At 63.6% G+C, this 56,510-nt stretch carries 51 protein-coding genes and 1 tRNA gene (2 of these 52 running past the window's edge); 23 read left to right on the top strand and 29 right to left on the bottom strand.

All coding sequences use genetic code 11. The features are described from left to right. Positions 1–595, bottom strand: partial view of a rod shape-determining protein gene (locus SynMEDNS5_RS00550; protein WP_304623115.1) — the 5' portion only. It extends 458 nt beyond the left edge of the window; the window shows 595 of its 1,053 coding nt (coding positions 1–595); it begins with the start codon at positions 593–595; the stop codon falls past the left edge of the window. Between the two features lie 153 nt (positions 596–748). Here SynMEDNS5_RS00550 and SynMEDNS5_RS00545 point away from each other — a divergent pair, with 153 nt between their 5' ends. After that, the gene (locus SynMEDNS5_RS00545) at positions 749–1,132 is read left to right on the top strand and encodes a single-stranded DNA-binding protein (protein ID WP_186583838.1); all 384 of its coding nucleotides are present in this window, start codon (positions 749–751) and stop codon (positions 1,130–1,132) included. Between the two features lie 8 nt (positions 1,133–1,140). Here the strand turns inward: SynMEDNS5_RS00545 and SynMEDNS5_RS00540 are convergent, their stop codons facing one another. Both SynMEDNS5_RS00540 and ahcY read right to left on the bottom strand, forming a co-directional pair. After that, the gene (locus SynMEDNS5_RS00540; protein ID WP_186583837.1) at positions 1,141–1,800 is read right to left on the bottom strand and encodes a DedA family protein; all 660 of its coding nucleotides are present in this window, start codon (positions 1,798–1,800) and stop codon (positions 1,141–1,143) included. A gap of 60 nt (positions 1,801–1,860) precedes the next feature. Continuing rightward, positions 1,861–3,291 (bottom strand): adenosylhomocysteinase, encoded by a 1,431-nt coding sequence (gene ahcY, locus SynMEDNS5_RS00535; RefSeq protein WP_186583836.1) that lies wholly within the window; start codon positions 3,289–3,291, stop codon positions 1,861–1,863. A 24-nt stretch (positions 3,292–3,315) separates the two neighbouring features. On the opposite strand from ahcY, the gene tsaE reads away from it, so the two are divergent. Further along, a complete protein-coding gene (gene tsaE, locus SynMEDNS5_RS00530; RefSeq protein WP_186583835.1) occupies positions 3,316–3,828 on the top strand; it encodes a tRNA (adenosine(37)-N6)-threonylcarbamoyltransferase complex ATPase subunit type 1 TsaE in 513 nt (170 codons plus the stop codon). A 38-nt stretch (positions 3,829–3,866) separates the two neighbouring features. Next, positions 3,867–4,814, top strand: coding sequence for a carbohydrate kinase family protein (locus SynMEDNS5_RS00525; RefSeq protein ID WP_186583834.1), 948 nt, complete (start codon positions 3,867–3,869; stop codon positions 4,812–4,814). Here the strand turns inward: SynMEDNS5_RS00525 and xylB are convergent. From xylB to SynMEDNS5_RS00500, 5 genes are all read right to left on the bottom strand, one after another. Next, positions 4,795–6,300 carry a xylulokinase gene (gene xylB, locus SynMEDNS5_RS00520; RefSeq protein WP_186583833.1) on the bottom strand — a complete coding sequence of 502 codons (1,506 nt, stop codon included), beginning with the start codon at positions 6,298–6,300 and terminating at the stop codon, positions 4,795–4,797. The genes SynMEDNS5_RS00525 and xylB overlap by 20 nt on opposite strands. Positions 6,301–6,302: 2 nt before the next feature. Then, the gene (locus SynMEDNS5_RS00515) at positions 6,303–7,331 is read right to left on the bottom strand and encodes a carbohydrate kinase (protein ID WP_186583832.1); all 1,029 of its coding nucleotides are present in this window, start codon (positions 7,329–7,331) and stop codon (positions 6,303–6,305) included. Between the two features lie 36 nt (positions 7,332–7,367). Further along, entirely contained in the window at positions 7,368–8,510 is a 1,143-nt protein-coding gene (gene mutT, locus SynMEDNS5_RS00510) for an 8-oxo-dGTP diphosphatase MutT (protein WP_186583831.1), read from the bottom strand. Continuing rightward, positions 8,510–9,604, bottom strand: coding sequence for a DUF819 family protein (locus SynMEDNS5_RS00505; protein ID WP_370593550.1), 1,095 nt, complete (start codon positions 9,602–9,604; stop codon positions 8,510–8,512). Before SynMEDNS5_RS00505 ends, mutT begins: the two co-directional genes overlap by 1 nt. 112 nt (positions 9,605–9,716) lie before the next feature. Further along, the gene (locus tag SynMEDNS5_RS00500; protein ID WP_186583830.1) at positions 9,717–9,944 is read right to left on the bottom strand and encodes a DUF2811 domain-containing protein; all 228 of its coding nucleotides are present in this window, start codon (positions 9,942–9,944) and stop codon (positions 9,717–9,719) included. Between the two features lie 482 nt (positions 9,945–10,426). Between SynMEDNS5_RS00500 and SynMEDNS5_RS00495 the strand changes: the two genes are divergently transcribed. From SynMEDNS5_RS00495 to SynMEDNS5_RS00480, 4 genes are read left to right on the top strand one after another with little or no spacing between them, the layout of a single operon-like run. Then, positions 10,427–11,545 (top strand): efflux RND transporter periplasmic adaptor subunit, encoded by a 1,119-nt coding sequence (locus SynMEDNS5_RS00495; RefSeq protein WP_186583829.1) that lies wholly within the window; start codon positions 10,427–10,429, stop codon positions 11,543–11,545. Between the two features lie 7 nt (positions 11,546–11,552). Beyond that, a complete protein-coding gene (locus SynMEDNS5_RS00490; protein ID WP_186583828.1) occupies positions 11,553–14,843 on the top strand; it encodes an efflux RND transporter permease subunit in 3,291 nt (1,096 codons plus the stop codon). Continuing rightward, complete coding sequence (locus tag SynMEDNS5_RS00485) at positions 14,818–15,783, top strand: alpha/beta fold hydrolase (RefSeq protein ID WP_186583827.1); 966 nt, start codon at positions 14,818–14,820, stop codon at positions 15,781–15,783. Before SynMEDNS5_RS00490 ends, SynMEDNS5_RS00485 begins: the two co-directional genes overlap by 26 nt. Then, positions 15,780–16,763, top strand: coding sequence for a hypothetical protein (locus SynMEDNS5_RS00480; protein ID WP_186583826.1), 984 nt, complete (start codon positions 15,780–15,782; stop codon positions 16,761–16,763). The genes SynMEDNS5_RS00485 and SynMEDNS5_RS00480 overlap by 4 nt, the downstream gene beginning before the upstream one ends. Positions 16,764–16,771: 8 nt before the next feature. Here the strand turns inward: SynMEDNS5_RS00480 and SynMEDNS5_RS00475 are convergent, their stop codons facing one another. Next, positions 16,772–17,737 carry an RpoD/SigA family RNA polymerase sigma factor gene (locus tag SynMEDNS5_RS00475; RefSeq protein ID WP_186585757.1) on the bottom strand — a complete coding sequence of 322 codons (966 nt, stop codon included), beginning with the start codon at positions 17,735–17,737 and terminating at the stop codon, positions 16,772–16,774. A gap of 154 nt (positions 17,738–17,891) precedes the next feature. Beyond that, complete coding sequence (gene mgtE / locus SynMEDNS5_RS00470) at positions 17,892–19,316, bottom strand: magnesium transporter (RefSeq protein WP_186583825.1); 1,425 nt, start codon at positions 19,314–19,316, stop codon at positions 17,892–17,894. 74 nt (positions 19,317–19,390) lie between these two features. Between mgtE and SynMEDNS5_RS00465 the strand changes: the two genes are divergently transcribed. Beyond that, complete coding sequence (locus SynMEDNS5_RS00465; RefSeq protein WP_186583824.1) at positions 19,391–19,870, top strand: glutathione peroxidase; 480 nt, start codon at positions 19,391–19,393, stop codon at positions 19,868–19,870. Here SynMEDNS5_RS00465 and SynMEDNS5_RS00460 read toward each other — a convergent pair. The 4 genes from SynMEDNS5_RS00460 to gyrB are packed head-to-tail and all read right to left on the bottom strand — an operon-like array spanning position 19,836 to position 22,944. Then, positions 19,836–20,252, bottom strand: a complete 417-nt coding sequence (locus SynMEDNS5_RS00460) for a CrcB family protein (protein ID WP_186583823.1) — start codon at positions 20,250–20,252, stop codon at positions 19,836–19,838. The genes SynMEDNS5_RS00465 and SynMEDNS5_RS00460 overlap by 35 nt on opposite strands. Further along, on the bottom strand, positions 20,245–20,646 hold the full coding sequence (locus SynMEDNS5_RS00455; protein WP_186583822.1) for a CrcB family protein: 402 nt from the start codon (positions 20,644–20,646) through the stop codon (positions 20,245–20,247). Before SynMEDNS5_RS00455 ends, SynMEDNS5_RS00460 begins: the two co-directional genes overlap by 8 nt. After that, positions 20,639–20,977, bottom strand: a complete 339-nt coding sequence (locus SynMEDNS5_RS00450) for an SH3 domain-containing protein (protein WP_186583821.1) — start codon at positions 20,975–20,977, stop codon at positions 20,639–20,641. Before SynMEDNS5_RS00450 ends, SynMEDNS5_RS00455 begins: the two co-directional genes overlap by 8 nt. After that, entirely contained in the window at positions 20,977–22,944 is a 1,968-nt protein-coding gene (gene gyrB / locus SynMEDNS5_RS00445; RefSeq protein ID WP_186583820.1) for a DNA topoisomerase (ATP-hydrolyzing) subunit B, read from the bottom strand. Before gyrB ends, SynMEDNS5_RS00450 begins: the two co-directional genes overlap by 1 nt. A gap of 117 nt (positions 22,945–23,061) precedes the next feature. Here gyrB and miaA point away from each other — a divergent pair, with 117 nt between their 5' ends. Beyond that, positions 23,062–23,994: a tRNA (adenosine(37)-N6)-dimethylallyltransferase MiaA gene (gene miaA / locus SynMEDNS5_RS00440; protein ID WP_186583819.1), complete on the top strand. Its 933-nt coding sequence runs from the start codon at positions 23,062–23,064 to the stop codon at positions 23,992–23,994. 57 nt (positions 23,995–24,051) lie between these two features. Then, entirely contained in the window at positions 24,052–24,714 is a 663-nt protein-coding gene (gene infC, locus SynMEDNS5_RS00435; RefSeq protein WP_186583818.1) for a translation initiation factor IF-3, read from the top strand. Here infC and SynMEDNS5_RS00430 read toward each other — a convergent pair. Beyond that, entirely contained in the window at positions 24,711–25,481 is a 771-nt protein-coding gene (locus SynMEDNS5_RS00430; protein ID WP_186583817.1) for a dienelactone hydrolase family protein, read from the bottom strand. The two genes, infC and SynMEDNS5_RS00430, sit on opposite strands and share 4 nt — an antisense overlap. Positions 25,482–25,560: 79 nt before the next feature. Between SynMEDNS5_RS00430 and SynMEDNS5_RS00425 the strand changes: the two genes are divergently transcribed. Together SynMEDNS5_RS00425 and cysE are read left to right on the top strand one after the other, a co-directional pair. Further along, a complete protein-coding gene (locus tag SynMEDNS5_RS00425; protein ID WP_186583816.1) occupies positions 25,561–26,550 on the top strand; it encodes a GntR family transcriptional regulator in 990 nt (329 codons plus the stop codon). 55 nt (positions 26,551–26,605) lie between these two features. Beyond that, positions 26,606–27,349: a serine O-acetyltransferase gene (gene cysE, locus SynMEDNS5_RS00420; RefSeq protein ID WP_186583815.1), complete on the top strand. Its 744-nt coding sequence runs from the start codon at positions 26,606–26,608 to the stop codon at positions 27,347–27,349. Positions 27,350–27,368: 19 nt separating this feature from the next. Here cysE and secA read toward each other — a convergent pair whose 3' ends face one another. Together secA and SynMEDNS5_RS00410 are read right to left on the bottom strand one after the other, a co-directional pair. Continuing rightward, a complete protein-coding gene (gene secA, locus SynMEDNS5_RS00415) occupies positions 27,369–30,236 on the bottom strand; it encodes a preprotein translocase subunit SecA (RefSeq protein ID WP_186583814.1) in 2,868 nt (955 codons plus the stop codon). A gap of 52 nt (positions 30,237–30,288) precedes the next feature. Next, complete coding sequence (locus tag SynMEDNS5_RS00410) at positions 30,289–31,398, bottom strand: glycosyltransferase (RefSeq protein ID WP_370593603.1); 1,110 nt, start codon at positions 31,396–31,398, stop codon at positions 30,289–30,291. Between the two features lie 86 nt (positions 31,399–31,484). On the opposite strand from SynMEDNS5_RS00410, the gene SynMEDNS5_RS00405 reads away from it, so the two are divergent. Then, complete coding sequence (locus SynMEDNS5_RS00405) at positions 31,485–31,940, top strand: GNAT family N-acetyltransferase (RefSeq protein WP_186583813.1); 456 nt, start codon at positions 31,485–31,487, stop codon at positions 31,938–31,940. A 9-nt stretch (positions 31,941–31,949) separates the two neighbouring features. Here the strand turns inward: SynMEDNS5_RS00405 and SynMEDNS5_RS00400 are convergent. The 3 genes from SynMEDNS5_RS00400 to psbZ all read right to left on the bottom strand — a co-directional run bounded on the left by SynMEDNS5_RS00400 (position 31,950) and on the right by psbZ (position 32,820). After that, positions 31,950–32,021: transfer RNA gene (locus SynMEDNS5_RS00400), tRNA-Gly, on the bottom strand. 64 nt (positions 32,022–32,085) lie between these two features. Then, positions 32,086–32,580 (bottom strand): 6,7-dimethyl-8-ribityllumazine synthase, encoded by a 495-nt coding sequence (gene ribH / locus SynMEDNS5_RS00395; RefSeq protein ID WP_186583812.1) that lies wholly within the window; start codon positions 32,578–32,580, stop codon positions 32,086–32,088. A 51-nt stretch (positions 32,581–32,631) separates the two neighbouring features. Beyond that, complete coding sequence (gene psbZ, locus SynMEDNS5_RS00390) at positions 32,632–32,820, bottom strand: photosystem II reaction center protein PsbZ (protein WP_011932021.1); 189 nt, start codon at positions 32,818–32,820, stop codon at positions 32,632–32,634. A 158-nt stretch (positions 32,821–32,978) separates the two neighbouring features. On the opposite strand from psbZ, the gene mutS reads away from it, so the two are divergent. Continuing rightward, positions 32,979–35,711 (top strand): DNA mismatch repair protein MutS, encoded by a 2,733-nt coding sequence (gene mutS, locus SynMEDNS5_RS00385; protein ID WP_186585755.1) that lies wholly within the window; start codon positions 32,979–32,981, stop codon positions 35,709–35,711. Here the strand turns inward: mutS and SynMEDNS5_RS00380 are convergent. Further along, positions 35,696–36,331 carry a precorrin-8X methylmutase gene (locus tag SynMEDNS5_RS00380; RefSeq protein ID WP_186583811.1) on the bottom strand — a complete coding sequence of 212 codons (636 nt, stop codon included), beginning with the start codon at positions 36,329–36,331 and terminating at the stop codon, positions 35,696–35,698. The genes mutS and SynMEDNS5_RS00380 overlap by 16 nt on opposite strands. Before the next feature lie 69 nt (positions 36,332–36,400). Between SynMEDNS5_RS00380 and holA the strand changes: the two genes are divergently transcribed. Beyond that, positions 36,401–37,381: a DNA polymerase III subunit delta gene (holA, locus tag SynMEDNS5_RS00375; protein ID WP_186583810.1), complete on the top strand. Its 981-nt coding sequence runs from the start codon at positions 36,401–36,403 to the stop codon at positions 37,379–37,381. Between the two features lie 56 nt (positions 37,382–37,437). Then, complete coding sequence (locus SynMEDNS5_RS00370; RefSeq protein ID WP_186583809.1) at positions 37,438–39,240, top strand: aspartate kinase; 1,803 nt, start codon at positions 37,438–37,440, stop codon at positions 39,238–39,240. Positions 39,241–39,258: 18 nt separating this feature from the next. Here the strand turns inward: SynMEDNS5_RS00370 and uvrB are convergent, their stop codons facing one another. From uvrB to SynMEDNS5_RS00355, 3 genes are all read right to left on the bottom strand, one after another. Continuing rightward, complete coding sequence (uvrB, locus tag SynMEDNS5_RS00365) at positions 39,259–41,295, bottom strand: excinuclease ABC subunit UvrB (protein WP_186583808.1); 2,037 nt, start codon at positions 41,293–41,295, stop codon at positions 39,259–39,261. 80 nt (positions 41,296–41,375) lie between these two features. Further along, on the bottom strand, positions 41,376–41,762 hold the full coding sequence (locus tag SynMEDNS5_RS00360) for a phage holin family protein (RefSeq protein WP_186583807.1): 387 nt from the start codon (positions 41,760–41,762) through the stop codon (positions 41,376–41,378). Between the two features lie 14 nt (positions 41,763–41,776). Then, entirely contained in the window at positions 41,777–42,553 is a 777-nt protein-coding gene (locus tag SynMEDNS5_RS00355) for a DUF561 domain-containing protein (RefSeq protein WP_186583806.1), read from the bottom strand. Between the two features lie 75 nt (positions 42,554–42,628). Here SynMEDNS5_RS00355 and tilS point away from each other — a divergent pair, with 75 nt between their 5' ends. Together tilS and SynMEDNS5_RS00345 are read left to right on the top strand one after the other, a co-directional pair. Further along, positions 42,629–43,648, top strand: a complete 1,020-nt coding sequence (gene tilS, locus SynMEDNS5_RS00350) for a tRNA lysidine(34) synthetase TilS (RefSeq protein ID WP_186583805.1) — start codon at positions 42,629–42,631, stop codon at positions 43,646–43,648. A 5-nt stretch (positions 43,649–43,653) separates the two neighbouring features. After that, complete coding sequence (locus tag SynMEDNS5_RS00345) at positions 43,654–44,271, top strand: hypothetical protein (RefSeq protein WP_186583804.1); 618 nt, start codon at positions 43,654–43,656, stop codon at positions 44,269–44,271. Between the two features lie 2 nt (positions 44,272–44,273). Here the strand turns inward: SynMEDNS5_RS00345 and SynMEDNS5_RS00340 are convergent, their stop codons facing one another. The 3 genes from SynMEDNS5_RS00340 to SynMEDNS5_RS00330 form a co-directional block, all read right to left on the bottom strand. Continuing rightward, the gene (locus SynMEDNS5_RS00340) at positions 44,274–46,313 is read right to left on the bottom strand and encodes a ribonuclease J (RefSeq protein ID WP_186583803.1); all 2,040 of its coding nucleotides are present in this window, start codon (positions 46,311–46,313) and stop codon (positions 44,274–44,276) included. A gap of 68 nt (positions 46,314–46,381) precedes the next feature. Continuing rightward, positions 46,382–47,290 carry a 4-hydroxy-tetrahydrodipicolinate synthase gene (gene dapA / locus SynMEDNS5_RS00335; protein ID WP_186583802.1) on the bottom strand — a complete coding sequence of 303 codons (909 nt, stop codon included), beginning with the start codon at positions 47,288–47,290 and terminating at the stop codon, positions 46,382–46,384. A gap of 6 nt (positions 47,291–47,296) precedes the next feature. After that, positions 47,297–48,325, bottom strand: coding sequence for an aspartate-semialdehyde dehydrogenase (locus SynMEDNS5_RS00330; RefSeq protein WP_186583801.1), 1,029 nt, complete (start codon positions 48,323–48,325; stop codon positions 47,297–47,299). 164 nt (positions 48,326–48,489) lie between these two features. Between SynMEDNS5_RS00330 and tig the strand changes: the two genes are divergently transcribed. From tig to SynMEDNS5_RS00305, 5 genes are all read left to right on the top strand, one after another. Continuing rightward, positions 48,490–49,926, top strand: coding sequence for a trigger factor (tig, locus tag SynMEDNS5_RS00325; RefSeq protein WP_186583800.1), 1,437 nt, complete (start codon positions 48,490–48,492; stop codon positions 49,924–49,926). A gap of 46 nt (positions 49,927–49,972) precedes the next feature. After that, positions 49,973–50,662: an ATP-dependent Clp endopeptidase proteolytic subunit ClpP gene (clpP, locus tag SynMEDNS5_RS00320; protein ID WP_186583799.1), complete on the top strand. Its 690-nt coding sequence runs from the start codon at positions 49,973–49,975 to the stop codon at positions 50,660–50,662. An 88-nt stretch (positions 50,663–50,750) separates the two neighbouring features. Continuing rightward, positions 50,751–52,106 (top strand): ATP-dependent protease ATP-binding subunit ClpX, encoded by a 1,356-nt coding sequence (gene clpX / locus SynMEDNS5_RS00315; RefSeq protein ID WP_186583798.1) that lies wholly within the window; start codon positions 50,751–50,753, stop codon positions 52,104–52,106. Between the two features lie 4 nt (positions 52,107–52,110). Continuing rightward, a complete protein-coding gene (locus tag SynMEDNS5_RS00310; RefSeq protein ID WP_186583797.1) occupies positions 52,111–52,785 on the top strand; it encodes a lecithin retinol acyltransferase family protein in 675 nt (224 codons plus the stop codon). Positions 52,786–52,812: 27 nt separating this feature from the next. Beyond that, positions 52,813–54,639: a DNA polymerase III subunit gamma/tau gene (locus SynMEDNS5_RS00305; protein ID WP_186583796.1), complete on the top strand. Its 1,827-nt coding sequence runs from the start codon at positions 52,813–52,815 to the stop codon at positions 54,637–54,639. 19 nt (positions 54,640–54,658) lie between these two features. Here the strand turns inward: SynMEDNS5_RS00305 and SynMEDNS5_RS00300 are convergent, their stop codons facing one another. Next, positions 54,659–55,993 (bottom strand): glycosyltransferase family 2 protein, encoded by a 1,335-nt coding sequence (locus SynMEDNS5_RS00300; protein ID WP_186583795.1) that lies wholly within the window; start codon positions 55,991–55,993, stop codon positions 54,659–54,661. Between the two features lie 30 nt (positions 55,994–56,023). Beyond that, positions 56,024–56,510, bottom strand: the end of a protein-coding gene (locus tag SynMEDNS5_RS00295) for a SpoIID/LytB domain-containing protein (protein WP_186583794.1). 1,091 nt of this gene lie beyond the right edge of the window; the window shows 487 of its 1,578 coding nt (coding positions 1,092–1,578); the start codon falls outside the window, past its right edge; its stop codon occupies positions 56,024–56,026.

Here is a 56,510-nt window from a genome sequence, read left to right as displayed (position 1 = left end):
GCACCTTCTTCAGATAAACACCGATGGCATCGCTGATTTCATCGCCGGCCACCCGCACCGACTCGCTCAGCACGGTGCCGCCCAGGCTGAGAACGGCCACCTCGGTGGTACCACCGCCGATATCCACAATCATGGTGCCGACGGGCTCGGTGACCGGCAGGCCGGCTCCGATCGCCGCCGCCACCGGCTCATCGATCAGATGCACTTCTCGGGCACCAGCGAGACCCGCCTCGCGAACGGCGCGGCGCTCCACCCCGGTCACACCACTGGGAATGCCGACCACCAGCCGGGGGGCCACGATGCCGCGCCCCTCATTGCCCTTCTGAATGAAGGTTTTGAGCATCTGCTCAGCGGCGTCGAAGTCGGCGATCACGCCGTCCCGAAGCGGGCGCACAGCCCGGATATTGCCTGGAGTGCGCCCGAGCATCAGCTTGGCCTCATCGCCCACAGCGAGGGTGACACCCCGTTCGAGATCGAGCGCCACCACGGAAGGTTCCTGCAACACGATGCCCTTGCCTGAGACGTAGATCAGGGTGTTGGCTGTGCCGAGGTCGATGCCGATGTCGCGGGAGAGTTGGAAGCGACGGAAGAGCACTGGCAGAGACTTGGTTCGGCGAATCATAGAGGCAGTTTTCAAGCCCATCTGTTACATCCGCTGATGAGGGTGGAACTCCTTGAAGGCAGCCACGACAACCGTCAGTTCTGACATCCGTGGCGCATCATTGACCCAACTAACAGGAGAAATTCAATGGGAGTCAATTCCGTGACCCTGGTCGGCCGTGCCGGCCGCGACCCTGAAGTCCGTTATTTCGAATCGGGCAGCATGGTCGCCAACCTCACCATCGCCGTGAATCGCCGCAGCCGCGACGATGAGCCCGATTGGTTCAATCTGGAGATCTGGGGCAAGCAGGCCCAGGTGGCCGCCGACTACGTGAAAAAAGGGTCCCTCCTTGGGATCATCGGCAGCTTCAAACTCGACCGCTGGACCGATCGCAACAGCGGCGAGGAGCGCAGCAAACCCGTGGTTCGCGTCGATCGGCTTGAGCTGCTTGGATCCAAGCGAGACAGCGAAGCAGCCGCTGGAGCCTTCGCGGGTGGCGGCAGCGCCAGCGACGAGGACGTTCCTTTCTGAGACTCGGTTCAATCGGCGGCGTTGCGGCGCCGCCAAACCCTGAGGCCAAGCCAGATACCGCCGGCGATCACCGCGATCACCAGCAGAACCTTGATCACCTTGCTGACCGGCTCGATCCAGAGCTCCACATTGCTGTAGCCCTCGCCCAGCACCATGCCGGCAATGGTGAGCAGCAAGGTCCAGATCAGACTGCCGGCCGTGGTCCAGATCAGGAAGGGCGTGAGCGGCATCAGTTCAATCCCTGCCGGAACGGAAATCAGGGTGCGGATGCCTGGAACCAGGCGTCCCCAGAACACGAGCGCCGTTCCGTAACGGCTGAACCAGCGGCGGCTGCGCGCCAGTTCTTCCGGGCTGATGCCGATCCAGCGGCCATGGCGCCCGAGCCATTGCTCGATGCGCTCCTCATTAATCAGCCTGCCGATGCCATACCAAGGCAGTGCACCGATCACGGTGCCCAGCAGACCGGCAAGCACCACGGGAATGAACTGCAGCTGGCCCTGCTGCACATAGAACCCCCCGAGGGGCATGATCAATTCGGAGGGAATGGGCGGAAAGAGGTTCTCGAGGAACATGGCCGCAAAGATCGCCCCATACCCAGCCCATGGATTGGCTGCAACGGCCTGACCGATCCATTCCGGCAGCTGGGTGACGAATTCAGAAAGCCCCATGGAGCCTGCGCACGTTCGCGCAAGTCTTCCACGGGGCACGTTGGTTGCTGATCAGAAGGATCAGTAGCGGTAGTGGTCGGGCTTGAAGGGACCCTCCACAGGAACGTTGATGTAATCAGCCTGATCCTTGCTCAGCTCGGTGAGCTTGGCGCCGATGCGATTGAGGTGCAGCCGGGCCACCATCTCATCGAGGTGCTTAGGCAGCACATACACCTCCTTGCCGTACTCGTTGCCTTTGGTGAACAGCTCGATCTGAGCCAGCACCTGGTTGGTGAAGGAGTTGCTCATCACGAAGCTGGGGTGACCGGTGGCACAGCCGAGATTCACCAGACGGCCTTCGGCCAACAGGATGATCCGGTTGCCGCTTGGCAGGGTGATGTGGTCCACCTGGGGCTTGATGTTCTCCCACTCGTACTCCTTGAGGGACGCAACATCGATCTCGTTGTCGAAATGGCCGATGTTGCAGACGATGGCCTCGTCCTTCATCTTTTTGAGGTGCTCGTTGCGGATCACCTGGTAGTTGCCCGTGGCGGTCACGAAGATGTCCATCTCCTCCACCACATCTTCCAGACGGACCACGCGATAGCCCTCCATGGCCGCCTGCAGGGCACAGATCGGATCCACTTCGGCGATGCACACGGTGGCGCCGAGGCCGCGCAGGGACTGGGCTGAGCCCTTGCCCACATCGCCGTAGCCCATCACCAGAGCCTGCTTACCGGCCACCATCACATCGGTGGCGCGCTTGATGCTGTCCACCAGCGACTCGCGGCAGCCGTAGAGATTGTCGAACTTGCTCTTGGTGACCGAGTCGTTCACATTGATGGCGGGGAAGGGCAGCTCGCCGCTCTTCTGCATCTTGTAAAGACGGGCCACACCTGTGGTGGTCTCCTCGGTCACGCCCTGAATCTGAGCCTTGGTGCGGCTGTAGAAGCTGGGGTCTTGGGCCAGCTTCTTCTTGATCGAGGCGAACAGGAACGTTTCTTCCTCGTTGCCAGGGTTATCGAGCACGGTGATGTCCTGCTCGGCCTTGCTGCCCAGCATCACCAGACCGGTGGCATCGCCGCCATCGTCCAGGATCATGTTGGGGGAGCCACCGTCGCTCCACTCGAGGATGCGGTGGGTGTACTCCCAGTACTCCTCCAGAGTCTCGCCCTTGACGGCGAACACAGGAATATCACGGGCAGCCATGGCGGCTGCAGCATGATCCTGGGTGGAGAAGATGTTGCAGGAGGCCCAGCGCACCTCAGCACCGAGCTCCACCAGGGTCTCGATCAGACAGGCGGTCTGAATGGTCATGTGCAGGGAGCCGGCGATACGGGCCCCCTTCAGGGGTTTCTCACTGCCGTACTTCTCACGCAGCGCCATCAGGCCGGGCATCTCGGTCTCGGCGATGTCCAGCTCTTTCCGGCCGAACTCCGCCTGATTGATGTCCGCGATGACGTAATCCTGTGCGACCTGCAGGCCGGTCGTTGCCGAGGGTGTTGCCACCATGTTGAAACGCTTCCAGGGGAGAATGTGAACGGGAATCTCTGCGGAGTCTCCGAGGCTTCGGGCTCGCGTGTGGCGCAATCTACCGATCGGACCTGGACCTTGAAGGATCTCGAGGCGACACACGCCCTCGGGCGGTGGCTGGCAGGTGCGGACGCGCGTCCCGCTCTGCTGCTGTTGAAGGGTGAGCTCGGTGCCGGCAAAACCTCGTTGGTGCAGGGCATTGCCTTGGCCCTCGGCATTGAGGAACCCATCACCAGCCCCACCTTTGCGTTGTCGCAGCATTACCCCCAGGGGCAGCCACCCCTGGTGCATCTCGATCTCTACCGGCTGGAGCTTGCCAGCGCGGCCGACGATCTGTTTCTGCAGGAGGAGGAGGAAGCCCGGGGCCTTGGTGCGCTCCTCGTGGTGGAGTGGCCGGAACGCCTCAGTCTGGCTTTACCGGAGGCCTGGACCCTGGAACTGGCGCATCGCCAGGAGGGTGGACGCGAGGCAGTGCTGACTGGACCGCTCCATCGACGCATCGTTGCGCTGCATTAAAGATGTCAAGATCCGTGGTCCCGTGATCAACACCACCCGTGGATTGCCTCTGCCTCGGCTTGCTGTGTGCTGATCTGGTCTGCCATCCGGTTCCCTCGCTGCCGGCGCAAGGGCAGTTGATGGAAACCGAAGGCATGGAGCTCAGCCTGGGGGGCTGCGCCGCCAACACCGCTTTCGATCTGGCCAAGCTGGGCGTGAGCACCGGGATCAGCGGCTGCGTTGGCGACGACGTGCTGGCCGACTTCATCGTTGCAACCCTGAATGCTGCGGGGGTGGACACCCGCGGGGTGGTGCGCTCGGCAAAGGTGGCCACGGCCTCGACTGCGGTGATCAACGTGCGTGATCAGGACCGTCGCTTCATTTCCTATGCCGGCGCCAACACGGCCATGACCGCCGCGGCGATTCCAGAGGGGCTGCTGGAGTCGGCCAGCGTGCTTTACATCGGTGGATTTCTGATGCTGGATGGCCTCGAGAGTGAGGCCATGCGCCAGCGCCTGGTCCAAGCCCGAGAAGCAGGCACCCGCATCCTTCTCGATGTGGTGCAGGTGGACGATGCCGATGCCATGGAGCGCCTGCAACGGGTGCTTCCTTACACCGATGTCTTTCTTCCCAACAACGACGAAGCCGCCTTGCTCACAGGCTTCAGCGATCCCTGGGAGCAAGCCGAAGCCTTCCGCGCCGCCGGCGCGCGGACTGTGGTGATCACCGAAGGGGATCGGGGAGCCCATCTGCTGAACGAGCAGTTGAAACTGCGTGTCGGCGCCTACGACACCGACTACCAGGGCGGCACCGGCGCCGGCGATGCCTTTGATGCCGGCTTCATCGCCGCAATGCTCCAGGGGCATGACCTGCCCACCTGCCTGCGCTGGGGCAGCGCCCTGGGCGCCAGCTGCGTGCGCAGCACATCGGCCACCGGCAGCGTGTTCAACCGGGAGGAGGCCCTCCAGTTCATGGAGAGCCACGCGATCAAGGTTGAGTGCTGCTGAGCTGGGAGAACAGGGGCTTGAGCGCGGGGTAGAGCTGCTGATACAGGGCATGGCGTTCCTGCAGGCGCGGTGCCTCGGGTCCTGGTAACAACGGAGTGGCAACCGTCACCCAGGCTTTACAGGCGTCGCCCACGTTGGCGAACGCTCCTGCGCCCACCGCGGCCAGCAGCGCAGCGCCGTAGGCCGTGGCATCCACCGTGGCGGTGAGCGCCACGGGGCAGCCAAAGAGATCGGCGCAGAGCTGGCGCCAGAGCAGGCTGCGCACGCCCCCTCCAGACAGATGCACGCAGCGGGGATCCAGACCAGCCTCCCGCAGCAGACCAAAGCAATCGCTCAACCCGTGGGTCACCCCCTCCAACACAGCCCGGGCGAGATGACGACGGTCATGGCGCTGGTCCAGGCCGATGAAACACCCCCTGGCACTGGCATCGGCATGGGGGGTGCGCTCACCGGAGAGATAGGGCAGAAAAAACAGACCATCGGCGCCGGCTTCGGTGCCGGCCGCCATTGCCTCAATCCGCTCAAAAGCATCGTCATCACTGAAGTCCGGCGTGATCGCGTGCCGAAACCAATCGAGGCTGCCTGCACCGCTGAGCATCACCCCCATCAGGAACCAGGTGCCGGGGGCTGCATGGCAGAAGGCGTGGAGCCGGCCCTCGTCCGCACTGCGCCAGCGATCCATCGGTGCAGCCACCACACCACTGGTCCCCAGAACAGCACCAGCCGAGCCCTCATGCACCAGACCACAGCCGAGGGCCGCCGCAGCCTGATCTCCCGCACCCGCCACCACGGGGGTGCCCTCCTTGAGGCCGGTGAGCACGGCCGCCTGCGCCGACACCTGGCCCACCACCTCCGAACTCTCCGCGGCCTCAGGCCACCAGGATCTCGGCAGCTTCAGATCGGCCAACAGCGCATCCGACCAACGCCGCTGGGCGCAATCAAACACAGCTGTGCCACTGGCATCGGACACATCGGTCACCAACTCCCCCGTGAGCCGAAAACGGATCCAGTCCTTGGGCAGCAGCACCGTGGTGATGCGTGCCAAGGCCTCGGGCTCGTGCTCGCGCATCCACAGCAGCTTGGGGGCCGTGAACCCGGGCAGCATGCGATTGCCGGTACAGGCAAGCAGATGGGCCGGTCCCAGGTGATCTTCAACGGCTCGGCACTGGGGTTCACAGCGCCCGTCGTTCCAGAGCTGGGCAGGTCGGATGCAATCGCCCTGGGCATCAAGAGCCACCAGTCCGTGCATCTGTCCGGCGAGACCGACCGCGGCGATCGCCCCGGGATCGACCCGGGCTTCCCCTAAAGCCGCGGACACGGCCTGGAGGGTGCTGCGCCACCAATCCTCAGGATCCTGCTCGCTCCACCCCGCCCGCGGCACCAGCGGGCGATGGTCTCCGTGCCCCACACCGCAAACCGTCCCAGCGGCATCCACCACCAGCGCTTTCGTGGCACTGGTGCCCAGATCAATGCCCAGAACCACCATCGCTACGCCTGCTCCAGGAACCCCAGCACCCGGGACGGAAGGGGCTGGGGGTCAATGCCGCCGGCACCAGCGCAGACCAGGGCACCGCAAGCGGCGGCGTAGCGCACCACCTCCCGCACCCCAGCTGCATCCAGCTGCTGGGGCTGACCTTCCACCGGCGCCAGGGAGACCAATTGATGCAACAGGCCGGCGGTGAAGGCATCACCAGCACCGGTGGTGTCCACCACCTGGGGCGGAGCCAACACCGCCATCGCGCCGCACTGTTCGGCAATGCACCACTGCACGGGTTTACCACCGTCGGTGACCACCACATCCGGATGCCGGGGCAGGGCCGCGCTGATCTGATCAGGGCTGCTGGTGTGAAACAGCCACTCGGCTTCTTCCCGGGCCAGCTTGATCAGATCAGCCTGCTGCACAAGGGGCTGCATCAGAGCGAGGGCCTGGGCATCGGGTCCAGCCGCAGGATCGGCGTCGGGGTCCCAGAAGGTGGGGCGCCAGTTCACGTCCAGAGCCACCCGCACGCCATCCCGCTCGGCCTGCGCCACCAGCGATCGCAGGGCCGCCGCCGATGGAGCGCTGGCCAGCGGGATGGTGCCGATCAGAAGCCAGCGAGCCCGTTCCGCCAAAGCCGGCCAGTGCGGATCCAAGGCAGCCTGATCAAGTGCTTGATCAGCAAATCCGGCACCACAATCGCCGGCAAAACCTTGAAACACCCGTTCACCACTGGCATCGCGGCGCACCAGCACCACCCGTGAGGGCCGCTGATCGTCGGACTGCAGGCCGCGCAGATCCACCCCCCGATCGTTCAGCAGCTCCAGAAAGCTGTCACCGATCGCATCGCGGCCCAAGCGCCCGATGAAGGCCACAGGCGTCCCCAAGCGAGCCAGAGCACAGGCCACGTTGGCCGGCGCACCGCCGAGGCGGTCGTCGCAATCACCCGGCGCCGCCGTCGCCGGATCGCCTCCCAGGGGTCCGAGGCGATCCACCAACGCTTCTCCCACACAAAGCACCTGCGGAGGCGAACTCACCATCAAACATGCTGCAGATTTCTGCAGGGTGGCCAGGGATTAGCTGGCTGCCAATCCGCTGAGATGCCCATGCAAGGCCTCGATGATGCGGGCATTGGCCGCTGGAAAGGGAAAGTTGCCGAGCTCCTCGGGCTTCACCCAGCGCACCTGCTGACTGGCCAGAGGCTGGGGTTCACCCGACAGCCAGCGGCAGAGATGCACGATGAAGCGCAACTTCTTGTGGCTGTAGGCGTGGTCCACGGTGATCAGTTCCTGATCCACGGCCACCGCAATCGCCAGCTCCTCCCGCAGCTCCCGGGAAATGGTGTCAGTGATGGCTTCGCCAGGCTCCTGCTTTCCTCCTGGAAACTCCCAGAGCCCACCGAGCAGGCCCTCGTTGAGGCGCTGATCAATCAGCACCTCGCCCGCCTGATTGAGCACCACGCCCACACCGATCACGGAGAACGGAAGGCTGCGGGGTGCATCGGTCACGGGAAAGGCCTCGGGGGTGCCGGAAGCGTAAGCAGCGCAGTGGTCACGCCAGGGGCACCTCCCGCAACTGGGATTGCGCGGCGTGCAAAGCGTGGCCCCCAGATCCATCAGGGCCTGATTGCAGTCGCGGGCTCGGCCTGGCGCGGCCGTGATCAAGGCCTCGCTCCAGAGCCAGAACTGCGCCTGAGCCCGCATCGGCGGCGTGGGATGGGCCTGAAGCCGTGCCAGCACACGCCGCACGTTGCCATCCAGAATCGCCAAAGGACTGTTGAAGGCCGACGACAGGATGCCTCCAGCCGTGCTGCGGCCAATCCCCGGCAAGGCCAACCAAGTCTCAAGATCGCTCGGCCAGCCACCGGGATCAGTGCTGCCTGCCCCCATCGCCACCAGCAATGCGGCGGCAGCCTTCAGGCGTCGGGCCCGGGAGTAATACCCAAGCCCCTGCCAGCTCAGGAGCACAGCCTGTTCCTCCGCTTCTGCCAGATCCTCGAGCCGGGGAAAGCGTTCCATCCAACGAGTCCAGTAAGGAAGCACCACCTGAAGCTGGGTCTGTTGCAGCATCACCTCGGCGATCCAGATGCCGTAGGGAGACAACACCTCGTGAGGCCGTGGCCAGGTTTGTTCCGCGGTGACCATCCAGGGTTTCTGCTCCGGATCCCGGCGGCCGTGGGCCTGCCACCAACAGAGCAGAGCGCGTCCGCGTGGATCCATCAGAACCAACCTGGAGCCGCCATCACCACGCCGAGGTAGGTCCCGATGGCATACCCCAAAAGCCCAAGCGCCACCCCGGGCACGGCGAGATCATCCCGTTTGAGGCTGGTGGCTAAAGCCAGGGCCGTGCTCGGACCACCGATCGCTGCTTGGGAAGCCACCAGCACCTCGGCCATCGGAACACGGCAGCGCGCCAGCACCAACACAACCACAGCGTGCATGCCCACCACGATGGCGGCGTAGACAAGAATCCAGAGGCCTTCGCTGAACACACCGGCCAGAGGGGTGCTCAACCCCACCACCACAAAGAACGGTTGGATCAAGAGCTGGCCGCAGTCTGGACAGGATCGGCGCGTCATCGGCCCTGGCAACTGCGCTGCCAACACAGCCACCGTGGTGAGTACAAGAATGAACGGCACCCCAACCCCGATCCGCGCCAGTCCCTGGCTGAGTCCATGACTCAGCCCAACAGCACTCAAGCCCCAGAGCAGCGCTATGAGCCAGTCCCGCTTTGAGGGTTGGGCCTCAGTGGATGGTGGCGAGAGAGCCAACGGCGGCGGCGTCTGCAGCGATGCCCTCAGGCGATCCCTGCGGCCAAACCCAATGCTCAACGCGAACCAGAGCGTGAACACAATCTGATCAGCGGCTGTCGCCAAAGCCAGCAAGGCATCCGGCGGAGACAAGATGCGCCCCACCGCCACAAGGTTGAGGCTTCCACCGGAAAACGTGGCGGTGTAGAGGCCCATGAGCTCGGAGCGCTGATCGCCGAGGGGTTGCGCCAGCGCGACGGCACCCACCAAAACTCCCACCACGGTGGCCAGCACGACAACGCCAAAGAGGAGCAACAGAGGCCGGGCCCGAAGCAACAAGATTCTCAGCCTGATCGCGAGCAGAAGCTCAGCGATGGCCAGCGAGGTCAGGGGGCCGCTGACCCAGCCTGAAATCCGCGGGTCCGGCTGCCAGCCGAGGCCATTGCGGACCGCCACACCGAGCAGGAGCACCAGCATGGTGACGCCCAGCTTTTGCCCCCAAACCCAACGGCGCGACAGCCACCAACCCAGGGCCGTAAGCCCGGCGATTCCCAAGAAAGACAAAAGCCTGGTTGGGCCATACACAACCTCACCATGATGAAACGCTGGCCTCGACCAACGCAGGAAGCGCAGTCGCGCATCGTGCCCCGATCACGTCTTCCCCGCTCGACCTGAGTCAGCAGGACGACTCAATCTGATGGGAACCGGCGTCCCGTTGGAACAAGCCGCTCAGATAATGCTGAACCACTGCACGATCCTTGCAACCCTGCTGAAACAGGAAGCCGGCAATGGCGGACTGCACCAGCCGGTACTGATCCCATTGGGGGTGCTCCTCGATGAACACCCCCATGGCGCGATGCAAATCCTCAGGCATCTGGTTTTCCACACTCACGTGGACTGGCATCGCATCGGGCGTCTCGTGCAACTCAAACCTTCGTCGTCAACGACACCATCACGCCACGACACCTGCAGTGATGTCAAAAAGCCGGACTCACTTCGACTTGCTTGCTCTCGAATCCGCAAAAAGCTGTCCAGCACTGGCTTCAGTTGCAACATCTGTGTCATGGAATACAGCGCAAAATTGTTTTTGCTCTTCCCGTCAAGGGGAAAGCTGCTTTTCCCCTGGCGCCAGACCGAGGCCTCCTCTGGCCGACGATCCGCACGAAGAGGCTTGTGGAAAAGCTGTGAAAAACGTTGTGTTTGGCGTGGAGTTGCCGTCTGTTCACCGCTACTGATCAATTCAGCACAACCAACGAGCAAGTCCCATCACCCACAGCTTGCCAACGCTCACTGCCTGCCAACGCGCACTGCCTGCCAACAGCCCCACACAACCACCGACGGCCCTATGAAAAACAGGTAGGTTCCGCGAAGCGAAACCACCTCACTGTGCAGCGAACCCTGGCGCTGACCCTCACGGCTGCGACGTTGCTCGTTGGATGTGGCAAGCCGAAAACTCAGGCTAAAAAGCTCCTCACGGTCAAAACGGCCAGCATCGCTGAGGCTAATTTCCAGCCGAGCATTGAAGCGATCAGTGTGCTGGAGTCCACCACCACGGTGTCGCTGAGGCCTGAAACCGATGGGCGTGTGGTGAAAGTGCTGGCCAGCGACGGTGAGCGAGTGAAGGCAGGGCAGCCGATCCTCGAGCTCGACAACGTGCAGCAGAGTGCTGCTCTCGATTCAGCCCAAGCCCAGGCACGCACCGACAAGCTCAACGCCGAGCGCTACGAATTCCTGTACCAAAACGGTGCCGCTTCAGCGAAGCAGCGCGACCAGTACGTCACCCAGGCGATCGCATCGCGCGACCAGGCCCGCTCCGATGCCGCCACCCTCGGCTACAAGTTCGTGCGTTCACCGATCGACGGCGTGGTGGGCGACCTGGACAGCGTGAAGCTGGGGGATTACGTGCAGACCGGCCAGGCGATCACCGGCATCGTGAACAACTCCACCCTCTGGACCCTGATGCAGATCCCCGCCACCCAATCAGGTGCCGTGAAGATCGGTCAAACGGTGAAAGTCGCGTCGCAGACCAACCCGCCGATCACAGGCGAAGGCAAGGTGAGCTTCATCTCCCCCTACTTCGGCGTCAGCGGCAGCAACAGCTCTCCCAACGCTTTGATGGTGAAGGCCACCTTCCCCAATCTCACCAACCAGCTGAAGACCGGTCAGTTTGTGAAGAGCCAGATCATTGTGGGGAACAAACAAGCCCTGGCCGTGCCGGTTCAGGCCGTGTTCATGCAGGCGCAGCAACCCTTCGTGTACGTCACGATTCCGGTGAGCAAGGCCCTGCCAAAAATCAAGGCCTCCGCCTCCGTTCCCGAGAAGCAGAAGAAAAAGCTCGAGAGCCTTCCCCCCAGCACCCCAATCGTGGTGCAACAAGCAGTTGAACTCGGTGAATTGCAGAACAATTTCTATCCCCTGAAGTCAGGCCTGAAAAAAGGTGACACCGTCGTGGTGAGCAAAACAGCCCTGCTCAGCAATGGCATTCCTGTGAAGACCACGAACTGACCGTCCCATGGCCTTCTCCGACAACTTCATCAAGCGGCCGGTTCTCACCACGGTCTGCAGCATTCTGATCGTGCTGATGGGAGTCATCGCGATCCCGACGCTGCCGATCGCCAATCTCCCTAACATCTCCCCACCCCTGATCCAGGTCACCGCCAACTACAGCGGCGCCAATTCCCTGGTCACCGAGCAGGCGGTGACCAATCCGCTCGAGCAGCAGATCAACGGTGCACCGGGTGCTTCTTACATCTACTCCACCAGCAACATGGAGGGGCAGAGCATCATCTCGGTCTACTTCGACGAGACCACGGATATCGACATCGACCAGGTGAACGTGCAGAACCGCGTGTCCCTGGCGATGCCCCAGCTTCCCAGCCAGGTGTCGAACACGGGCGTCTCGGTGCAGCAGTCAACCCCCTCCATTTTGCTCGCTTACCAGGTGTCATCGACGGATGGGCAGTTCGATGCGGCCTATCTCAACGGCCTGGTGTACCAACAGCTCTACTACCCCCTGGAACGGGTTCCCGGCGTTGCCACCGTGAACATCCTCGGGGGAACGACCCCCGCCTACTGGCTGTTCGTCGACCCGGACAAATTGGCAGCGAACAATCTCACCGCCAACCAGGTGGTGGATGCTGTGCAGGCGCAGAACACCACCTCCATTGGCGGCCTGGTGGGAGGACCGCCTGCAGCCGGTGATCAGGCCTACACCTACCCATTGTTGGTGCAGAACAACGGCAATCTGCTCAGCCTTGAAGACTTCGAGAATCTGATCATCAGCCGCACCGAAACGGGCAATCTTCTTCTGCTCAAAGATGTAGGCGAGGTGCAATACGGCTTCAACAACTACACAACAGCTGCGGTAGATGTGTCGAACCACGACACAGTCTCCGTGGCGGTGTTCCAGACCCCGGACAGCAATGCTCTGGATGTGGCGGATGCCGTGGTGAAACAGATCGATGCCTTTGCCGCCACCGCCCCTCCTGGGGTGACCGTTTCACAGGTGTACAACATCGGCCAATTCATTGAATCCTCCGTGGAGGGCGTTGTTGATGCCCTGGGCCTGGCGATCGTTCTGGTGCTGTTGATCCTGTTCATCTTTCTGCAAAACTGGCGAGCCACGGTGGTGCCCAGCCTGGCCATTCCCATTTCTCTGGTGGGCACCTTCGCTTTCATCAAGGTATTCGGTTTCTCCATCAATCAACTCACCCTGCTTGGCCTGGTGCTGGCCACAGGCTTGGTGGTGGACGACGCCATCGTGGTGATTGAAGCGGTGTCGAAGAACATCGAATCGGGCATGAAGCCCAGGCAGGCAGCGCTGGCCTGCATGGGAGAGCTGTTTGGCGCCCTTGTGGCCACAGCCTTAGCGCTGATGGCGGTGTTTGTGCCTGTGGCGTTCTATCCGGGAAGCATCGGCATCATCTACAAGCAGTTCGCGCTCACCATCGCCTTTTCGATTGCCATCTCCGCGTTCAACGCGCTCACGTTCTCGCCCATGTTGTCGGGCCTGATCCTCAAACCGGGTGAGACCGCTCCACCGAAAGGCTGGATCTGGCCAGTGGCCGGCGTGATTGTGGGTCTGGCCTTCGGACGTTTCAGCTCAGCAGCCTTCGGCAGCTGGACCTACGTGCTCGGCGTGGTGGTGGGCGGAGTGGCAGGGGCGAATCTCCCCTTGATCTTCCGGGTGTTCAACACCAACTTCGCCCGGCTTCAAAACGGCTACGCCCGACTGATTCGCACGCTGATCAAGGCCCGGCGCTGGGTGATGGTGACCCTGGCCGGCGGCATTGTGCTCACGGTTTTGGCCTTCACAGCCCTCCCTACAGCGTTCATTCCCGATGAAGACCAGGGCTATCTGGCGGGCTTCTACCAGCTGCAGAACGGTGCATCGCTCAGCCAGACCGAAACAATGGCCGAGCAGATTGCGGCAATCCTCAAAGAAGAGAAGGATGTGCTCAATGCCAACGTGATCAGTGGTTACGGCTTCAATGGATCCAGCCCCGACCAGGGCACGATCCTGATCGGTCTGAAACCACTAAGTGAGCGGCCGGGCGCGGCGAACAATTCCTTCGCCATCGCTGATCGGCTCAATGCCAAGCTCTCGGCCTTAAGCAGCGGCTTGGCGGTTGTGGGTCAGCCGCCGGCGGTTCCAGGGTTCTCAGCCCAGGGTGGTTTCTACTTCCAGTTCAACGATCTCACCGGCAATTACAGCTTCAACGAGCTCGATCAGCAGGCGCAGACGCTGATCAAGGCCGGCAAAGCCAGTGGCAATTTCTCCAACATCTACACCCAGTTCATCCCCAGTGCCCCTGCCTTCGGACTGACAGTGGATCGGGCGGTGATGGGAGCTCTGAATGTGGATTACGAGGAGGCGATGAGCACCATCGCCGTGCTGGCCGGTGGCTCCTACACGGGCCTCACCTATGAAGACGGCCAGGTGCGCAATGTGTACGTGCAGGCCGAGGCCGAACAACGCGACGACATTGAAAACATCCTCAGCTACTACGTGAAAAACCGCGATGGCGAGATGATCCAGGTGTCGCAGTTCGCTTCATCGGAACTGTCGAGCGCGCCGCCGATCATCAGCCACTACAACCTTTACCGAACGGTGCTGATCCAGGGCGCCCAGGCGGTGGGCAAGAGCTCCGGGCAGGCCCTTAGTTCAATTCAGGCGCTGTTCAAGAAGGAGAACTTCAACAACATCGGCTACGCCTTCACCGGTCTTGCCGCCCTGCAACTCTCCGCCGGCAGCGCCAGCGTGCTCGTGTTCGGATTCGGCATCCTGATCGTGTATCTGGTGCTGTCGGCCCAGTACGAGAGCTATGTCACCCCGGTGATCATCCTGATGACCGTGCCCCTAGCGATGCTTGGAGCCTTGGCGTTCCTGGCCATCCGCTCCATCGACCTCAACATCTACGCCCAGGTGGGCCTGGTGACCCTGATCGGTCTGGCGGCGAAAAATGGAATCTTGATTGTTGAAGTGGCGGAACAGCACCTCCAAAACGGCATGAGTGCCACCGATGCGGTGATCGCCTCTGCTGAATCCAGACTGCGGCCGATTCTGATGACGGCGATCGCGGCCCTTGCGGGCTTCCTGCCGCTGGTGGTCGCCAACGGCGCCGGTGCCCAAAGCCAGCAATCCCTGGGCACGGTGATCTTCGGCGGACTGGTGGTCGCCACCGTGCTCTCCCTCGGCGTGGTGCCGCCCTTCTATGTGGTGATCAAGGGCCTGGAAGAACGCCTCTTCGGCAGGAAGCCAACGGGTGGTGACGATGATGGATCCCTTGCCAGTGCCACCTGACTCGACCCACTGGACCTGGGAGCAGCCTGATGGGTGCGGCCTCGATGTGGCCTGGCGCCAGCAGGGCCAGGGCCAAGACAACAGCGAGTCACCGGCTGTGGTGCTGGTGCATGGCTTCGGTGCCAGCAGCGGCCACTGGCGCCACACCATGCCGTCGCTGGCAGAGCGAACCCCCACCTTCGCCCTTGATCTGATCGGCTTCGGCGGCAGCAGCCAGCCAAGGGCCGTGCTTCCCAGTGATCCCGATGCCCAGCGCCAGGCACCGAGTGATGAAGCGCTTGAGTATGGCTTTGATCTCTGGGCTGAGCAGGTGGAAGCCTTCTGCCAGCAGATCGTGCAGCGCCCTGTGCTGCTGGTGGGCAATTCCATCGGCGGTGTGGTGGTGCTGCGCGCAGCCCAACGGCTGGGGGCGCACTGCAAGGGCGTTGTGCTGATCGACTGTGCCCAGCGGCTGATGGATGACAAACAGCTGGCCAGCCAACCTGCCTGGATGGCCTGGATCCGGCCATTGCTGAAAACCCTGGTGAGCCAGCGCTGGCTGAGCACAGCACTGTTCCGCAACGCCGCCAGGCCGCGGGTGATCCGCAGCGTGCTCGGCCAGGCCTACCCGAGTGGGGCGAATGTTGATGACCAGCTGGTTGACCTGCTGTACCAGCCAACACAGCGACCCGGTGCCGCCGAGGCATTCCGCGGATTCATCAACCTCTTCGATGACCATCTGGCTCCCGAGTTGCTGGCGAACCTGGAGCAACCGGTGCACCTGATCTGGGGTGAACGGGATCCCTGGGAACCGGTGGCAGAAGCCCGCGATTGGGCTGAACGCTTTGCCTGCATCCAATCGCTCACGGTGTTGCCACGGGTGGGACACTGTCCCCACGACGAGGCACCGGAGGCGGTGAACGCCCGGTTGCTGGAGATTCTCAAAGCGCAGGGAGCATGACCGCCAACACCACGCAGGCCCGCCTGGATCAACTGGCCACTCACTGGAACGAAGCGGAGATCCCCCGGCTCTCCCTCGACCGCTGGCTCGCGCAATTTGAAGCCGACGACCACAGCATCGCCCTGCGGCTGCTGGAGTGCATCGAGATGCACAGCTGGGCCAGGCTGCTGCGGGAATGCCGGCTGCTGCACCAACGGCTCTGCCAAGACCTGGCTGGCGATGGCTTTGATGTGGCCGGCTTCCGCGACATCGACTTCACACGCGCCTTCGTGTGCAAGAGCGGTGATCTGATTGCCTATGCCTACCGCAAGGCCAACCGCTTACCGGTGACCTGTTTCCGCAGCATGGAGACCCTGCTGGCCCATCCACCTGCAGACCAGGACCGTCGGGCCCTGGTGGTGCTGGATGACTACATCGGCACCGGATCGCAGTTCCTGTTTCATTTCCTGGCCCGGCAACCGTCCCATCTCAAGCTGCTGCAGCGCTACGCCAAGGTGCGGCTGGCGGCAATCGTGGTGCACGACGATGCTCGGCACAAATGGAAGTTATTGCAACACCGCTGCTTTCGCGATGTGATGGCGATCGAAGAGCAAGAGCTGGCCTGTATCGATTTCTCTGCTGAGCGGGAGAGCCTGGTCACAGCGCTGAGCCAGTTGGACTGGAGCGATTGCGGATTGCTGGCAGCCCAAAAAGACTTTCCCGTTACCGCGCATCCGGATCTCAGCAAAGACGAGCGGGTGGCATTGCAGCACTTCCTCAGGAAGCAACAACAGAAAGAAGGATCAGGCACCACAGAGTTCCTGTTAGGCCACCACTCGTTTTTTTATGGCGCACCCAATGCCTTGGCGCGGGTGCTGCTCCCCCTGTTCAAACGGGTGGAGGATTTCACCGCCTACGACAGCAGCACCCTGGTTGGTTTGCCCGCAGCAATCATCGATTACAACATCGACAATCCGCAGGCTGTCTCTTATCTCAGCTGATCAAGCGATCAGCAGGCGACATACGCCTCCACCTGATCACTGAGGCGACGCAGGCCGGCAAGACCGTCCCGCTCCAGGTTGCGAACCCGGTCCCGGCTGATACCGATCACGCGGCCGATGCCGGTGAGGCTCATCGGCTCCTCGCCGTCCATCCCGTAACGCATCCGCAGCACACGCTCCTGCAATTCCGGCAGCTGGCCCAGCAGATCACGCAGATCGCCCTTCAGGCACTCCCCTTCCACCTGCTCACTCGGCAGCTCGCCATCACCTGCCAGTAAATCCAGCAGCTCCGTGTCATCACCATCCCCAACCTTCATCTCCAGGCTCACCGGTTGACGGGCGCGGCACATCAGTTCCTTCACCTCATCCTCCGGCAGCTCCACAAATGCCGCCAGCTCCGTGACTGATGGCGTCCGGCCCAGGTCCTGGCTCAGTTCGCGCTGCCCCTTCTTCAGTTTGTTCAGCATCTCGGTGATGTGGATCGGCAGCCGGATCGTGCGGCTCTTCTCCGCAATCGCCCGTGTGATTCCCTGGCGAATCCACCAGTACGCATACGTACTGAACTTGTAGCCCCGCGTTGGGTCGAACTTCTCCACACCACGCACCAAACCGATCGTTCCCTCCTGGATCAGATCCAGCAGCTCCATGTTCCGCTTGGTGTATTTCTTGGCCACGCTCACCACCAAACGCAGATTCGCCGCCACCATCCGCTCTTTGGCGCGGCGGCCCGCCTGCAACTTGCGCTTCAGTTGCACAGCACTCAATCCAGCTGCCTTCGCCAGCTCGGCTGCAGGCACGGCTTCTCCACCACGCTTCTCCTGCAGCTCCGCTTCTGTCGCCTCCAGCTCCATCAGCTCCTGCACCTGACGGCCCAGGGTGATCTCCTGCTGATGGCTCAGCAACGGCACACGGCCGATGTCGCGCAGATAGGAACGCACCAGGTCGACATCCGTACCGGAGGGACGGGAGGCCATGGACTTAGCTGGAGCACTCTTGGTGGGCTGGCTGCTGCCAGTCGCCGACTTGACGGAGAGTGTGGGAATGGTGACTGAAGCTGCGGCGAGGGTGGGAGCCATATCGCTTCTTTGAGTTGTGTGAAGCGTACTCCTAAGAAACGTAAACGAGCTCTCAGAAAAGAGCTGCGGCCAATAAATGAGCAGAAATACCTGTGGACTGAAGCAGCTGGGGCATGTGGACGAGCAGCCACTGCGCTGTTTTCAGATAGATCAGAGTTCCTACCACATCCGTGCAGGTGGTGATGAAGGGCGTGGACATCAACGCCGGATCCAGCCCCATGCGATCGAAAAGCAACGGGAAGCCTGCCCCAGCCGTGGCCGCCAGGGTGGTAATCGCCAGCAGGCTGGTGCCCACAGACAAACCCACCAGCGGACTCTCCCCCCGCCACCAGGCAAAGGGCACCACCAGGATCATCATCAGCAACCCCAGCAGCAATCCCGCCGTGGCCTCCCGCACCACAGCCTTGATGCGCCCGAGGGAGGCAATGCTCTGGGTGCTCAGACCGCGGATCACCACCGTGGAGCTCTGGGCGCCCACATTGCCGCCGGTGCCCGCCAACAGAGGAATGAACGCCGCCAGCAACACCACCTCCTTGAGCACCTGCTCATTGAGGGCAATCACTTCCGATGTGAAGAAGCTGGCCACCACCAGCACCGACAACCACACCACCCGGCGGCGAGCCACGGTGAACAGATTGCTCTGGAAATAATCGTCCTCATCTCCGGCTTCCACAGCGCCGGCGGCATAGAGGTCGCGGGTGGCCTCCTGCTCGATCACATCGATCACGTCATCCACGGTGACGATCCCCACCAGGCGTCGCTCGCGATCCACCACCGGCACCGCCAGAAAGTCGTAGCGCTGAATCGCTCTGGCCACGTCTTCCTGATCCGTATCGGTACCCACGCTCACCACCTCCCTGGTCATCACGTCACCGATCCGGTCTTCAGGGTCGGCGGTGACCAGATCACGCAGCGACAGGATGCCCGTGAGGTGACGTTCTCCATCGGTCACGTAAAGGCTGTAGATCGTTTCGGTTTGACGGGCTCTGCGGCGCACGATCGTGAGCGCCTGCGCCGCACTGTGAAAGTCCTTGAGATCGATGTATTCCGTCGTCATCAGACGGCCGGCGGTCTCCGGGGCGTAACCCAGCAGCTGGGCGGTGACTTTGCGCTCCGCCGGGCTGAGCTCCGCCAGCAGACGCCGCACCACCTTGGCGGGAAGTTCATCGAACAGGCGGACGCGATCGTCCGGAGACATCTCCTCGACCAGCTCCAACACCTCACCGGAGCGCAGCCGTTCCAACAGGCTCTGCTGCACAGCTGGATCGAGGTACTCGTACACCTCGATCGCTTCATCTTTACTGAGCAGCCGGAAGGCCAGGGCCTGGAGGGTGCGCGGCAAGCTGCCGATCGCTTCGGCCACATCCACGGGCTGTACGGGCGCCAGCAGCATCTTGACGCCGTCGTAATTACCCACGCTGAGCATGGATTCAAGCTGGCGGGTCACCACCTCCGCTAGCACCGGTGCTTGATCCATGCCCCGTGCTCAGCGATCCCAAGTGTATGTCGGTTGCAGAGGGTTATCGTCTGCGCCGAATGCTTCGTTCCGCCATGGCTCCCAGCGTCAGCAACGTGTCCGTCCGTACCCCCGACGGCAGTGAAAAATCCCTCGGCAGCTATGCAGGCCAAGTGCTGCTGATCGTGAATGTGGCCAGCCGCTGCGGATTCACCAAGCAATACGCCGGTCTTCAGACCCTGCAGGACACCTTCGGGCCCCGCGGCCTGCAGGTGCTGGGCTTCCCCTGCAACGACTTCGGCGCCCAGGAGCCCGGCACCCTCGACGAGATCAAGAGTTTCTGTTCCACCACCTACGGCGCCAGCTTCGAGCTGTTCGACAAGGTGCACGCCACCGGCAGCACCACCGAGCCTTACTCCACCCTCAACAAGACCGAGCCGGCCGGTGATGTGGCCTGGAATTTCGAAAAGTTCCTGGTGGGCAAGGACGGCACGGTACTGGCACGCTTCAAGAGCGGCGTGGCCCCCGAGGACGCTGAACTCAGCGCTGCGATTGAGGCGGCGCTGCAGGCCTGAGCCAACGGGCGCTCAAGCCGCGGCCTAGTACGAGCCCCAGGGCTGCGCCACCCAGGCCCAGCCCGAGGGTTGCGCCGATCAGACCGATCGCGGCGGAGGGCTGCCCCGCTGCGATCAGACTGACGCAATCCACCATCCAGCTGCTGAAGGTGGTGAGCGATCCGCAGAAGCCGATCCCGATCAGCAGCTGCAGCCGCGGCCGGTAGGGAAGCCCAAGCAGTAACCCCAGCACAAGCGATCCGAGCACATTCGCCAGCAGATTGCGATCCGGTGCCAGCACCGACAACTGCCAGCGCAACAGAGCACCGGGAACGGCGCCAAGGGCCACCAGCAGCAATTCCTGAATCTCCTGCCGTGCCGCGGGCTGGACTTGTTCAGCCATCCGCCAACCCCAGGGTGTAGCCCCCTGCAGCCACCATCAAACCGGCGAGCACCGACCCGGCCGTGAGCAACAGCGCTTCACCCCACTGGCGATCGCGCAGGGTGACCAGTACCTCCACAGCGAAGGTGGAGAAGGTGCTGAGGCTGCCGAAGAAACCAACACCGATCAGCAGAATCAACGACGAGGTCGCGCCGGGAGGATTGCAGCGGCCGGACGTCTGCAAACCAAGCACCAACCCCAGCGCAAAAGCCGCCACCAAATTCACCACGAAGGTCCCCCAGTGTTTACGCGGCACCATCGGCTCGAAGTGATTCACCACCCGCAGGCGCAACCAGGCCCCGGGAACGGCACCCAGGCCTACCAGAAGCGCCTTTAAGGGAACAATGTCAGCCATGAATCCAACCGCGTTGCCGGTCACTCCCCACGGGGAAGGCCGGATGGGATGCCACCTGCACCTGAATCCAATCGCGACCATCGGCGCTTCGCCAGTGACGCAACAGCTGCAATGGGGTGCCAATCTCCAGGCGACGCAGGGCTGGAGCTGCCAGGCCCGGCCCGGCTTGCAGCAGACAGTCACTGCCACTGAGCAGGGGACCTTCGCCATCCTGACGGCGGATCTGGGGCAGACGCCGTTCAGCTCCACCGGCCGGCAAGGCCGCAGGACCGAGCAGGGCCACACCCAACAGCCAGCCCCAGCGGAGCACGGAGGAAGCGGAGCGCGGCATCAGATGTCGAGGGCCGCCATATCGAGCTCGGCGCTGTGGGTTTCGATGAATTCGCGGCGCGGGGCCACCTTGTCGCCCATCAGGATCGTGAAGATCCGGTCGGCCTCCAGGGCATCCTCAATCTCCACCCGTTTCATGGTGCGGGTGGTGGGATCCATCGTGGTTTCCCAGAGCTGCTTGGGCATCATTTCACCAAGGCCCTTAAAACGCTGGATGTTGTAGTTGGCTTTCTCGCCAAATCCTTCCAGAGTTTTCTGAAGCTCTGATTCGTTGTAGCAATAGGTGTGGTTCTTGCCGCGCTCCACTTTGTAGAGGGGCGGGCAGGCGATGTAGATGTAACCACCTTCCACCAATTCTTTCTGGTAGCGGTAGAAGAAAGTGAGCAGCAGGGTGCGGATATGGGCACCATCCACATCGGCGTCGGTCATGATCACGACGCGGTGATAACGAAGGTTTTTAACATCGAAATCTTCGCCTTTAATCCCAAGCCCAAGCGCCGTGATCAGGGCCTGAATCTCCGTGTTCTTGTAGATCTTGGCGTCGTCGGTTTTCTCGATATTGAGAATCTTTCCGCGTAGGGGCAGGATCGCCTGGAAGCGTCGATCACGACCCTGCTTTGCCGAGCCACCAGCAGAATCTCCCTCCACGATATAGATCTCGGATTCGCTGGGATCCCGGGAGCTGCAATCAGCGAGCTTGCCAGGCAGGGTTGAACTCTCCAGCACGCTCTTGCGCCGCACCAGCTCGCGAGCGCGGCGGGCTGCTTCGGCCGCATTGAAGGCCTGGATCGCTTTCTCCAGAATCATGTCGATCACACCCGGGTTGAACTCCAGGTACTGACCCAGCGACTCACCCACCAGGCTGTCGACAATGCCGCGCACTTCGGTATTGCCGAGCTTGGTTTTGGTTTGACCCTCAAACTCCGGCTCGGGCACTTTCACCGACAGCACGGCCGTGAGACCCTCGCGGATGTTTTCACCAGCGAGGTTGGAATCCGATTCCTTGCGCTTGCCGCGCTTTTTGGCAAACGTGTTGAGCGTGCGGGTGAGCACGGTTTTCAACCCCTCGATGTGCGTGCCCCCATCCACGGTGCGGATGTTGTTGGCAAATCCCAGGATGCTGTCGGAGTAGGCATCCACACACCACTGCAACGCCGCTTCAACAGACACCCCGTCTTTCTCGGCATTCACATAGATGATCTCGGGGTGAAGGGGATCCTTCTCCGCATTCATGTAGGCGACGTATTCCTTGATGCCGCCCTCGTAAAAGTAGATCTCCTCGTGGGGCTTGCCTTCGGCATCGCGGGCGCTTTCGCGCTCATCGCGGAAAACGATGCGCACACCGCCATTGAGATAGGCCAGCTCGCGCAAGCGCGCCGAGAGGGTGGCGTAATCGAAGACGATGCCGACGGTGAAAATCTCGACGTCGGGCTTGAAACACACGCTGGTGCCGGTGAGTCCTTCCTCTTCAGCAGGCTGGGGCTCAGACACCAGGCTGCCGATCGGAGCTCCGCGCTCAAAGCGCTGACGGTGCACCTGGCCCTGACGGCGCACGGTGACTTCCACCCATTCGCTGAGGGCGTTGACCACCGACACGCCCACCCCGTGCAGGCCGCCGGACACCTTGTAACCACCGGCGCCGAATTTGCCACCGGCATGCAGCACGGTGAGCACGGTTTCCAGGGCACTCTTACCGGTGCGGGGGTGGACGTCGGTGGGGATCCCGCGCCCGTTGTCGGTGACGGAGGCGGAGCCGTCCTCCCCGAGCACCACCTGGATCTCCGTGCAATGCCCCGCGAGGGCCTCGTCCACAGAGTTATCCACCACCTCGTACACCAGGTGGTGGAGTCCACGCGGCCCTGTGGAGCCGATGTACATGCCCGGGCGCTTGCGGACGGGCTCAAGGCCCTCGAGCACCTGAATCTGTTCGGCACCGTAGGCCGCTTGAACTTTCGCGGCTTCGCTCATGCGATTTAGGTCGGCCAGGCTTCCTGTCAGGCTGAATCTACCACCGGCGTGCCAGAGGCGCTCACAGAGGCCTCTGAGGCGTCATTTTTCCTGGGGGTGCACCCCCTTTGATGTGCGATGCCTCACACCAGCCCTGAGACGGAGGCTCAAAGCGACGGCAACACTCCCCTCGTGGTGGTGCTGCTCGGCCCCACCGCCAGCGGCAAAACCGCCCTCGCTCTGGAGCTGGCCGAGCGGTTCGCCCTGGAGATCATCAACGTGGATTCCAGGCAGCTCTACCGCGGGATGAACGTGGGCACGGCCAAGCCCAGCCCGGCGCAACAGGCCCGCATCCGCCACCATCTGCTCGACCTGCGCGACCCCGACGAACCGATCACCTTGCAGGAGTTCCAGCAGGAGGCGCTGCGAGCTGTGAATCACAGCCTGACCACGCGCGGCGCCGCTTTTCTGGTCGGCGGCAGCGGGCTTTATCTCAAGGCCCTCACCGCTGGGCTGCGTCCCCCCGCCGTGGCTCCCCAACCGGCGCTGCGCCGGCAACTAGCGCACCTTGGCCAATCGGTGTGCCACCAGCTACTGACGCGCGCCGATCCAGACGCGGCCCTGCGCATTGCCAGCGCTGATGCGGTGCGCACCCAACGGGCCCTGGAGGTGCTCTACGCAACGGGAGCGCCGATGACCGGCCAGTCCAGTGCCAGTCCGCCGCCCTGGCGCGTGCTGGAGCTAGGGCTCAATCCCGCCGACCTGCGCCAGCGCATCAGTGAACGCACCCAGGCCCTTTACTGCCAGGGACTGGTGGAAGAGACGCGCCATCTGCGCGAGCGCTACGGCGCTGACCTGCCCCTCCTGCAGACCATTGGCTACGACGAAGCCCTGCAAGTGCTCGACGGCACTCTCAGCCAGCAAGCAGCGATCGCCCAAACCACCCGGCGCACCCAGCAATTCGCCAAACGACAGCGCACCTGGTTCCGACGCCAGCACCAGCCCCACTGGTTAGCCGATGACAATCCCCTGAGTGAAGCCGGCCGACTGATCGAGGCGGGTCTAGGGTGAAGGATGCAACTGCAGCGGGTTCTCTTCCCAACGGCCCGCGGCCCCTTCCCTCACTGAATGCCACCACGTCCCCGTTTTGACCGCCGTGCTCCCGTCCGGGAGCTCCCCAACATCAACGACCGCATCAGCTACCCCCAGCTTCGGGTGGTGGATGCAGATGGCACCCAGTTGGGCGTGATTGACCGGGAGAAAGCGCTGGAGGTGGCGCAGGAACGGGAGCTCGATCTGGTGCTGGTCAGCGAAAAGGCCGATCCGCCGGTGTGCCGGATCATGGATTACGGCAAGTACAAGTTCGAACAGGAGAAAAAGGCCAAGGAGGCCAAGAAGAAATCGCACCAGACCGAAGTCAAAGAGGTCAAGATGCGTTACAAGATCGATCAGCACGACTACGACGTGCGGATTGGTCAGGCCCAGCGTTTCCTCAAAGCGGGCGACAAGGTGAAGTGCACGGTGATCTTTCGCGGCCGGGAGATTCAGCACACGGCGCTGGCGGAAACCCTGCTGCGTCGAATGGCCAAGGATCTTGAAGAGCCAGCTGAGATCCAGCAGCCCCCGAAGCGGGAAGGCCGCAACATGATCATGTTTCTCACACCGCGGAAGACGCCGCTGGTGAAAAAAGACGCCAAGGATGAGCCCGCCACCAGGGCCGTGCGCACGATCACCGCGCCGCCCCGGCCCACCGCGGCCCGGCTCGCGAGCAAGCCCGGGGGCAACGGCTAACGGCTGAACGCCTCCAGCAACAGCCTCCAACCGTGCGCTGCGGCCTCTGGCTGATAGGCAGCGCGAGCCTCGCACATGAAGCCGTGATCGGCGCCAGGAAAACTGACGCAACGGAAACGCTGTCCGGTGGGGTCGGCCTGTTTCAGAGCCGTTTCAATGGCGTCCCGATCCGCCTTGGGAATCAAAGGGTCGGCCAGCCCGAACAGGCAAGTGAGCTCCCCTTTCACCTGAGGCAAGCCATCCAGCGTGGGCGCACCGCCACCCGGACGGCCCTGAACCACACCGGCACCATAAAAATCGAAGGTGCGATCCACCTCGGGCAGGGTGGCCATCAGCAGAGCCGCATGCCCTCCAAAGCAAAAGCCCACCACGGTGATCTGCGCCTGAGGGTCGTTGAGCTGCCTGCGCATCCAGCTGATGGCCGCCGCCCCATCAGCGAGAAGTCCTGCCGCTGTGGTGGCGCTCTTGTGGCCGCGGCCCTCGACCAGTTGCATCTCGCCATAGCTCAGATCGAGCTCTGGAGCGGTGCGCGCAAACAGGGGCATGGCCAGTGCCGACACTCCTGCGGCGGCGAAGCGATCGACCACGGACCGCACCCAGGCATTCACGCCGAATACCTCAGGTAGCACGAGAACGGCACGCTCCCGCAACGCATTCGTTTCAAGCGACTCGGCCTCTGCCGGCGACCACCAGCAACGCAGGGGCACCGGCCCGTCATTGATGCAGCACCAACCGGACGACAAAGGTACTTCTGAAAAAACTGGCATAGGGACACAGACCACCCGAGCAATTGTCACCAAGCCATCCTGTCCTTAAGGTGGCCGCATTGCGACCTGGCCCACCGGCGTGCGATTCCACATCCAGCAGGAAAGCGACATCCCGGCGTCGACCCAGCTCTACAACCAGATCTGTTTCGCGATCGCGGCCCGGCACTACCCACCAGGTCATCGCCTGCCCAGCACCCGTCAACTGGCCATGCAAACCGGCCTACACCGCAACACCATCAGCAAGGTGTATCGCCAGCTGGAAACCGATGGCGTGGTGGAAGCCATGGCCGGCTCGGGCATCTACGTGCGCGACCAGCAGAAGCCCCGCGAGATCCGCACACCGATGAGCCCGCGCAACCGCGGGGTGACCGACCTCGACCGGGAAGTGCGCAAATGCGTGGACGGGCTGCTGAATGCGGGCTGCACCCTGCAGCAGACCAGGGATCTGCTCACCCGGGAGATCGACTGGCGACTGCGCTGTGGCGCCCGGGTGCTGGTCAGCACCCCCCGGGAAGACATCGGCGCTTCGATGCTGATCGCCGAAGAACTGGAACCCTGCCTGGATGTGCCGGTGGAGGTGGTTCCGATGGAGGAGCTCGAAAGCGTGTTGGAGAGCGCCAGCAACGGCACTGTGGTGACCAGTCGCTATTTCCTGCAGCCGGTGGAGGAACTCGCCAAACAGCACGGGGTCCGTGCAGTGGCGGTGGACCTCAACGACTTCCGCGCTGAACTGGCCATGCTCAAGGAGTTGCGTGGTGGCAGCGTTGTGGGCCTGGTAAGCATCAGCCCGGGCATCCTGCGGGCTGCCGAGGTGATCCTGCACAGCATGCGCGGCAACGAGCTGCTGCTGATGACCGCCACTCCGGATGTGAACAGCCGCCTGCTCGCCCTGCTGCGGGCTTCCAGCCACGTGCTCTGCGACCGCCCCAGCCTGCCGCTGGTGGAGCAGAGCCTGCGGCAGAACCGCTCCCAGCTGATGCGCATGCCCCAGGTGCACTGCGCCGAGAGCTACCTGAGCACCGACACCATCGAACTGCTGCGCAAGGAAATCGGCTTGCAAACCGCCTGATGGCGATGAACTGCCACAATGACGCCCTCAAGCGCTGAGGGCGCGGCGAGTAGGCATGTTCAAGCACATCCGCGCCGACCTGGCGATCATCCGCGAACGGGATCCAGCGGCGCGAGGCCCGCTGGAAATTCTGCTGTGTTACCCGGGCTTTCAAGCCCTGAGCCTGCACCGGCTCAGCCACCGGCTCTGGCGCTCCAGACTCCCCTTGAAGCTGGCGGCCCGCCTGCTCAGCCAACTGGGCCGCAATCTCACCGGTGTGGAGATCCATCCCGGCGCCCGAATCGGCCATGGTGTGTTCATCGACCATGGAATGGGCGTAGTGATCGGCGAGACCGCCGAAGTAGGTGACCGCTGCCTGCTGTATCAAGGGGTGACCCTTGGGGGCACGGGCAAGGACCACGGCAAGCGCCATCCCACCCTGGCCAACAACGTGGTGATCGGCGCCGGCGCCAAGGTGCTGGGGGCGATCGAGGTGGGCGCCAACACCCGCATCGGTGCCGGATCGGTGGTAGTGCGCGACGTGGAGGCCGATTGCACGGTGGTGGGGATCCCTGGGAGGGTGATCCACCAAAGCGGCGTGCGCATCAACCCTTTGGCCCACTCCGCTTTACCGGACGCGGAAGCCAGTGTGATCCGCAACCTGATGGAGCGGATCGATCAACTCGAGGGCCAGGTGCGCAGCTTGCAGGAGAATCTGCGAATCATGGCTGCCGCCAGTGGTCGCCCCCTGCGGGAGGCGCGCAACGGCCAGGCCCAGAACCTCAAGGACCGGGAGATCCTCGAGTTCCTGGGAGATTGAAGGAGGCTGAGCCCTGGCCTCAGGCCGTCGTTCGCTGACCCGCCGTCTGACCCGCCGGAGGTGCGGGCTGGAACATGAACATGGAATAGATCACGTTGCGGCGCATGTTGGTCATCATGTCTAGGAACATGTCATACCCCTCGTTCTTGTATTCGATCAGGGGGTCCTTCTGGCCATAGCCGCGCAAACCCACCGATTCGCGCAGGGCATCCATCGACTGCAGGTGTTCCCGCCAGAGCGTGTCAATCTGCTGAAGAATGAAGAAACGCTCGGCTTCGCGCATCAGGCCCGGACGCTGGTCTTCGATCTGGCCTTCCTTGAGGTCATACGCATTGCGAAGTTGCTCCTGGAGAAATGCCTTGAGCTCCTCCATGGACAGGCCCTGCAGCTGATCGGGCTGGAGGTCGTCGAGTAGATACACGAATTCCTGCACCTTGCTCACCAGCTGGGTTACATCCCATTCCTCCGGTGGCAGGTCCGGATTCACATAGGCCTCCACGATCTCGTTCATGGTGCGCTCGCCGTAGCCGACCACCTGCTTCTTGAGCTCACGACCCTCAAGCACCCGGCGACGCTCGGAATACACCGCCTTGCGCTGGTTGTTCATCACCTCGTCGTACTCGAACACCTGCTTGCGGATGTCGTAGTAGTACGTCTCCACCTTCTTCTGAGCTCCCTCCAGGGAGCGGGTGAGCATGCCCGATTCGATCGGCATGTCTTCCTCCACCCGGAAGGCATTCATCAGTCCGGCCACCCGGTCCCCCCCGAAGATGCGCAGGAGGTTGTCCCCCAGGGAGAGGAAGAAACGGGTGGACCCTGGATCGCCCTGCCGGCCGGCCCGGCCGCGCAACTGGTTGTCCACCCGGCGGGATTCATGGCGCTCAGTGCCGATCACGTGCAGACCACCGGCCTCGCGCACCCGTTGCTCCTCCTGCTTCACCACGTCGTCGTATTCACCCTTCACGCGAGCGATGGCCGACCGCAGGGCTGCAATGGCGGGGTCGTCGGTGGGGGCTTTTTCCGCCGCCGTGGCGATGTGGTCCTCCAGTTCGATCACCGTGAGCGCCCGATCGCCCCAGGCCTTCACCAGATCCTTGGCCAGATCGGCCAGGGCCTGATCGGTGTGCTCCGTGAGCTGGCAGGGGTAGAGGCTGCCGATGGCCCGGGCCTCACTGGGGGCATGGCCATGGGGGCCGCTGGCGGGGGCTGCCTTAGCAGCGAAGCCGCCGCCACCCTCAGCACCGCTGCGCTGCAGGGGCACGGGCGGACGGTGACCCTCCTCCGGGCGCACCAGCCTGGAGAGCAGCACCTCGCGCAGCTTGAGGCGGGCCATGTAATCGCTGTTGCCGCCGAGGATGATGTCGGTGCCGCGGCCGGCCATGTTGGTGGCGATGGTCACCGCACCGGAGCGGCCGGCCTGGGCCACGATCTCGGCTTCCCGCTCCACGTTCTCCGGTTTAGCGTTGAGCAGGTTGTGGGGGATGTCCTCTTCCGCCAGCAGGGCACTGAGAAGCTCGCTCTTCTCCACGCTGGTGGTTCCCACCAACACCGGCCGGCCCTGCTGGTGTACCTCGGCGGTTTCCTTGGCCACGGCCCGCCACTTGGCCTCTTCAGTTTTGTACACCTGATCCACCCAGTCCTGGCGGGCCCGCACCCGGTTGGTGGGCACGATGGTGGTTTCGAGCTTGTAGGTTTTTTCGAACTCAGTTTCCTCGGTTTTGGCCGTGCCGGTCATCCCAGCCAGACGGGGGTAGAGCAGGAAGAAGTTCTGGTAGGTGATTGAGGCCAGGGTCTGGGTTTCGGGCTGGATCGCCAGGGCTTCCTTGGCCTCGATCGCCTGATGTTGACCATCACTCCAGCGGCGCCCGGGCATCACCCGGCCGGTGAACTCATCCACAATCACCGCCTCGCCATCGCGCACGATGTAATTCACATCGCGGGTGAACAGGTCCTTGGCCTTGAGGGCATTGGTGATGTAGTGGGCCCAGGGATCCTGCGGGTCGTAGAGATCGGCCACGCCGATCATCTGCTCGGCCTTGGCAAAGCCCTCATCGGTGAGGGTGCAGCTGCGCTGCTTCTCATCGACTTCGTAATCACCCTCGGGATCGATGCCGTCTTTGCCCATCTCAGCGGCCCGGGTGAGGGCTGAAGCCACTTCCGCCGCCTTCTGATACTTCTCCTGGGGCCTCTCCACCTGGCCGGAAATAATCAGAGGCGTGCGCGCTTCATCGATCAGGATTGAATCCACCTCATCGATCACGCAGTACTGGAATTCCCGCTGCACCACCTCGTTGATGTCGGCGGCCATGTTGTCGCGCAGGTAGTCGAACCCAAGCTCTGAATTGGTGGCGTAGGTGATGTCGCAGCCGTAGTTGCGGCGGCGCTCGGCGGGAGTCATGTCCTGCTGGATCAGACCCACCGACAGGCCCAGAAAGCGGTGCACCTGCCCCATCCACTCCGCGTCACGGCGCGCCAAGTAGTCGTTCACGGTCACCACGTGCACGCCGCGGCCGGTGAGGGCATTGAGAAAGCTGGGCAGGGTGGCCACGAGGGTTTTGCCCTCGCCAGTTTTCATTTCAGCGATCTGCCCCTCATGCAGCACCATGCCGCCGATCAGCTGCACGTCGAAATGGCGCATGCCCAGCACGCGCTTGCCGGCCTCGCGCACCACGGCAAAAGCCTCCGGCAGCAGCTCATCGAGCACGGGCCTCTGATTCTCGAGGCTGCCGGCGTTGTCCAGGCGCTGCCGGAACTCAGCGGTGCGCTGACGCAGCTCGTCGTCGCTGAGGGGGGACACCTCCTCCTCGAGCAAGTTGATATCAGACACAATTGGCTGATAGCGCTTCAGCTTGCGGGCATTGGGATCACCCAGCAGCAGCTTGAGCATGGTGTCGATAACTACTTAAGAGGGGACTCAGCTTACCGAGATCCGGGCAGAGTCAGGCATGCGTCCACTGGGTGAGCTGATCCAGCCAAATTTTTCGAGAAAAAACATCGACATAACGCTGTCGAGCTTGGGCACCGAGATGACAACGAAGCAATGGGTCGTCAGCCAATCGCTGCAAAACCATTCCCAAATCTTTCTGATTTTGTGACCATGGCAAATCAGGCAACTCTCCGACCCACCCCATACCAGAGCGCGGAAGCTGGAACGCAAGTGCTGGAAGCCCTGAAGCCATGGCCTCCAATTGAACGATGCCAAACGCTTCATTGGAGCTATCCGATGGCAACACCAAAACATCAGCAAGCCGTAGGCGATGATTTTTATCAAGCTCTGATGACTGTCCAAAAAATTGCACTTCCCCGAGCGTGCTGGAAGAAAACAGATCACTGGCCATAGCTTCGAATGCAGCTCGAGAAGGCCCATCGCCCACCACATCAAGACACCAAGGGGTTATTAGCTGACTGAGACTCTCCATCAGCCAATCCAACCGCTTGTAACTACCCAAGCGACCAATAAATAACACTCGCATCGGATCTTTTACTATTGAAGATGGAGGAAGCCGCTGAATCGCCAAACCTTGGTTTTCTTGCTCTGCGCTGAGACAGCAAGGAAGGACGATCAAGCGATTCGAATGACATCCAGAACGAACGAGTTCATCACGAAGCAACGGTGACGTTGTCACAACACCCGAAAGTTGCGCAACTACCCTCAAAGCCAGCCATTGATAGAAACCAAAGACGCGTTGGCGAAGACTTCCTCGGGGCTCAAAAAAGAAATGCCAATGTGCTGTGATCCGACGTTTGGGTCTCACGAACCGGGCAAGGACAAGCAGCAAGAGCACCCCTGGCGATGGCAGATGACCATGCAAAGGATGAGAAGACGTCAAGAGTGCCCACAGTGCTCGTGATGGCAGAGGCAGCACCAACCGACCAATCGATGGCGTACAGAAGAGTCGGCGGCGCTTGTACGTAACGGGAAGAGCATCTTGCTCAGCCCAGCCGCGGCCCTGGGCGTCAAAACTCCAAACCGTCCCCCCCCAGACCTCAGCCAATTCATGAGCCACTCGCTCAATGCCGCCATACCCAGGAGGCCATTCACGCAGCACCTGGTGCGTTGTTGGGAACGATTCCCCAATGGACGAAACAGATTTCACCGCAATCCTGCCTCCCGGACAAGATCAATAATGAGGGTATGACCCGCTACCGACTGCTTGAGCATGCCCCTGGAGCGCCAGGCCTGCGCTGGTTTGGCCTTGGTCCTGATCTGCGGCCTACCCGCGGACTGCTCAAGCTGCAGCGGTTGTTGCGCAAACACGCCTTCTGGGCGCAGGACCGAAACCAATACCAACTGAAGCGCATGCTGGCTGGCAGCACGGTGGTGGTAAGCCTCTGGCGCGGCAAGCGCTTGGTGGGCTTCGGGCGGGCGACCAGCGACGGCATCCACCGGGCTGTGCTCTGGGATGTGGTGGTGGCCGGCGATCTTCAGGGCCGAGGCCTAGGCCGGCGCGTGGTGGAAGCTCTGCTCAGCGCCAGCGCGATCCGCAAGGCGGAACGGGTGTATCTGATGACCACGAACAGCGCCGGCTTCTACCAGCAACTGGGATTTGACATAGCCGACCATCAACAATTGCTGGTGAGGCGGCAGTAAATCAAAGCAAGCGGATGAAGAGATTCGAACTCTCGACCCTCTCCTTGGCAAGGAGATGCTCTACCACTGAGCTACATCCGCAGGTCAGACGCTTGGGATGTATCCCTTGCGACCCGGCAAGCATGCACTACGACGGGGCCCTGGGTCAATCCACTCTTGAAGGAGTGGGCAGGGTTTTCATCAACGACCCCATCTCCAGGGCCTGCAGGCCATAACTCCAGCCCAGATTGCTCTTGATGCCAGCCCGTTCCAGAGCCTGTTGCATCGTGTCAGTCGTCAGCACCCCGAAGATCACCGGCACGCCGGTATCCCGCGCCACAGAAGCAATCCCCTTACTTGCTTCGGCCACAACAACATCGAAGTGGGGCGTATCACCGCGGATGACCGCGCCCAAGGTGATCAAAACCTGATAACGACCACTGAGGGCCAGCTGCTGGGCCACCACAGGCAATTCAAACGATCCGGGCACCCAGGCCACATCCAACTGCTCACTGTCTGCAGCCGTATTCACGCCATGCCGGCCGAGGCAATCCAGGCAGCCACTCAGGAGCTTGCCAGTAACCAGGTCGTTGAAACGGGCAACCACGACGGCGATGCGCAGGCCCTGTACATCGGTGAAACGCCCTTCAAAAGTGGCCATGGAGAGGCTGACGGCTCGTTCAATGCTCCCACTGAACGGGCCCCAGCGTGATCACACCACGAAGAAGCTCATGCCCCAGTTCACCAGCACCAGGGCCACCCAAGCGATGCCGCCAAGGAGGATCAAGCGGTTGGAGCGGCCGCTGTCCTCATTGGAGGCGTACAGCACAGGAACGGCCACGATCAGGGCGAACGACATCACCACCAGCGCCAGAACGGTGAGTGTGTTGAGGATCTGCATGGGGGTTCGGTCGACGCCTGGTCGGTCGCAGAGATTCTCCCACGACGATGCCGCTGGGGATGGCCATCGCTGCACCAACCTTCACAGCCTGTGGTGATGCTCGCGGCGACAAGGTCCAACAGACCCTCGGTACGATCCCGGTGAAGCTCGAAGATTCAATGCCGCGCTCCGCTGCCCGATCCGAGGCGCAGACCCTCCAGGGCAGTCTGTTCGGGGCTCCGGAACCTGCTGGCACTCCCAGTCCCCCTTCAATTAGCCCAGCTGCCAACGAGCTCGCCGACTTCACGGACGCCAGCCTCAGCGCCGATGCTGCCGCCCGGCCCCGCCAACGCCAGAACACCAACAACACCGACCCCGCTTCTGAGGCCTCCGGTGCAGACGAGGCCTCCGGTGCAGACGACGACGCCAGCGATGCGCCGGCCTGGGCCCACCACAGCCAGGTGGACCCGGAGCAGCTCACGCCGATGCTGCGCCACTACGTGGAGCTCAAGGCGGAGCATCCCGATCGCGTGCTGCTGTACCGCCTCGGCGATTTCTTCGAGTGCTTCTTTGAAGACGCCGTGGAACTCTCCCGAGTGCTGGAGCTCACCCTCACCGGCAAAGAGGGGGGCAAGGCGATCGGCCGGGTACCCATGGCCGGCATTCCCCATCACGCCGCCGAGCGCTACTGCTCCGAGCTGATCCGCCGCGGCTATTCGGTGGCCCTATGCGATCAGCTGGAAACCACCCCCGCAAAAGGCGCCCTGCTCAAACGCGGCATCACCCGCGTGCTCACCCCGGGCACGGTGCTGGAGGAGGGGATGCTGGCGGCCCGCCGCAACAACTGGCTGGCGGCCGTGGTGATAGAGCCGGCCACCGGCAAAACACCCTTCCGTTGGGGTCTGGCCAGTGCCGATGTGAGCACCGGCGATGTCCTGGTAATGGAACGCACGGGCAGCGACGCCCTGCATCAGCAATTGGCCCAGCTCGAGGCCTCCGAACTGCTCTGGGCTGCCGATGGCGACAGCGAACCAGCCCGCCCCGCCTGGTGCCCCGAGCGCCTGCGGCTCAGCCCCATGGCCCGTACCCCCTTCAGCGCGCCCCAGGCCGAGCAGATCCTCAAAACCCACTACAACCTGGCGAGCCTCGATGGCCTCGGCCTGCCGGAGCTGCCCCTGGCCCAGCGCGCCTTCGGGGGGTTGCTGCAGTACGTGAACGACACCCAACCCCTGGAAGAGAACGCCCGCGTGCCGTTGGATGTGCCCACGATCATGCACAGCGGTGACGCCCTGGTGCTCGATGCCCAGACCCGCCGCAACCTGGAGCTCACCGCCACCCAACGGGACGGACAACTGCAGGGGTCTTTGCTCTGGGCCATTGATCAGACCCTCACCGCCATGGGCGGCCGCTGCCTGCGCCGTTGGATCGAAGCACCGCTGATGGATCTCATCGCCATCCAGCAGCGTCAGCAAGTGGTGAGTGTGCTGGTGAGCGAGCGCTCGCTGCGGGTGGGGCTGCGCCGCCTGCTGCGGCCCATGGGCGATCTCGAGCGCCTGGCGGGCCGGGCCGGGGCTGGCCATGCCGGCGCCCGCGACCTGGTGGCGATCGCCGATGGGCTCGAGCGCCTGCCCCAACTGGCGGCCCGCCTGCAGAGCAGCCTGGAGCACTGGCCTGAGGGGCTCGCAGCCTTGCAGCACCCAGACGCAGCCTTGGCCGAGCTGGCCGCCAGCATCCGCCAGACCCTGATCGACGCCCCGCCCCTCTCCCTCAGCGAAGGCGGCCTGATCCATGACGGCGTCGATCCCCTGCTCGATGGCCTGCGCAATCAGCTCGATGACCAGGACGCCTGGCTGGCTGAGCAGGAGCGGCTGGAACGCGAACGCAGCGGCAACAGCAACCTGCGCCTGCAGTACCACCGCACCTTCGGGTATTTCCTGGCGGTGAGCAAAGCCAAGGCCTCGGCAGTGCCGGACCACTGGATCCGCCGCCAGACCCTTGCCAATGAGGAGCGCTTCATCACCCCCGAACTCAAAGAGCGCGAAGGCCGCATCTTCCAGTTGCGCGCCCGCGCCTGCCAGCGCGAATACGAGCTCTACTGCAGCCTGCGCGAGCAGGTGGGAGCCATGGCCGCTCCCATCCGGGACGCTGCCCGTGCCGTGGCCAGCCTCGACGCCCTGGCCGGGCTGGCGGAGGTGGCCGCCACCAGCGGCTGGTGCGCCCCGGTGCTCAGCGACAGCCGCCAGCTGGAGATCAGCGCCGGCCGTCACCCCGTGGTGGAACAGCTGCTGGTGGAGTCGTCCTTTACCCCCAACGACCTGGCCCTGGGCAGCGACACCGACCTGATCGTGCTCACCGGCCCCAATGCCAGCGGCAAAAGCTGTTACCTGCGCCAGATCGGCCTTATCCAACTGCTGGCCCAGATCGGCAGCTGGGTGCCGGCCGCTTCAGCCCGCGTTGGCCTGGCCGATCGCATCTTCACCCGGGTGGGCGCCGTGGATGATCTCGCCGCCGGCCAGTCCACCTTCATGGTGGAGATGGCGGAAACCGCCAACATCCTCCACCACGCCAGCGAGCGCTCCCTGGTGCTGCTCGATGAGATCGGCCGAGGCACCGCCACCTTCGATGGCCTCTCAATCGCCTGGGCCGTGAGTGAACATCTGGCCGGAGACCTCAAGGCCCGCACCGTGTTCGCCACCCACTACCACGAGCTCAACAACCTGGCCTCCGAACGCGCCAACGTGGCCAACTTCCAGGTGATGGTGGAGGAAACCGGCGCCGATCTGGTGTTCCTGCATCAGGTGCAATCCGGGGGGGCCAGCCGCAGCTATGGCATCGAAGCCGCCCGCCTTGCCGGCGTGCCTCAACCCGTCGTGCAACGGGCCCGGCAGGTGCTCGATCAACTGGCGGCCTGAGCCGCCCGCAGCAAGGCATTCACAGCGGCAGCCACCAACCCAGCGCCGCCGCGGGTGCCCTCCAGGCGGATCTGGGCCAGACCACTGGCAGCCAGGCGTCGTTTGCTCTCCGGCACCCCCACAAACCCCACCGGCATGCCGATCACCAAACTCGGCGCCAGCGCACCCGCCTCCAAGAGATCGAGCAGCAGCTCCAGAGCCGTGGGCGCACTGCCCACCAACACCAACGGCATCGGCTGACCGGCCGCCGCCGCTGCTTGCGTGAGTTCAGGCCAGACACTCTGCATCGCCGCCGCTGAACGGGTTGAACCCGGCGGTGACTGCTCCGGTGCCCACTCGAGCAGGCAACGCACCTCACTACCCAGGGTGCGGGCCGCCATCGGTGTCACCGCCGCCGCGGCCATCGCCGTGTCCGTGAGAATCACGGCCCCACCCGTGAGTGCGTCCAAACCGCAAGCGCAGGCCCCCTCACTAAACTGCAGCAGGGGCCTCAGGCCGGGATCACCGCTGCTGTGCACCAGCCGCTCCAGCACCTGCTGTTCCAAAGGGCCCAAGCCCGTCTCCCCCAGCAGCGCACGGATGCGCCGGATGCTTTCGGTGAAGATCGGGTGATCGGCCATGGGGACGCGCTCCTCAGACAGGCAGTGCCACACAGGGCAGACTTCAGCATCCTCTGACGCCCCGCCGCTATGCCGATCCAGTTGCTGTGGGGCGATGATTCCGCGGCACTGGAGCGGGCCATTCAGGCCGTGATCGACAGCGCGCTGGATCCGGCCTGGGCCAGCGTGAATCTGAGCCGGCTGGATGGCAGCGAGAACGGGCAGGCCCGCCAGGCCCTGGAGGAGGCCCGAACACCACCCTTTGGCGGCGGCGCGCGGGTGGTGCTGCTGCAGCGCTCACCGTTTTGCAATGCCTGCCCCAGTGAGCTGGCCGATCGCTTTGAAGCGTCCATCGACGCCATCCCAGACAGCACCCAGCTGCTGCTCTGCAACCCCAACAAACCCGATGGCCGCCTGCGCACCACCAAGGCCCTGCAGAAACGGGTGAAGGCAGGGCAAGCCAAGGAGCTCAGCTTCAAGCTGCCGGCGGTCTGGGATGGCGCCGGTCAGCGCCAGCTGGTGGAGCGCACTGCCGGCGAGCTCAACCTGACCCTGGAGCCCGCTGCGGTGGATGCCCTGATCGATGCCATCGGCAGCGACAGCACCCGCCTGAGCATGGAGCTGCAAAAACTGGCCCTGCATGCTGAAAGCACGGGCAGCCAATGCATTAGCGCCACAGCGGTGCACAGCCTGATCGATGGGCTCAGCACCAACGCCCTGCAGGTGGGCGATGCCCTGCTCACCGGCGATCCAGGAGAAGCGATCGCCCTGTTCGATGCCCTGATCGATGGCGGCGAACCCGCCCTGCGCATCGTGGCCACCCTCAGCGGGCAGATCCGCGGCTGGCTCTGGGTGCTGCTGCTGGAGCAGCAGGGGGAACGGGATGTGGCCGTGATCGCCAAGGCCGCCGGCATCGGCAATCCCAAGCGGATCTACGTGATGCGCAAGCAGCTGCAGGGCCGCAGCCCGGAGCGCTGCCTCAACCTGCTCGGCCGGCTGCTGGATGTGGAAGCAGCACTCAAACGCGGCGCCCAACCTGGCGATGCCTTCCGCGACGGGCTGCTGGGATGAACCAGGACAGCCAACCGCCACGGTGAGACAATCGCCTGCGACATGAGGCGGCGTGGATGGCCCTGCTGGTGCAGAAGTTCGGCGGCACCTCCGTTGGCAGCGTGGAGCGCATTCAGGCTGTGGCCCGGCGCATCGCCGCCTGCAAGGACGAGGGCAACGACCTGGTGATCGTGGTATCGGCCATGGGCCACACCACCGATGAGCTCACCGCCAAGGCCCGCGCCATCAGCAGCAACCCGCCCCAGCGGGAGATGGACATGCTGCTGGCCACCGGCGAGCAGGTGTCGATCGCGTTGCTGTCGATGGCCCTGCACGCGCTGGGTGTGCCAGCGATCTCGATGACCGGCGCCCAGGTGGGCATCGTCACTGAATCCGCCCACGGCCGGGCCCGCATCCTCGATGTGCGCACCGACCGCCTGCGCAGCCGCCTGGCGGAAGGGCAGGTGGTGGTGGTGGCCGGCTTCCAGGGCACCAGCCAGAGCAGCGGCGGCACCGCCGAGATCACCACCCTGGGCCGTGGGGGCTCCGACACCTCAGCGGTGGCCCTGGCGGCAGCCCTCGGCGCCGATGCCTGTGAGATCTACACCGATGTGCCAGGGGTGCTCACCACCGATCCGCGCAAGGTGGCCGATGCCCAGCTGATGCCGCAGGTGAGCTGCGATGAAATGCTTGAGCTGGCCAGCCTCGGCGCCGCGGTTCTCCATCCCCGCGCCGTGGAGATCGCACGCAACTACGGCGTCACCATGGTGGTGCGCTCCAGCTGGCGCGATGATGCCGGCACCACCCTCACCAGCCGCAGCTCCAGGCCCATCGGCCGCGAAGGCCTCGAACTGGGCCGGCCCGTCGATGGCGCCGAACTGGTGGAAGGGCAGGCGGTGCTGGCGCTTTCCCACGTGTCGGATCAGCCGGGGGTCGCCGCCCAGCTGTTTGAAAGCCTCTCCGCAGGCGGGGTAAATGTGGATCTGATCATCCAGTCCACCCACGAGGGCAACAGCAACGACATCACCTTCACCGTGGCCGAATCCGAGCTCGAGAAGGCCCGGCACATTTGCGCAGAGCAACTGCAGACCCTCGGCGGTGAACTGGTCGCTGAAGCCGGCATGAGCAAACTCAGCATCAGCGGCGCGGGGATCATGGGCCGGCCCGGCATCGCCGCCGGCCTGTTCCAGACCCTCTCGCGAGTGGGCATCAACCTGCGCCTGATCGCCACCAGCGAAGTGAAGGTGAGCTGCGTGGTGGAGGCATCCGCCGGCGCCAAGGCCCTGCAGGCCACCCGGGACGCCTTTGAACTCGACAGTGATCTGATCAGCCTCAACCCCCTGCCCAGCGGCGATGGCGAACCGGAAGTGCGCGGGATTGCCCTCGACAGGGATCAGGCCCAGGTGAGCGTGCGTCACGTTCCCGACAAACCCGGCACCGCCGGTGCCCTCTGCAACGCCCTGGCCGATGCAGGCATCAGCCTTGATGGCATTGTGCAGTCGGAGCGGCAGCATGCCGATGGCAGCCGCGACATCAGCTTCACGCTCAAACGCGACGACCGCGCCGCCGCCGATCGCGCCCTCTCACAACTGCTGGCCCAATGGCCCGGCGCCCTTCTCGAGGATGGTCCTGCCATTGCCCGCGTCAGCGCCGTGGGTGCGGGCATGCCGGCGACGGCCGGCACCGCTGGGCGCATGTTCCGCTACCTAGCGGATGCGGGGGTGAACATCGAGATGATCGCCACCAGCGAAATCCGCACCAGCTGCGTGGTGGCCGAAAGCGATGGCATCGCCGCCCTTCAAGCCGTGCACGCTGGATTCCAGCTGGGCGGCAGCACCCGCCACCAGGCGCAGGGAACGGAATCGCCGCTGGAGGGGTGAGCGCCCAGCTGGCCGCGTTTAAACCTTTCCCACTAACTTCTGGCGCAGCTGCTTGATGCGGTCGCGCAGGTTGGCTGCTTCCTCGAAGTCGAGCTTCTTGGCCGCATCCTTCATCTTCAGCTCCAGCTGATCGATCAGCTCCGGCAAGGCATCCAGGGCCATGCCATCGGCATCGTCCTCCAAAGCCTCCACTGCCTTGCCGGCCACCTGCACCAGATCCGCATCGGGCCCGTCGGTTTTGAGCTTGCGGCTCAGTTCCAGGAAGCTCAAGATCGAATTGCTGGCCTTCTTGCCCGCAGCCGTCGGCACAATCCCGTGCTTCTCGTTGTAAGCCTGCTGGATGCTGCGTCGGCGCTCCGTCTCCGAAATCGCCTTGGCCATCGAATCGGTGAGGTTGTCGCCGTAGAGCAGCGCCACACCCTCCACATGGCGCGCCGCCCGGCCGATGGTCTGAATCAACGAGCGCTCAGCCCGCAGGAAGCCTTCCTTGTCGGCATCAAGGATCGCCACAAGGCTCACTTCCGGTAGGTCCAGACCCTCCCGCAGCAGGTTCACCCCCACCAGCACGTCGTATTCCCCAAGCCGCAGGTCCTGGATGATCTCGATTCGCTCAATCGAGTGAATCTCAGAGTGCAGATAGCGCACCCGCACCTCGTTCTCCGCCAGGTAATCCGTGAGGTCTTCCGCCATCCGCTTGGTGAGCGTCGTCACCAGCACCCGCTGGTTCTTGGCCGCCCGGTCGCGGATCTCCCCCAGCAAATCATCCACCTGGCCGCTGGTGGGCCGCACCTCCACCACCGGATCCAGCACTCCCGTCGGCCTGATCACCTGCTGGGCCACCTCATCCCCGCTCACCTCCAGCTCCCAGTTCCCCGGCGTGGCACTCACAAACACGGTCTGATGAGCCTTGGTCCAGAACTCCTCCCCCTTCAACGGCCGGTTGTCCGCCGCGCTGGGCAAGCGGAAGCCATGGTCGATCAGCACCTTCTTGCGCGCCTGGTCGCCGTTGTACATCGCCTGCAGCTGCGAGCAGGTGACATGGCTTTCATCCACGATCAGCAACCAGTCGTTGGGGAAGTAATCAATGAGGCACTCCGGCGCCGAACCCGGCTCACGCCCGGCCAGATGGCGGGCGTAGTTCTCCACCCCATTGCAATAGCCCACCTGGCCCAGCATCTCCAGGTCGTATTTGGTGCGCTGCTCCAGCCGTTGCGCCTCCAGCAGCTTGCCCTCGGTGTTCAAAAAATCAAGCCGTTCGTTGAGCTCTGAGCGGATCGCCTGCACCGCCGTATCCAACCGATCCTTCGGGGTCACGAAGTGCTTGGCCGGATAGATGTTGATCGTTTCCAGGCTCTGGAGGATCTCACCGGTGGTGGGGTCCACGTAGCGGATCGCCTCCACCTCATCGCCGAACAACTCCACCCGCACCAGCCGGTCTTCATAGGCGGGGCCGATCTCCAGCACATCGCCTTTCATCCGGAAGCGGCCGCGGGCGATCTCCGTGTCGTTGCGGCTGTATTGGTTATTCACCAGCTCCCGCAGCTGGCCGCGAATGTTCAGCGTCTCCCCCACCTCAAACTTCACCGCCGCCTTGAGGTATTCACTCGGTATTCCCAGGCCGTAGATGCAGCTGATCGAAGCCACCACGATCACATCGCGGCGTTCAAACAGCGACCGAGTCGCCGAGTGGCGCAACATGTCGATCTCTTCATTGATCGACGCCGTTTTGGCGATATACGTGTCGCTCACCGGAACGTAGGCCTCCGGCTGGTAGTAGTCGTAATAGGAGATGAAATACTCCACGGCGTTGTGGGGGAAGAACTCCCGCAACTCGTTGCAGAGCTGGGCCGCCAGAGTTTTGTTATGCGCCAGAACCAAGGCTGGCCGGCCGGTCTGGGCGATCACATTGGCCATCGTGAAGGTTTTACCCGTGCCCGTTGCCCCCAGCAAGGTCTGATAGCGCTCCCCACCATTCACCCCCGCCACCAGCTGCTTGATCGCCGTCGGCTGATCACCCTTGGGGCTATAGGGAGCAGTGAGGTCGAAGGCGGGCATGGTCCTTACGTATGTCGCCCGGAATGGCCAACCACCTTACGGAGAACTGCCTTGGCTTCGAGAAAGCGGGTTGCAGAAACCTACGCACCAGGCCCCAACAAAGCCCGCACGGCCACGGTGCCGATCAGGCTGTACACCGCAGCACCGAACAGGGCACTGAAGAATCCGCGCTTGAGGGTGAAGCCATCGATCAGCCAGCTCGCCAAGGCAAACAGGATGGTGGCGATCAACCAGTTGAACAGGAACGACACCGGGAAGATCAAGCCGCCCAGGGACGTCACCACCCACAGCGGCCCGAGCAGCAGTTTCAAAGGCAGGATCAGCAACGTGCCCAGCAAGCCGATCAACACGGCAGCCCACAGGGCTGTGCCGAAATTGGCCACCTCGATCCCGAGAGGCAGGGCCGCCACTACGAGCAGCACTAGCGCACGGAGGGGCCATTGCAGCAGCCAGGTGAGGGTTCCCATAGCGGACTAACGCATCACAGGCGGCTGGTGGCCGTGCTGGCGGTGAGCGCCTCACGCAGGCCGCGCACCACAGCCACCATCGCCAGCTCATCGCTGAGACGGTTCACGGCCGACCCCACACCCACACCGGAGGCACCGGCGGCGATGGCCATCGGCACGGTGACGGCTGACAGTCCCGACGCACAAAGCACAGGTGCGTTGCAACCGGCCTGCTGCAGAGCGGCGCTGATGCTGTGGGCAGCGGCCAGGGTGGGTGCGGCTTTTTCGATCAGGCCGAGGCTGCCGGCACTGAAGGGCTTGGCGCTGGTGCCGCCTTCGGTTTGGATCAGATCAGCGCCAGCGGCCACCAGATCCACCGCCAGCTGCTCCTGCTGATCCATCGGCAGGGTGTGGGGCACCGTCACGCTCATCACCACCTCTGGAAGCAGGGCGCGGGTGCGGCGGGTGAGCTCCATCACCTCCTCGGCACCGAAGACCCGGCCCTGGGGGTAGAAGGCGTCGTAATTGCCGATCTCCACCAGCGCCGCTCCGGCGGCCACCGCAGCCGGGAACTGCTCAGGCTCCACCGACGACACACACACCGGCACACCCCTGGACAGCTCCAGCGCCAGGGCCACCAGCTCCGGGTCACAGGCCACATCGATCAGATCGGCCCCACCCAGCCCCGCGGCGCGGGACACGCGGGCCACCGAGGCCGCATCGAAGTTCATCAGGCCGGCGATCACCTTGAGCGTGGACCGCTGGTCCAGGCTGCGGCGTAGAGCGGCAGGCAGCAGTGAAAGGCGGGTCATCCGGATGAATGATCAGATCCAATCATTCTCCCACCGCGTGTGCGGGCAGGATCAGGGGGCCACTCCTCCAGCCCGATGACCGCCAGCGAGCCCTGGCTGCACTGGCACGACCGGCTGCATCGCCAGCTGCTGCAGACCCCCACACTCCTGCCCCAGGGCACCACCCTGCTGCTGGCGCTGTCCGGCGGGCAGGACTCAATGGCCCTGCTGGGGCTGCTGCGCGATCTCAGAAAACACCACCACTGGACCCTGCAGCTCTGGCATGGCGACCACGGCTGGCATCCCGGTTCGGCCGCCGTCGCCGAAGCCCTGGCCCAATGGTGCGCTCAGAAGTCCCTGCCTCTGCAGGTGAGCCGCAGCACGGCTGCGATCACCGGCAGCGAAGCCGCAGCACGCGCCTGGCGTTACAGCGAACTCAGTCAGTACGCCCAGCAGCTGAATCAGGCAGGCGCACCCTGCGACTCCTGCACGGTGCTCACCGCCCACACCGCCAGCGACCGGGCCGAAACCCTCTTGATCCAGCTCAGCCGCGGCACGGATCTGGCAGGGCTGGGCAGCCTGCGTCAGAGCAGACCGTTGCAGGCCGATGCCAACGAGGGACCCCGGTTGGTGAGGCCCTTGCTCGATTTCACCCGGGATGAAACAGCCGCGATCTGTCAAGACCTGCAACTGCCGGTCTGGCATGACCCCAGCAACAGCGATCCGCACATCGAACGCAACCGCATCCGCCAGGAGGTGCTGCCCGTGCTCGAGTCCCTTCATGCCGGTTGCAGTCGGCGCATGGCCTTGCTCAGCGAACGGATCTCCCAGGTGCATGACAGCCAAAACGCGCTGCTGGATCTGAGCCTGCAGAGCCTCCACACGGCTGGCAATGGCCTGCAACGGCCTCCCTTGCAGGCTCTGGCTGCCGATCCCAGGCGCACCCTGCTGCAACGCTGGCTGCATCGGCAGGGCGTCCAGCCCCAGAACGCCCGGCAGCTGGAGGAACTCAGCCGCGCCATCGGCCCCCAGCAGCCGCCTGGAGAACGCCACCTTGCTGGAGGCCATCGCCTCCACTGGTGCCGGAACTGGGTACAACTAGATAACAGGGGCTGAACAGCGTGGACGGCGACTTTCAGACGCGCTATGTCGCGGCCGAGCAGGCCTACGCAGCCGGTGATTTTCAAACGGCCCAGGCCATCACCAGTGCTCTGCTCGCAGAACTGGAGCCGCTAAAAGAAGCAGCTGAGGAACGGGATGCAGCGCTGGCCTGGCAGGCCTTCGTGGCCCTGCTTGCAGGCCACATCCATCTCTATGGCCTGCAGCAACCGGATCAGGCCCACGCTTTTTACAGCCTGGTGCTCAGCAGCCATCCCCCCGACACGCTCCAGCAGCTGGCGGAACAGGGGCTGGAGCGCCTGGCTGAACAGACCACAGCACCAATCCCGGAGCAGGCTCAGGGCTCTCTGATCAGCGACCCTTTTCTGGCCGCGTCATCGGAGTCATCGCAGTCAACGGAGGCAGCGATCCCGCAACCGCAGACCACTGCCACACCCTGGCTCGACCTGACTCCGGAACCGGTCACCCAGCCAGACGAAACGGTCGATGCGGTAGAGACTGCCGCCGAAGAGCCAATCCCTGACTCAGCTCCAAACAACCCAGAAACAAACAGCAGCCCCCCCGTGCCGGAGGGGCTGCTGCAGAAGCTGGAAGCCGGACGTCTGCGCGTGACTCTCTGAGATCAGACCGCCGCTGAGCGCCGGCGACGGGTGCGGCCAGCGGGCATCTCCTGATCAACAGCTGACGCCATTGGGGCGGCGGTTGCAGCCGCTGCTGGCGCAGGAGCAGGAGCTGACGCTGGAGCAGATGCGGGTGCCGGGGAAGCGGCAGAGGACTTGACCACCCGAGCGGGGGCTGCATCGCGGTAGCGGCCACCACCGCCACCACCACCGCCGTTGCGGCCACCGCCACCATGGCCACCACCACCGTGGCGACCGCCGCGGCCGCGAGGTGCCGGACGGTTGTCGGGCTCAGCGTCAGCCCGGCCCTTGTACACCGGTGTGCCAGCCGGAGCCGGCTGCACCAGGCAGAGAATCAGGGGTTCCACCTGCAGTTCACGGCGCATGCGGCGGCTAAGGCCAACCTCCACTTCACGCTGCACGCCCATCCAATCAACCTCGGGTGCCTTGCCGCCGGTGTTACGGGTGAGCTGCTTCCAGCGGTTCTCGAGCACCCAGTTGATTTCACGCTCAGTCCACAGCGACATCTTGCGGGCATCGGCTGTGGTGACCACACCGCGCAGATTCACCCTTGGTGGCGCCACCATCGCCCCATCGGTGCTGATCGCCGCCAGGATCGTGATGATGCCGTCTTCAGCGAGCTGCTGACGCTCCTTGAGCACCCGGGCGTCAACGATGCCATTGCGCGACTGGTCGAGGAGCTCGATGCCGGCCTTCACCGGATCGCCCTTGCGCAGAGAGTCGGCCGTGAGTTCCACCACATCGCCGTTGTCGATGATCAGGGTGTTGTCTTCCGGCACCCCCATGGAATGACCAGTGCGGGAATGGCGCACCAGCATGCGGTGCTCACCGTGCACAGGCACAAAGAACTTCGGGCGGGTGAGCGCCAGCATCAGCTTCTGGTCTTCCTGGAAGCCGTGGCCGGACACGTGGATGCCCTCGCCCTTGCCGTACACCACCTTGGCGCCCAGCATCATCAGCCGGTCGATGGTGTTCACCACCGAGATGGTGTTTCCAGGAATGGGGCTGGCCGAGAAAATGATCGTGTCTGAGCTCTTCACCCTCACCTGGGGGTGATCGCCGCGGGAAATCCGGCTGAGCGCCGCCAGGGGCTCTCCCTGGCTGCCGGTCATCAGCAGCAGGGTTTCCCGGTCGGGCACATCATTGATCTGCTTGATCGGCACGAACAGCTCATCGGGGGCTCGCATGTAGCCCAGCTCGCGGGCCTTGGCGATCACATTCAGCATTGAGCGGCCCAGCAGACCCACCTTCCGGCCGTTCTTGAGCGCAAGCTCAAGAATCATGGACACCCGGTGAATCGAACTGGCGAAGGTGGTCACGATCACCCGACCCTCGGCATCAGCCATGTGGCGATCGAGGTTGGCGAACACGGAGCGTTCCGGAGGGCAGAAACCGGGCACCTCGGCGTTGGTGGAATCGCTGAACAGACAGAGCACCCCCTGATCCCCGTGATGGGCCAGGCGCGCCAGGTCGAAGTGCTCCCCATCCACAGGGGTGTGATCGAACTTGAAGTCACCCGTGAAGATGATCGTGCCCACCGGGGTGCTGATCGCCAGCGTGAAGCTGTCGGCCATGGAGTGGGTGTTGCGGATGAACTCCACAGAGAAGTGCTGGCCCACTTTCACCACATCGCGCGGACCCACGGTCTGCAGGGTTGTGCGGTCGGTGACCCCCGCCTCGTCCATTTTTCCGGTGAGCATCGACAGCGCCAGGCGCGGGCCGTAGATCACCGGGATGTTGAAGTGCTTGAGGTGGTGCGCGATGCCACCGATGTGGTCTTCGTGACCGTGGGTCACGATCATGCCGCGGATGCGCTTCTGGTTCTCGCGCAGAAAGCTCGTGTCCGGCAGCACCACGTTCACACCGTGCATGCCATCGCTGGGGAAGGCCAGGCCGGCATCCACCAGCATCAGGTCATCGCCGTACTCGAACACGCAGGTGTTCTTGCCGATCTCATGCAGACCCCCGAGCGGAATCACGCGAAGGCAGGGTTGCTGGGCAGTGGCGGTGGAAGCGGTCATGAATTCGGTTCAGAAAAGGAAGAAAATCGATGGAGATGGCGCATGCAGCGCTGTCAGCAGCCGTGGCGTCAGGTCGGACGCAGGGCAACGAGGGTGTCGGAGAGGGCAGCGCGCATCGCGGGATCGAGGGGAAGAAGGGGAGAACGGGGAGAACCCACCGGCCAGCCGCTCAGCTCGAGCGCCGCTTTCACCGGAATGGGATTGGTGGTGGAGAACAGGGCCTTGAACAGAGGGATCAGCTGTTCGTGATGGCCGAGCGCCACAGCGGGCTGACCACTCAGATAGGCCTCCACCATGGCGCGCATTCGGCGGCCCACAAGGTGACTGGCCACACTCACCACGCCCACGGCACCCACCGACAACATCGGCAACAGCAGACCATCGTCACCGCTGTAGATCGCCAGCTTGGCTCCACAGGCCAGACGCAGAGCCGTGACTTCTTCGGTGGTGCCGCTGGCGGCCTTGAAACTGACAACGTTGCTGCAGTCCATCAGGCGCGCCACGGTGGATGGCTCCATCGAGCAACCCGTACGGCTGGGAATGTTGTAAAGCATCAGCGGAAGCTCGGGAGCCGCTTCGGCGATGGCACGGAAATGAGCCTCCAGACCCTCCTGGGGAGGCTTGTTGTAATAAGGCACCACCACCAGGGCCCCATCGGCACCGGCCGCAGCGGCCTCACGGGTGGCCTTCACCGCTTCCTGGGTGCAGTTGCTGCCTGTGCCGGCGAGCACCGGCACCCCAGGACCAACGGCTTGACGCACGGCTTCCAGCAACTGGACCTGTTCAGTCCAACTGAGGGTGGGGGATTCACCGGTGGTGCCGCACACCACCAGACCGTCGGATCCCTCATCCACCAGATGACGGGCCAGGCGACCGGCCAAGGCGAGATCCACAGCGCCCTCCGAATCGAAGGGGGTGACCATGGCCGTAAGCAAACGGCCAAAGGGGATGGGAGAGAGTTCTGCAGCAGGGCTCATAACGATTCAGGCGGGGAGCAGCAGTTCGGCGATCTGGATGGCGTTGAGAGCGGCCCCCTTGCGGATCTGATCCCCACACAGCCAGAACTCAAGAGACTTGGGCTCGCTGATGTCTTCCCGCACACGGCCCACCATCACAGGATCACGGCCGGCCACATCCGTGGGCATTGGGAAACGATTGGAGGCAGGGTCTTCCATCAGCTGCACCCCCGGAGCTGCAGCGAGCAGATCCCGGGCTTCCCGCACGGGGAAAGGAGCATCGAACTCCACATTCACGGCCTCCGAATGGGCCCGAAGCACGGGCACGCGCACACAGGTGGCCGTGAAGCGCAGATTCGGCAAACCCATGATCTTGCGAGTTTCGTTCACCATCTTCATCTCCTCCTCGCAGTAGCTGTTCGCCTGCAGCGGTGAATTGTGAAGAAAGAGGTTGAAAGCGAGGGAATGGGGGAGAACAGCAGGGGTGGGTGTCGCCCCAGAGAGCACCTGATGGGAATGCGTTTTCAGCTCTTCCATGGCCTGGGCTCCCGCACCACTGGCGGACTGGTACGTGCTCACCACCACCCGACGCAGCGCCCGTCGGGCCGCCAGTGGTGCCAAAGCCAGGGTGAGCAGGATCGTGGTGCAGTTGGGGTTCGCGATCACACCCCGGTGCCTGAACGCCTCCTCCGGGTTCACCTCAGGCACCACCAGTGGGACGTCGTCATCCATGCGGAAGGCACTGGAGTTGTCCACCATCACGGCCCCTGCCGCGACGATCGCATCGCGCCATTGCCGCGACACGGAGCCTCCGGCCGAGGCCAGCACCAGATCCACACCCTCGAAAGCGGACTCGCTCACTTCCTGAACCGTCAGATCCTGGCCGTTCCAGGCGCAACGGCTTCCTGAGGAGCGGGCTGACGCCAATAGGCGCAGCTCCTTCACGGGAAAATGGCGCTCCTGCAGCAGTTGCAGCAGTTCCTGCCCCACAGCGCCGCTCGCACCAAGAATGGCCACCTTGAGAGGTCGATTCGGCAGTGAGGCGGCAGTGGACAAGCGGACGCGTATCGAAACAGTTAAATCCAGCGGTTCTGCGCTGGGTGATTCAGCACCGCCTGAGCGGACTTGCAGCTTTGGCTGATCGTTCTGCCAGCTTACGCGGCAGAGCAGGGTCGGGCACTTAATTAAGGTATTGGGCTGCTTGTACCTGCGACCCGCCAATGAGTGCCGCCAGCCTGAAGGTCACCACCACCTCCCGCCCCGGCAGCCGCCTGGCCGTGGAGGTGGCCGTTCCAGCGGAACGGAGTCAGGCCAGCTACGAGGAGGCGATCAATCGCCTTAGCCGCAGCGTGAACCTGCCCGGTTTCCGCAAGGGGAAAGTGCCCCGCACGGTGCTGGTGCAGCAGCTCGGAGCCCTACGCATTCGGGCCACAGCCCTGGAATCCCTGGTGGAAAGCATCTGGCGTGATGCCCTGGCCCAGGAAACGATCGAGGCCCTTGGGCAACCGGAACTGAGTGGAAGTTTTGAGGAGCTGCTGGACAGCTTCAAGCCCGGTGAAGCGCTCACCGTGACGATGGAAACCGATGTGGCGCCATCACCGCAGCTCAAGAGCACCAAGGGGCTGAAGGCGGAAGCGGAAAGCGTTGCTTTCGACGCCGCCAAGGTGGACGAGATGCTGGAGCAGTCACGGCGCCAACTGGCCACGGTGGTGCCAGTGGAGGGTCGCAAGGCTGAAAAAGGCGACATCGCCGTGGTGGGCTTCAAAGGCACCTACAGCGATGACGGCAGCGAGATCGAAGGCGGCAGTGCCGACTCGATGGATGTGGACCTCGAGCACGGCCGCATGATCCCCGGCTTCGTGGAAGGCGTGGTGGGCATGGCCGTTGGCGACAGCAAGACCGTGGACTGCACCTTCCCTGATGACTACCCCAAGGAGGATGCCCGCGGCCGCAAGGCCAGCTTCGCCATCGAGCTCAAGGACCTCAAGACCCGCGAACTGCCCGAGCTGGACGACGCCTTCGCCAAGCAGGCCAGCGAACAGGAGACCCTGGCTGATCTGCGCAGCGACCTGGAGCAGCGTCTGAAAGACGACGCCGAACGCCGCTCCCGCAGCAACCGGCACGACGCCCTCCTCGCGGCCCTGGTGGAGCAGCTGGACGTGGAACTGCCCGAAAGCCTGATTCAGCAGGAGGTGCGCAACCTGGTGGAGCAGACCGCCGGCCAGTTCGCCCAGCAGGGCATGGATGTGCAGTCCCTGTTCACTCCCGAACTGGTGCGCAATCTGATGGAGTCGTCCCGGCCTGAAGCCGAAGAACGCCTGCGCCGCAGCCTGGCTCTCACCGCCCTGGCTGAAAGCGAGAAGCTCAGCGTGGATGACGAGGAGCTGAACACCAAGCTCAAGGAGGTGAAGGGCCAGCTCTCCGGCGAGCGGGACATCGACCCCGAACGCCTGCGTCAGGCCGTGCTCGATGATCTGCTCCAGGAGAAGCTCCTGGGTTGGCTGGAGGAGAACAGCACGGTGACCGAAAAGGCTCCGGAAGCCGAATCAGATGCCCCCAAGGCCAGCAAGCCAGCAGCGGCCAAGAAGAGTGCCAGCAAAGCCAAGGCCAGCAAAACCAAAACGGCCAAAGCCGACAGTGAAAGCGCCGAATCCTGATCGGCGCCCATAGATTGCAATTCAAGAACAGCCCGCCAGACGCCGCGTGATCGACGCCCGTACTCCCCATCTGATTCAGAACCGCTGGCGGGGCATTCAGCCCCTGTCGGTCCATCCCCAGGCCGCACCCGGTGTGCTGCCAACCGTGGTGGAGCAATCCGGCCGCGGTGACCGGGCGTTTGATATTTACTCGCGTCTGTTGCGCGAGCGCATCATCTTCCTCGGCACCGGCGTCGACGATGCCGTGGCTGATGCCTTGGTGGCCCAGATGCTTTTCCTCGAGGCCGAGGATCCTGAAAAAGACATTCAGGTGTACATCAACTCCCCAGGCGGATCGGTAACAGCCGGCCTGGCGATCTACGACACCATGCAGCAGGTGGCTCCTGATGTGGTGACCATCTGCTACGGACTGGCCGCCTCCATGGGCGCCTTCCTGCTCTCCGGCGGCACCAAGGGCAAACGCTTGGCTCTTCCTAATGCCCGGATCATGATCCACCAGCCCATGGGGGGAGCCCAGGGTCAAGCGGTGGATATCGAAATCCAGGCCAAGGAGATTTTGTTCCTCAAGGAAACACTCAATGGCCTGATGGCTGAGCACACCGGCCAACCACTCGACAAAATCGCCGAAGACACTGATCGCGACAACTTCATGTCGCCAGCGCAAGCCGTGGACTACGGGCTGATTGATCGGGTGGTGGACAGTTTGGGAGACGGAGAAATCGTTACGGGGGGCTGACATTGCCCCATTCCGCCGCGATCCTGAGTGTTCCGAGCGATGACCCATCGAACGGGTCCCGTGTACCGACTGATCTGCCAAGCGCCCGATGGCCAAATTCGACGCCCATCTGAAGTGCTCGTTCTGCGGAAAATCCCAGGAGCAGGTGCGCAAGCTGATCGCCGGTCCCGGCGTTTACATCTGTGATGAGTGCATCGATCTCTGCAACGAGATCCTGGATGAAGAACTGATTGATTCCCAGGGCGGAAGCCGCCAGGGCGGCGAACCCTCCCGCAAAGGTGGTGCAGCGCAAGCTCGCAAGAGCACCAAGCCCGTTCCCACCCTGGCCTCCATTCCCAAGCCACAGGAGATCAAGGAGTTCCTTGACCAGCAGGTGGTGGGGCAGGAAGGCGCCAAGAAAGTGATGTCGGTTGCCGTTTACAACCACTACAAACGCCTGGCCTGGCAGGGCGATGGCAAGGGCGAAACCGAAGAAACCGCCACCCGCCTGCACAAATCCAACATCCTCCTGATCGGGCCCACCGGCTGCGGCAAAACGCTCCTGGCCCAGACGCTGGCGGAGATGCTGGATGTGCCCTTCGCCGTGGCGGACGCCACCACGCTCACCGAAGCGGGCTACGTCGGTGAAGACGTGGAGAACATCCTGCTGCGCCTGCTGCAGAAGGCCGACATGGATGTGGATCTGGCCCAGCGGGGCATCATCTACATCGATGAAATCGACAAGATCGCCCGCAAGAGCGAAAACCCGTCGATCACCCGCGATGTGTCGGGAGAAGGGGTGCAGCAAGCCCTGCTCAAGATGCTGGAGGGCACCGTGGCCAACGTGCCTCCCCAGGGAGGGCGCAAGCATCCCTATCAGGACTGCATCCAGATCGACACCAGCCAAATCCTGTTCATCTGCGGCGGAGCCTTTGTTGGCCTCGATGACGTGGTGCAGAAGCGCATGGGCCGCAATGCCATCGGTTTCGTGCCCGCCGATGGTCGCGGACGCGGCAAGGCCACCCGCGACCTTCAGGCTGCCCAGGTGCTGCGCCACCTCGAACCGGATGACCTCGTGCGCTACGGCCTGATCCCCGAGTTCATCGGTCGCATGCCCGTGAGTGCTGTGCTCGAACCCCTCGATGAGCACGCCCTCGAATCCATCCTCACCGAACCGCGGGACGCTCTGGTGAAACAGTTCCGCACCCTGCTGAGCATGGACAACGTGCAGCTGGAGTTCGAACCCAGCGCCATCGAAGCCATTGCCCAGGAAGCCCACCGCCGCAAGACCGGCGCCCGGGCCCTGCGCGGGATCGTGGAAGAGCTGATGCTCGATCTCATGTACGAGCTGCCCTCCCGCAAAAACGCGTCATCGTTCACCATTACCCGGGCCATGGTTGAAGAACACACCGGCGGCAAGGTGCTGCCTCTTCCGGGAAGCGAGCGGCAACAGGAATCGGCCTGAGGCCATGGCCGCTGCCGACCACCTGCGGGTGCCCCGCCAGCACGGACTGTTTCTTCACCACGGCATCGATCTGGGCGACGGCAGCGTTGCCCACTACCTGGAAGGGCGGGAGATTCTGCGCAGCCCGCTCGCAGAGTTCAGCCGCGGACAGGAGGTGAGCGTGGTCAGTCACGACCAGGCCTCGCCGGCTGGGATCACGTTGCGCCGGGCCGTGAGCCGCATCGGTGAGCAGAACTACAACCTGCTGTTCAACAATTGCGAGCATTTCGCCAACTGGTGCAAAACCGGCCGGCACCGCAGCGGACAGGTTGAAGACTGGCTACACACCGGCAGCCTCGGTGCCCTTGCCCTCGGTCAGCTGATGCCCGCCGCTCTGTTCACCGGGCTGGGCCTGCTGCTCCGCAAAGGTCTGATCGACGAGGCCTCGAAGGAACGGGCCCGTCAGGGACTGGTGCAGCTGCAGCGCCTGCGTCAGACCTTGCTGGAGAAGCTGGAGTCCACCCTTGAGCAGGCAGAGGTCTGGCTGAAAGGCATGCCAGGCCAGGGTGCAGATGACCGCCTGGATCGCCGTGGACGCCAGCTGCTGCTCACCGGCCGCACCATTGCCGACGAACTCGCTGCTGTGGAAGACCTGGAAAGCCGGATCAGAACGCTTCTGGAGACCAACCCTGAAACCTAGGTAGCCTCAGCATCCCGCCGGCTGTGCATGGGTCAGGCTTACCAGCCACTGCATCACAAATACAGGCCCCAGCGTCTCGATCAACTGGTGGGGCAGGAGGCGATTGCCGCGACCCTTGGCCACGCCCTGCGCTCGGGCCGCATCGCCCCGGCCTATCTCTTCAGCGGCCCCAGGGGCACCGGCAAAACCTCCAGCGCCCGCATCCTGGCTCGCTCCCTCAACTGCCTCAACAGTGAGGGACCCACCCCGGAACCCTGCGGCCATTGCGAGCTCTGCACCACGATTGCCGCCGGCACGGCCCTCGATGTGATCGAGATCGATGCGGCGTCGAACACCGGCGTGGACAACATCCGCGATCTGATCGAACGCTCCCGCTTTGCTCCGGTGCAGGCGCGTTGGAAGGTGTACGTGGTGGATGAATGCCACATGCTCTCCACGGCTGCGTTCAACGCCCTTCTCAAAACCCTCGAGGAACCGCCGCCGCAAGTGGTGTTTGTGCTCGCCACCACAGACCCGCAACGGGTGCTGCCCACGATCCTCAGCCGCTGCCAGCGCTTTGATTTCCGCCGCATTCCCCTGGAGGCGCTTGAGCGGCATCTCATCTGGATTGCAGAGCAGGAAACCATCCCGATCCAGCCCGAAGCCCTGCATGTGGTGGCCCAACGCGCCCAGGGCGGCCTGCGTGATGCCGAAAGCCTGCTGGATCAGCTCAGTTTGCTGCCCGGACCGATTGAGGCCGATGCGGTGTGGGATCTGCTGGGTGCCGTGCCCGAACAGGAATTGCTGGCGCTAGTGACGGCCATGAGCAGCGGCGAACCGGTAGCCCTGCTGGAAGCCACCCGCACCCTGCTGGACCGTGGTCGCGATGCAGGCTCCGTGCTGCAGGGCCTGGCAGGAATCCTGCGCGATCTGGTGCTGATGGCTGCGGCTCCAGACCGGCCGGAACTCACCAGCGTTTCACCCCAGTTCCGCGACCAGCTGCCAGAGCTGGCCAAAGCGATCGGCCGCAGCCGCTTGCTGCAGTGGCAATCCCAACTACGCGGGACGGAGCAACAACTGCGCCAGAGCGTGCAACCCCGGCTCTGGCTGGAGGTGCTGCTGCTGGGATTGCTGGCGGAGGCACCGGCCCCCCAGACCCCCGCAACCGCGGCCCAAACCCAAGCCCCGCCACCGCCTGTTCCAACTGTTCCAACCGCGGCTCAGGCCCCACAGGCCCCGCCAGCGCAATCTTCGCCAGCGCAGCCCCCCCCGCCAGCTCCTGTCAGCCTTCCGATCACCAGCACCCCGGCAGCAGAGCCTGCAGCAGCGACCAACGCTTCGCCTCCCCAGGATCTCGGAGAGCTCTGGCAACAGATCCTGGCTGGCCTGGAATTGCCTTCCACGCGCATGTTGCTGTCTCAACAGGCCGAGCTGGTGCGCCTCGACAACCACCGCGCCGTAGTGCACGTGGCCGGAAACTGGATGGGCATGGTGCAAAGCCGCGTGGCCTTGCTGGAGCAGGCCATCGCCCGGGCTGTCGGCGGCAGCCGCCAACTCGTACTAGAGAGCCATGGGGGTGCTGCACCGATGGCCGCCATGCCGGCGCCATCGACACCGCCACCCCCGCCAGCACCCACGCCCACACCGGCTCCAGCTCCAGCCCCGGCCGTCACGAGCAGCGAAGCGCAACTGCCACCACGACCGGTGGCCGCAACCCCGAATCCGACTCCAGCTCCAGCTCCTGCTCCAAAACCAGACCCCGACCCCGACCCCGTGCCTGTTCAGCGACAGGAACCGTCCGTGCTGGATGACAAAGCCAAGCGCCTGGCTGATTTCTTCAACGGGCAGGTGCTGAATGTGGATCTGGACCCTTGATCCCCGCAGCCAGACAGGCTCAGGCTTGAACCGCTTCCTCCTGGCCGCGGTGGCTCGTCTTCGCCCACACGAGCCGTTTGGGGCGCAGCGCCATGCGCAGGGTCACCCAGGGAATCACCACAAACCAGTGGCTGAGATAAGCGATGCCAAGCAGCACATTGAGGAGATCCGGGTGGGGCAGATCAGGACCGTCACTGGCCCGGCGGCAACCTCGCCAGTAAGCCACACCCGACACACTGAACGCCACGATCGAGAGAGGCCAGTACGCCGGTGTAGTGCGGCTCAGCAAACTGGTGAGCAGATCCGACCAAGACACCACCGGCAGGGCGTATTGGAGCAAGAAGAAACTGGCGAGATCGCGGCGCTGGGCCAGGGTGAGCCGAGATGAGAGCAAACCCGGCCAGTAATCGAGAAAACGCTGCAAACCTCCCTCGGCCCAACGCTGACGCTGCTTCCAGAGAGCCTGCAGGGTTTCCACCGCCTCCTCCTGCACCGGTGGATTCCAGAGAATGCCGATGCGAGCCTCCTGCAACAGCAACCGGAAGCTCAGATCCAAATCGTCGGTGACCGTTTCCTCGTTGAAACCCCCGCAAGCCTCCAGCAGATCCCGGCGCAGCAGCTGGCCATTTCCACGCAGTTCCGCCACCCCACCACCGGCCAGACGTCCCTGCTGAATGTGGGCATCAAAGGCCATTTCCATGGCCTGCACCCGGGTCAGCCAGTTGTCCTGCGCATTGGTGACGGCCTTGCGCATCTGCACGGCCGACCATCCACCGCCGCAGGCAAAAGGAATCAGCCGCTCGAGCTGATCTTCCGCAAGCTGAGCATCAGCATCAAGAATCAGCAGCCATTCCCCCTGGGTCTGGGCCAGGGCTGCATTGAGTGCACCGGATTTCCCACCACCGGCGTTGCGGGGTCGGCGGATGACCCGCAGCGACGGAAAGCGATCTTGCAGCGAAGCCAATCGGTCGGGCGTGCGGTCTTCGCTGCCGTCATCCACCACACACAGGCTGAGGCGATCAGCGGGATAGCGCAGCGCACTCAAACGCTCCACCAAGCGGGTGACGACGGCCTCCTCATCCCTGGCCGCCACCACCACATCCACCGTCGGCAGCGACGTGTTGACTGCCTCCAATGAGTCATTGGTTGTTAAACCGGGCTCAGAGCCATCGGCGGACGACTGCCTGCGGAGCACCGTGCGAAGGCTGTAGCCGCCAAGGAGCACGGCGAGCGTGAGGGCAGGCAGAAGGCTTCGGCTTGGATCCAACCAATGGGGCGCCGCTCCGGCCCAGCCGCAGGCCGCAAGAAAGAGAGCCGTCTTGCCGCGTCGGTGATCACCTGTGCCTGCGGCCACGCCTCTCCCCAACCACGAATGCTCTGAACTTTAAGGGGCCTGAACAGGAGGAGCCGGTGGGGCCTGCCGAAGCGGCTCCAATCGGGTCCCGGGGTAGTAGTGCTGAAGGATGCGCTGAGCACTCCAGCCGCGACCGGCCAGATCAATGGCGCCGGCCTGCGACAGGCCAACGCCGTGACCGAATCCACCGCCCTGGAATTGCCAGGCCCCAGCTCCCTCAGGCTGGAGTACAAAAAGGGTGCTGGGGAGGCGGCGAAGCGTCCGGCGGATCGCATCAAGGCGCAATACCACAGAGGACGCACCCCCATCCCGCTCGATCGCCAGAGCCAGCACTCGTCCGCTCGGCCCTCGGTCCTGCACGCTCACCCTGATGGGAAGGGCGTTGCCCTTACCGGCAGCCGCCAACGCCTGAGCCAGTTGGCCAGCTGAATAGCTGCGGATCCAGCGGAAGCGCGGATGACCAGCGCCATAGGCACCATCCCGGCGCTGCAGGAGCGCTTTCACGCCCTCCGCCGAC

This window comes from Synechococcus sp. MEDNS5 (assembly GCF_014279875.1).
Classification (GTDB): domain Bacteria; phylum Cyanobacteriota; class Cyanobacteriia; order PCC-6307; family Cyanobiaceae; genus Synechococcus_C.
This window is presented reverse-complemented; position numbering and strand designations above follow the sequence as displayed.

Coding starts and splice junctions, on each gene's coding strand:
- SynMEDNS5_RS00380 (WP_186583811.1), bottom strand. CDS start 36,331: ATGGCCGATCACCCGATCTTCACCGAAAGCATCCGGCGCATCCGTGCG.
- gyrB (WP_186583820.1), bottom strand. CDS start 22,944: ATGAGCGAAGCCGCGAAAGTTCAAGCGGCCTACGGTGCCGAACAGATT.
- psbZ (WP_011932021.1), bottom strand. CDS start 32,820: ATGCAGATCCTCAACACACTCACCGTTCTGGCGCTGGTGGTGATGTCG.
- SynMEDNS5_RS00475 (WP_186585757.1), bottom strand. CDS start 17,737: ATGGCCTCCCGTCCCTCCGGTACGGATGTCGACCTGGTGCGTTCCTAT.
- secA (WP_186583814.1), bottom strand. CDS start 30,236: ATGCTCAAGCTGCTGCTGGGTGATCCCAATGCCCGCAAGCTGAAGCGC.
- uvrB (WP_186583808.1), bottom strand. CDS start 41,295: ATGCCCGCCTTCGACCTCACTGCTCCCTATAGCCCCAAGGGTGATCAG.
- SynMEDNS5_RS00305 (WP_186583796.1), top strand. CDS start 52,813: ATGGGTCAGGCTTACCAGCCACTGCATCACAAATACAGGCCCCAGCGT.
- SynMEDNS5_RS00460 (WP_186583823.1), bottom strand. CDS start 20,252: ATGGCTGAACAAGTCCAGCCCGCGGCACGGCAGGAGATTCAGGAATTG.
- mutS (WP_186585755.1), top strand. CDS start 32,979: ATGCCGCGCTCCGCTGCCCGATCCGAGGCGCAGACCCTCCAGGGCAGT.
- SynMEDNS5_RS00485 (WP_186583827.1), top strand. CDS start 14,818: ATGGATCCCTTGCCAGTGCCACCTGACTCGACCCACTGGACCTGGGAG.
- tig (WP_186583800.1), top strand. CDS start 48,490: ATGAGTGCCGCCAGCCTGAAGGTCACCACCACCTCCCGCCCCGGCAGC.
- infC (WP_186583818.1), top strand. CDS start 24,052: ATGCCACCACGTCCCCGTTTTGACCGCCGTGCTCCCGTCCGGGAGCTC.
- cysE (WP_186583815.1), top strand. CDS start 26,606: ATGTTCAAGCACATCCGCGCCGACCTGGCGATCATCCGCGAACGGGAT.
- SynMEDNS5_RS00465 (WP_186583824.1), top strand. CDS start 19,391: ATGGCTCCCAGCGTCAGCAACGTGTCCGTCCGTACCCCCGACGGCAGT.
- clpX (WP_186583798.1), top strand. CDS start 50,751: ATGGCCAAATTCGACGCCCATCTGAAGTGCTCGTTCTGCGGAAAATCC.
- SynMEDNS5_RS00545 (WP_186583838.1), top strand. CDS start 749: ATGGGAGTCAATTCCGTGACCCTGGTCGGCCGTGCCGGCCGCGACCCT.
- SynMEDNS5_RS00360 (WP_186583807.1), bottom strand. CDS start 41,762: ATGGGAACCCTCACCTGGCTGCTGCAATGGCCCCTCCGTGCGCTAGTG.
- holA (WP_186583810.1), top strand. CDS start 36,401: ATGCCGATCCAGTTGCTGTGGGGCGATGATTCCGCGGCACTGGAGCGG.
- ahcY (WP_186583836.1), bottom strand. CDS start 3,291: ATGGTGGCAACACCCTCGGCAACGACCGGCCTGCAGGTCGCACAGGAT.
- SynMEDNS5_RS00480 (WP_186583826.1), top strand. CDS start 15,780: ATGACCGCCAACACCACGCAGGCCCGCCTGGATCAACTGGCCACTCAC.
- SynMEDNS5_RS00515 (WP_186583832.1), bottom strand. CDS start 7,331: ATGGTGAGTTCGCCTCCGCAGGTGCTTTGTGTGGGAGAAGCGTTGGTG.
- mutT (WP_186583831.1), bottom strand. CDS start 8,510: ATGGATCCACGCGGACGCGCTCTGCTCTGTTGGTGGCAGGCCCACGGC.
- dapA (WP_186583802.1), bottom strand. CDS start 47,290: ATGAGCCCTGCTGCAGAACTCTCTCCCATCCCCTTTGGCCGTTTGCTT.
- SynMEDNS5_RS00405 (WP_186583813.1), top strand. CDS start 31,485: ATGACCCGCTACCGACTGCTTGAGCATGCCCCTGGAGCGCCAGGCCTG.
- miaA (WP_186583819.1), top strand. CDS start 23,062: ATGCCTCACACCAGCCCTGAGACGGAGGCTCAAAGCGACGGCAACACT.
- tilS (WP_186583805.1), top strand. CDS start 42,629: ATGACCGCCAGCGAGCCCTGGCTGCACTGGCACGACCGGCTGCATCGC.
- SynMEDNS5_RS00455 (WP_186583822.1), bottom strand. CDS start 20,646: ATGGCTGACATTGTTCCCTTAAAGGCGCTTCTGGTAGGCCTGGGTGCC.
- SynMEDNS5_RS00540 (WP_186583837.1), bottom strand. CDS start 1,800: ATGGGGCTTTCTGAATTCGTCACCCAGCTGCCGGAATGGATCGGTCAG.
- SynMEDNS5_RS00310 (WP_186583797.1), top strand. CDS start 52,111: ATGGCCGCTGCCGACCACCTGCGGGTGCCCCGCCAGCACGGACTGTTT.
- SynMEDNS5_RS00490 (WP_186583828.1), top strand. CDS start 11,553: ATGGCCTTCTCCGACAACTTCATCAAGCGGCCGGTTCTCACCACGGTC.
- SynMEDNS5_RS00500 (WP_186583830.1), bottom strand. CDS start 9,944: ATGCCAGTCCACGTGAGTGTGGAAAACCAGATGCCTGAGGATTTGCAT.
- SynMEDNS5_RS00355 (WP_186583806.1), bottom strand. CDS start 42,553: ATGACCCGCCTTTCACTGCTGCCTGCCGCTCTACGCCGCAGCCTGGAC.
- ribH (WP_186583812.1), bottom strand. CDS start 32,580: ATGGCCACTTTTGAAGGGCGTTTCACCGATGTACAGGGCCTGCGCATC.
- mgtE (WP_186583825.1), bottom strand. CDS start 19,316: ATGGATCAAGCACCGGTGCTAGCGGAGGTGGTGACCCGCCAGCTTGAA.
- SynMEDNS5_RS00340 (WP_186583803.1), bottom strand. CDS start 46,313: ATGACCGCTTCCACCGCCACTGCCCAGCAACCCTGCCTTCGCGTGATT.
- SynMEDNS5_RS00430 (WP_186583817.1), bottom strand. CDS start 25,481: ATGCCAGTTTTTTCAGAAGTACCTTTGTCGTCCGGTTGGTGCTGCATC.
- xylB (WP_186583833.1), bottom strand. CDS start 6,300: ATGGTGGTTCTGGGCATTGATCTGGGCACCAGTGCCACGAAAGCGCTG.
- SynMEDNS5_RS00370 (WP_186583809.1), top strand. CDS start 37,438: ATGGCCCTGCTGGTGCAGAAGTTCGGCGGCACCTCCGTTGGCAGCGTG.
- SynMEDNS5_RS00450 (WP_186583821.1), bottom strand. CDS start 20,977: ATGCCGCGCTCCGCTTCCTCCGTGCTCCGCTGGGGCTGGCTGTTGGGT.